This is a genomic window from Pseudomonas sp. NPDC088368, from assembly GCF_044753445.1.
Classification (GTDB): Bacteria; Pseudomonadota; Gammaproteobacteria; order Pseudomonadales; family Pseudomonadaceae; genus Aquipseudomonas; species Aquipseudomonas bambusae.
Map to the genome: position 1 here is coordinate 1 of NZ_JBIVNG010000016.1, position 57,671 is coordinate 57,671.

Here is a 57,671-nt window from a genome sequence, read left to right on the forward strand (position 1 = left end):
GCCCGCGTCGCATTTTCCCTGATGCAGAACGAAGACGAATATGACGCAGGAAAGAGGGCTAAAAAGCATTGCCCTCAACCATAGAATCTCCCACGCCTTCGGCAGAAGCAGGTGAACGGCGCGGATCAAGCTTCTGATTCTGGCCGAAGGTCGTAGGAGTTGGCTTGCCTACGATCTGGCGCGAAGCGACAGTAAAATCGGTACCCGAGGTGTGTCCGAGAGAACCGGGTTGTCTGGTTCTACTGCTGCTACGCGACAGATCGCAGGCAAGCCAGCTCCTTCAGCAGAAGCAGGTGAACGGCGCGGATCAAGCTTCTGATTCTGGCCGAAGGCCGTAGGAGTTGGCTTGCCTACGATCTGGCGCGAAGCGACAGTAAAATCGGTACCCGAGGTGTGTCCGAGAGAACCGGGTTGTCTGGTTCTACTGCTGCTACGCGACAGATCGCAGGCAAGCCAGCTCCTTCAGCAGAAGCAGGTGAACGGCGCGGATCAAGCTTTTGATTCTGGCCGCAGGCCGTAGGAACGTTGCTTGCTCCGGGCTGCGATCAGACGATCTGGCGCGAAGCGGCAGCAAAATCTGTGCACGCGGTGTGTCTGGAGAACCGAGCAGGGCGCTCGCCCGCGACAGCGGACAAGCGCCACACGGGTCATGTGTTACGACGCAATCAACTGCCGCAGTACGTAGTGCAGAATCCCCCCAGCCTTGAAGTATTCGACTTCGTTCAGGGTATCGATCCGACACAGCACGTCGACGTTTTCTTGCTGGCCGTCTTCCCGGGTGATCTGCAGGGTCAGGCTCATACCCGGTTGCAGCGTCGCGCCGGTCAGGCCGGTGATGTTGAGGACTTCCTTGCCCGTCAGTTCAAGCGTCTTGCGGCTCTGACCGTTCTTGAATTGCAGCGGCAAGACGCCCATGCCCACGAGGTTCGAGCGGTGGATACGTTCGAAGCTCTCGGCGATGACCGCTTTCACGCCCAGCAGGTTGGTGCCTTTGGCGGCCCAGTCACGGCTGGAACCGGTGCCGTATTCCTGACCGGCGATGACCACGAGCGGCGTGCCTTCCTGTTGATAACGCATGGCGGCGTCGTAGATCGGCAGTTTCTCATCGGTCGGCACGTGCAGGGTGTAGCCGCCTTCTTCGTTGCCCAGCATTTCGTTGCGGATGCGGATGTTGGCGAACGTGCCGCGCATCATCACTTCGTGGTTGCCGCGACGTGAGCCGTAGGAATTGAAGTCTTTCGGCTCCACACCCTTGCTGCGTAGGTAGCGGCCGGCCGGGCTGTCGGCCTTGATGTTACCGGCAGGCGAGATGTGGTCGGTGGTCACCGAGTCGCCCAGGATCGCCAGCACGCGGGCCTTTTGCACATCAGCGATCACCGGCAATGGACCCGCCACGTCGTCGAAAAACGGCGGATGCTGGATGTAGGTCGAATCGTCCTGCCACACGTAAGTCGCCGCCTGTGGCACTTCGATGGCCTGCCATTGCGCGTCACCGGCGAAGACCTCGGCGTATTCCTTGTGGAACATGCCGGTGCTGACGTTCAGCACGGCGTCGGCAATTTCTTTTTGCGTCGGCCAGATGTCGCGCAGGTACACGGGCTGGCCGTCGCTGCCTTCGCCCAGCGGTTCGCTGCTCAGGTCCACGCGCACGCTACCGGCCAGCGCGTAAGCGACGACGAGGGGCGGGGAGGCCAGCCAATTGGTTTTCACCAGCGGGTGCACGCGGCCCTCGAAGTTGCGGTTACCCGACAGCACCGAGGCCACGGTCAGGTCCGATTGTTGAATGGCCTTTTCAATCGGGTCGCGCAACGGCCCCGAGTTACCGATACAGGTGGTGCAGCCGTAGCCCACGAGGTCGAAGCCGAGCTTGTCGAGGTATTCGGTCAGGCCAGCCGCCTTGTAGTAGTCGGTCACGACCTTGGAGCCGGGAGCCAGCGAGGTTTTCACCCACGGCTTGCGTTGCAGGCCTTTTTCCACGGCTTTCTTCGCCAAAAGGCCCGCCGCCATCATCACGCTGGGGTTCGAGGTGTTGGTGCACGAGGTGATGGCCGCAATGACCACCGCGCCGTTTTTCAGGCGATAACGATTGCCTTCATATTCATACTCGGCTTCGCCCACCTGCTCGGCGTTGCCCACGGCCACGCCACCGCCGCCTTCGCTTTCCAGACGGCTTTCATCGTGTTTGCTGGGTTTGAGCGCCAGGCCGAGAAAGTCGTCGAATGCTTGGGAAACGTCCGGCAGTGCGACGCGATCCTGCGGGCGCTTCGGCCCGGCAAGACTGGCGACCACCGAACCCATGTCCAGCTCCAGCGCATCGGTGAACACCGGCTCTTTGCCCGGCAAACGCCACAAGCCTTGGGCTTTGGCGTACGCCTCGACCAACGCCACCGTTTCATCCGGACGGCCCGACAGGCGCAGGTAGTCCAGCGTCACGTCGTCCACCGGGAAGAACCCGCAGGTCGCGCCGTATTCCGGGGCCATGTTGGCGATGGTGGCGCGGTCGGCGAGGGGCAGGTCAGCCAGGCCGTCGCCGTAGAACTCGACGAATTTCCCGACGACGCCTTTCTTGCGCAGCATCTGCGTAACGGTCAGCACCAGATCGGTGGCGGTGATGCCTTCTTTCAGCTTGCCCGTGAGCTTGAAGCCGATCACTTCGGGAATCAGCATCGACACCGGCTGGCCCAACATGGCGGCCTCGGCTTCGATCCCGCCCACGCCCCAGCCCAGAACGCCGAGGCCGTTGATCATGGTGGTGTGGGAATCGGTACCGACCAGCGTATCCGGGAAGGCGTACGTTCTGCCGTCTTCTTCCTTGGTCCAGACGGTGCGGCCGAGGTATTCAAGGTTGACCTGGTGACAGATCCCGGTGCCAGGCGGTACGACGCTGAAGTTGTCGAACGCGCTCTGGCCCCAGCGCAGGAAGGCGTAGCGCTCGCCGTTGCGCTCCATTTCGATGTCGACGTTTTCGCTGAACGCTTGTTGATCGCCGAACTTGTCCACCATCACCGAGTGGTCGATCACCAGGTCCACGGGGGAGAGCGGGTTGATGCGCTGGGGATCGCCGCCCGCCTTGGCCACGGCGGCGCGCATCGCCGCCAGGTCGACCACCGCGGGCACGCCGGTGAAGTCCTGCATCAGCACGCGGGCAGGGCGGTATTGAATCTCGCGGTCGGATTTGCGCTCGGTCAGCCAGGCGGCAAGGGATTTCAGGTCGTCGCCGGTGACGGTCTTGTTGTCTTCCCAGCGCAGCAGATTTTCCAGCAACACCTTGAGCGACATAGGCAGTCGGTCGAGGTCGCCGAGGGTCTTGGCGGCGTCGGGCAGGCTGAAGTAATGGTAGGTCTTGTTGCCGACGTCGAGTGTCTTGAGGCTTTTCAGGCTATCGAGGGAGGGCATGACTAACTCCTTGACGGGTCCGCACGGCGCGGACGGGCGTATCACACAAAACGGTAAGACGATGGGTTTGAGCCCTCTGCATGGCGGCTTTACACGGTCATTGAGTACTACTGGACCTTTGGCGTGGGCCAGTGGTTCCTGATTCCGCTATCATGCGCGGCTTTCGAGTCACTGAGGTGAAATCGCCTCAAGTATAGGACGCGTGGGCGATCTGCCCGGCGCGTCATGGAGAATTCCGTGAACACCCTTTTCATGCATTGCCGTCCCGGTTTCGAAGGCGAGGTCTGCTCGGAAATCAGTGAACACGCCGCGCACCTCGGCGTGTCCGGTTATGCCAAGGCCAAGCCCAATGCGGCCTGCGCCGAGTTCGTCTGCACCGAAGCGGATGGCGCCAAGCGCCTGATGGGAGGCGTGCGTTTCACCGACCTGATCTTCCCTCGCCAGTGGGCGCGCGGTGTGTTCGTCGAGCTGCCGGAAACCGACCGCATCAGCGTCATCCTGCAACACATGGCGGATTTCGCGACCTGCGGCAGCCTGTGGCTGGAAGTGGTCGACACCAACGACGGCAAGGAACTCTCGACGTTCTGCCGCAAGTTCGAAGGCCCACTGCGCAAGGCGCTTGAGAAGGCGGGCAAGCTGGTGGACAACGCCAGCCTGCCGCGTCTGCTGCTGACCTTCAAAAGCGGTCGCGAGGTGTTTCTGGGCCTGGCCGATGCTGACAATTCGGCGATGTGGCCCATGGGCATTCCGCGCTTGAAGTTCCCCCGCGAGGCGCCGAGCCGTTCGACGCTGAAGCTGGAAGAGGCGTGGCATCACTTCATCCCGCGCGATCAGTGGGACGAGCGTCTATCAGGCGACATGACCGGCGTGGACCTTGGCGCTGCGCCGGGAGGCTGGACCTATCAACTGGTGAAGCGCGGCATGTTGGTGACCGCCATCGACAATGGCCCGATGGCCGAAAGCCTGATGGACACCGGGCTGGTGCAGCACTTGATGGCCGACGGCTTTACCTACAAGCCGCGTCAGACCGTCGACTGGATGGTGTGCGACATCGTCGAAAAGCCTGCACGAAATGCTGCATTGCTGGAGACCTGGCTCGGTGAGGGGTTGTGCCGTGAGGCCGTGGTGAACCTCAAGCTGCCGATGAAGCAGCGCTATGCCGAGGTGAAGCGCCTGTTGGAGCGCATCGAGGAAGGGTTCAAGGCGCGGGGCGTCAAGGTGTCGATCGGCTGCAAGCAGCTGTACCACGACCGCGAAGAAGTGACCTGTCATTTGCGGCGGTTGGATATGAAACGCAAGGGGTGATGGTCGGGCTGGCGGTTATCCCGACGAACCGTGGCACCTGATTTTGCCGCCGCTACGCGACGGATCGTAGGCAAGCCAACTCCTACGCCTTCGGCAGAAGCGAGTCCTTGCGCGATCTGGGCTTTTGATTCTGCCCGGAGGGCGTAGGAGTTGGCTTGCCTACGATCTGACGCGTAGCGGCAGCAAGACCTGGCGCCTCAATGCATCAGGCTCTATGCGGGTTTGTGGCATATGGCGATGAGCAGTATATTGCCCACCAAGTCCTATGGGGGAGCGATCCAGTGCAGAAGGAACATTCGCAACGCGCGTCGGTGCTGCAGCATGTCAGCCTCAATGTTCGACGTTTGCGGCACGAGGCAGCATTGAGCCAGACCACGTTGGCGGAAAAATCTGGGGTCAGTCGGCGCATGCTGGTGGCCATCGAGGCGGGAGAGAAGAATGTCAGTCTGGCCACGCTGGACCGCGTTGCGGAGGCGCTGGACGTGGCGTTCAGTGATCTGATCCAGGCGCCTGACGGGCGCGATCCGAGCCGCATCAACGAAGTGGCCTGGGCAGGCGCCTTGCCGGAGAGTAAAGCGGTGTTGCTGGCCAAGGCATCGGCGCGGCATGGCGTGGAGCTGTGGGAGTTCTCGCTGGCGCCCGGCGAAGCGTACGCCTCTGAGGCTGACCCTAAGGGCTGGAGCGAGCAGGTCTATGTGATCGAAGGCTGCCTGAGCGTCGCATTTCCGGACGACACCCGACAGATCGCGGCGGGGGAGTTTTTCATGTTCGCCAGCGACCGGCCCCATGCCTATCGCAATGACGGGGATGTGGCGTTACGGTTTGTGCGCAATGTGGTGTCGTAAGCGATGGTGCGGCCGGCCGCGTTCCTGTAGGAGCGAATTCATTCGCGAGAAGCCGGTACATTCGATGGAGATGCATCGTCTGGAAACCGATTCGCGAATGAATTCGCTCCTACAGGTTTGAACCGCTCTATGGCCGGGGTTTGTAATCACACCCTAGATGTTGGTCAGGCAACAGCCCTTCAACACGTTGCCCGCTTTCACATCAGCAAATTCCTGATATCCCGGCACGCGCCGTGCCTTGCATCCTTCGTACCGAAACGGGCCGACCATCGTCCTGTTTGAATCCCTCCGCAGGCTCGCCATAATCGGGCAGGCGCGCCACTGTGGCGAAGACAAGGCAAAAACAATGACCTCACAACACAATCGACCTGACGCCGACATCCTGATCATCGGCGGCGGCCTCAGCGGCACGATGCTGGCCGTGAAGCTGCTGCGCCTGCCGGGAGAGCGGCGGATCGTGATCGTCGAGTCCCGCAGCGAACTGGGCCGGGGCGAGGCCTACAGCGCCACCGAATTGGGCCACACCCTCAACGGCAACGCCGCGCGCATGAGCGTCGACCCTGACGACGCCGATGACCTGACCCGTTGGCTGGGCGAGTTCATTGCGTCGGGCGGCTGGCCGGAGTCTGATCAGCAGCATGTGCCGCTCGCCGAGCTGTTTCCGCCTCGCGGTATTTTTGGACTGTACGTGCAGCAGCGACTGGCCGAGGCACAGGCGAAAGGCGCGCAGCACGGTTCGAGCGTCGAGCATGTGCGAGGAGAGGCAGCGGATGTGCAATCCGTGGCATCCGGCATTCGCCTCACGCTGGCTGACGGCACTGAGCTGACCGGGCGTTTCGCTGTGCTGGCCACCGGGATGTTCGCCGCCGCGCGCACGCCGCAAACCGACTCCAACGCCCTGAATGCTGCGGCCGTGGACCCATGGGACGTTGCTGCGATGCGTCATCTTGATCCTCAAGGCCGGGTGTTGATCATCGGTTCGGGTCTGACCATGGTCGATGCTGTGGTGTCGCTGGAACAGGCCGGACATCGGGGCCCCATTGACGTGTTTTCCCGGCATGGTTTGCTGCCGCACGTGCGCCGTCAGCCGCCTGCCTGGCCGGATTTTCTCGGCGCTGACCACAGCCTTCGCAGCCCCCGGCAACTGGTGCGCGCCCTGCGTGAACAGTGCGAGCAGGCCATCGCCCAAGGCATTGACTGGCAGGCGCCGCTGGACACCGTCCGGGTGCACATCCCGCGGTTGTGGAGTCAGGCGACTGACGTGCAGCGGCGACAGTTCGTACGCCATGTCCGCCCCTGGTGGGAAAGCCATCACCACCGCTCGCCACCGCCCAGCGCGGCCTTGTTGGAGCGGCTGGTGCAGGAGGGCCGTCTGAACATTCATGCGGCCTCGTTACAAGACGTGCAGGATCGCGAGTCGGGGCAGGTGCGCATCAGCGTGCGCTATCGCGGCGAGGATCATCCGACCGAGGTGCGCGGTGACGCGCTGATCAACTCGACCGGCATTCAATATGACTGGCGCCGGGTGGACCGAGCCCTGCCTCGGCAATTGCTGGCGCGGGGGCTGATTCAGCCGGGACCGCTGGCGCTGGGCATCGCTTCCGATCCGGGCGGCGCGGTGCTGGACGCCGAAGGGCGGGTGTCGTCTCGACTGTACGCCATGGGCCCGCCGCTGCGAGGGATGTGGTGGGAAAGCACGGCGGTGACCGATGTGGCGTTGCAGGCGAAGGCGCTGGCGGTGAGGTTGGCGGAGATTTCTGAAGGCTGACGCCAGACGCCTGCGGCCAGAATCAACGCCTGACAGCGTATCAAAGCCAAGATTGTGTCGACTCAGACACATTTCCGGCCCTCCATCCTAAAGGGCTATCCGAAAGAGCCGACAGCGTGGGATGGAACCGGTGAAACCGTGTGGGTTTTCCACGTGGTCGCAGGGCAGCCAGGGCTATGGAGGCGTTTTTTTCATGATGAGCTTGAGTTTCCGCAACCCGGCGGACGCGGCGTTGCTTGTGCAGCAGGCGACCGCTAAAAGTCAGCAAACCACTGAGGATTCAACTGACATACCCAGCGCGGCCGAGCAAATGCGCAAAAGCGTCGAGGTGCTGTTGTCGCCCGAAGCGCAGAAGGCGGCGAAAACCGGTGACAAGAACGCTGACATCGATGCCTCGAACCTGCCGGACCGGATCAAGGATCAGCTCAAGATGATCCGTTCGATACAGGCGCGCATCGCGCAAAAGATGAAGGACATGCAGGCCTTCATGAGTGATCACTCGCTGTCGCCAAAAGCACGCGAAGGCAAGATTCGCCAGTTGCAGATGGAGATCATGGCCATGTCCAACTCGTTGATCCAGGCCACGAACGAGCTGAACCAGTCGATGCAGCAAATGCACCTCTCGGTCGACGACCGGGTGCTGGCCGCCACGCTGGTGGGGCCGCAGCACGTTCAGTCCTGATCCAGAAGTCGAGGACCGGCGCCATCTTCGCCCAAGGTATCGCCTCGGTTGCGCAATGGGCAGGCCTCCATCGACAGGCAGCCGCAACCGATGCAGCCGTTGAGCTGGTCGCGCAGGGCCGTAAGGCGATGGATGCGCTCGTCGAGGTCGGCCTTCCAGCATTCCGACAGCCGGTTCCAGTCTTCAAGGTTGGGCGGACGATCCTGTGGCAGTGTGTCGAAGGCGGCCTGAATGGTCGCCAGCGGAATGCCCAGCCGCTGCGCCGTCTTGATCAGCGCCACCCGGCGCAGCACGTCCCGGGAGTAGCGGCGCTGATTGCCCGCATTGCGCTGGCTGCAGATCAGCCCTTTGGTTTCGTAGAAGCGCAACGCGGTGATGGCGACACCGCTGCGGGCCGACAGTTGGCCTACGGTCAGTTCTTGGGGCAGATGCTGAAATGCGGTTGAGCGCATGGATTCCTTCAATAGCCCGTTGATCAACAGGCAAAAGATGCTTGACCTCTAGTTAAGTGGAGGTTTTACCCTTCGCAACCTGCATTAACAACTGGCAGCGCCTGGACACACTGTCGCCCCTGACAATACGACGCAAGAAACGTAGTTCACGCGAAATCTCAATGCTGCACTTTGTTCTGCGACATCCGTTCATCTGTGGAGAGCGTTCATGACGTCACAAGACTCAAACCTTCCGTTCAGTCAGTTCGTCGAGTTCACGGTAGATCCCCGATACCACGCCGGTCTGGTGGCGGACCTGAATGAGCGCTTCGAGCGCTTCACCCGTACGTACCCCGGTTTCATCCGCGCCAGTGTGCATGTCAGTGAAGACCAGGGGCGAGTCCTCAGCCATGTGCTGTGGCAGTCCAAATCCGCCTGTGAACAGGCGTTCCGCAATGCCGAGCAGGGCGAAGGGGATTTGTGGGGATTGATTCGCAGGCACCGGACGACGGCGATGGCGTTCAACGCCTACGAAATGGTGGGAGAAATCACAGGGTCGCGTTGAATGTCTGCCGTTTCGCCGCTGTGGCAGTGACAGGAGGAGCAGGAATCGTCAGCCCGCTGCCGGACCTGTGGGAGACGCCGGAGGCACGACGGCAGCGATGGCGTCCGTTCACACCCCGCAGGACGTTGATTCAGACCGACAACTGCACCATCCGGTCGCCTTGCACCTGCTCGCCCGGTCGACGCTTGTTCACGGCCAACTCGCCGATTTTGATCAGCCGCGCCCGGATGACGTTGCGGCTCAAGCCCAACAGTTGCGCGGTGTGCACCTGGTTGTAGTGGCTGAAGCGATAAGCCGCGCGCAACAGCGCATCTTCGACTTTCTCGTGCAGCGCGCCTGCCTGCTCTTCAAACAACTTTTGAAACGCCCGGGCCAACAGCGCGTCGGTGGAGTCGTCGATAGCAGGTGATGCGTCGTCCTGACGCTCCAGACGCAGGTTCGACAGGCGCAGGTCGCTGGCCTGGACCACGCCGTTGCGGCAAATCAGCAGCGTGTGGTGAATGACGTTTTCCAGCTCGCGGATGTTGCCCGGCCAGCTGTAAGTGCGCAGCTTGTGCTCGGCGTCGCTGCTGATCTGGATCGGGCCGCAACCTAGGCGCTGGCTGTAAACCTCAATGAAATGACGGGTCAGCGGCATGATGTCGCCAGGGCGCTCACGCAGGGTGCTCAGCTCCAGGTTGACCACGTTGAGGCGGTAGAACAGGTCCTCGCGGAAGTGCCCGGCGTTGATCGCACGCTCCAGCTGCACGTTGGTGGCCGCCAGCACGCGGACGTTGATCGGCGTGCTTTTGCGTGAACCCAGCCGCACCACTTCACGCTCCTGCAACACGCGCAGCAGCTTCACTTGAATGGCCATCGGCAGGTCGCCGATTTCGTCGAGGAACAGCGTGCCGCCGTTGGCCTCTTCAAACCAGCCGGCCTTGGCGGTCAACGCGCCGGTGAACGCGCCTTTTTCGTGGCCAAACAGCTCGGCCTCGACCAGCGATTCGGAGAACGCCCCGCAGTTCACGGCCACGAACGGCTGATGGCGGCGGTCGCTCAGGTTGTGGATGTGACGGGCGACCAACTCCTTGCCGGTGCCGGTTTCGCCGATGATCAGCACGCTGGCATCACTGGGCGCGACCTGTTGCACGTGGGCCAGCAACGCTTGGGATTTCGGGTCTTCGAACACCTGTGCGGTGGCGCGGATGGAGGTCGCCAGGGCTGGGGAAGGCGGTAAGGTCAGTAGCTGCATGGGGATCACTTGTGGTTGAAACGGAACGCTGGCGGTCATGTGGGGGAACTCCGTGTACGAATGCCGCCGAATACCTTGTGGGAGCTTGCGGAGGTTAGGACGCTGGCGAAAGCGGTCGTGAGTCAGGCAAATCAATTCGCTGCCGTCCTAACCTCCGGCGTCTCCCACAGGTCATGCGGTGAACGGGTTACTTCTGCGGTGGCAAATCGTTGGCGATCATCTCGCCGAACGGCCCGGTCAGGTTGGTGATGCCACGCCCCGCCAGGCTGCGGTACGGTTCAGGCAGCAACGGGAATACCAGCTCGGCGAAGCGGTAGGCTTCTTCCAGGTGCGGGTAGCCGGAGAAGATGAAGCTCTCGATCCCCAGGTCCGCGTATTCCTTGATGCGTGCCGCCACTTCTTCAGGGTTGCCCACCAGCGCTGTGCCTGCACCGCCACGCACCAGGCCGACGCCGGCCCACAGGTTCGGGGCGATTTCCAGGTTGTCGCGTCGACCGTCGTGCAGGGCCGCCATGCGGCGCTGGCCTTCGGAGTCGAAGCGCGAGAAGGATTTCTGCGCAGCGGCGATGGTCTCGTCGCTGATGTGCTCGATCAGGGTGTTGGCGGCTTTCCATGCCTCCTCGCTGGTCTCGCGGACGATCACGTGCAGACGGATGCCGAACTTCACGGTGCGGCCATTGCGGGCGGCGCGTTCGCGGATGTCAGCCAGTTTTCCGGCGACTGCGGCAGGCGGCTCGCCCCACGTCAGGTACACGTCCACCTGCTCGGCGGCCAGCTCGTGGGCGGCTTCCGAAGAACCGCCGAAATACAGCGGCGGGTAGGGTTTCTGGATCGGCGGGTACAGCGCCTTGGCGTTCTGCACCTTGAGGTGTTTGCCTTCGAAATCGACAGCTTCGCCCTGCAACACGCGGCGCCAGATTTTCAGGAATTCGTCGGTGACTTCGTAACGTTCGCTGTGGTCAAGGAAGCTGCCATCGCCACGGTTTTCATCAGGGTCGCCACCGGTCACGACGTTGATCAGCAGGCGCCCACCGGACAGGCGGTCCAGGGTCGCGGCCATGCGCGCGGAGACGGTCGGGGAGATGATGCCCGGACGGATCGCCACGAGATAACGCAGGCGTTCGGTCAGTGGCACCAGCGCCGAGGCGATCACCCAGGAGTCTTCACAGGAACGACCGGTCGGGATCAACACACCGTGGTAGCCCAAGTCGTCAGCGGCCTGGGCCACTTGCTTCAGGTAATTGAGCGTGACCGGGCGCGCGCCCTTGGTGGTGCCCAGAAAATGGCCGTCGCCGTGTGTCGGTAGAAACCAGAAAACATCCATGAGAAATCCTTCGAGCGGGAATCGGTGGCTTTTGGAATAAGTGCGCTAGTTATAGAGGTTGTGATTTATTCCGTAAAAGAACTGAATTCCATATTTTTAGAACGTTCGGAGATATGCCCGGTTTTACGTTTTGAAACGTATGAGCGGCGCGGGATGTTATTGTTGTCCGCGATTCCAACTGTGGGAGCCGGCCTGCTGGCGAACACCACAGGTCCTTGACCGAGCCTGACCAAAAGAAGCCGCATGACCTCAAAAAAAGAAGTGGCGCCGTTGCCCGAAGACCTTCGGGTGTTTCTCACCGTGATCCGCAAGGCTGGCTTCGCGGCCGCCGCCGATGAACTCGGGCTGTCGCCTGCGTACGTCAGCAAGCGCATCCAGATCCTCGAATCGACCCTGGCCACGCGCCTGTTGCACCGCACCAGCCGCAAGGTCGCGCTGACCGAAGACGGCGAGCGCGTGCAGCGGTGGGCGGTGCGGATTCTCGAAGATTTTCAGTTGCTGCACGACGAATTGTCCGACGCCCATTCGGCGCCACGGGGCAAGCTGCATTTGTGCAGTTCGTTCGGTTTCGGCCGCAATCACGTCGCTCCGGCGATCTCGAAACTGGCCGAGGCGTACCCCGATCTGGAAGTGCGGCTGGACCTGTTCGACCGGGTGGTGGATATCGTCAGCGAGGGCTTCGATCTGGAGATCCGCGTAGGTGACGACATCCCCGGTCAGCACATCGGTCGCCAATTGGTGAGTAACCGACGGGTACTGTGCGCGGCGCCGGATTACCTGGCGCGTCGGGGCACGCCGCAGCAATTGGTGGACCTGGAACTGCACGACTGCCTGGTGATTAAGGAGCGCGACAACGCGTTTGGCATCTGGCATGTCGAGCGTGACGGCGTGCGGGAGAGCGTGCGTGTCAGCGGGCCGCTGTCGTCCAACAGCGGCGAGATCGTCCTGCAATGGGCGCTGGACGGGCGCGGGGTGTTGCAGCGTTCGCTGTGGGACGTCAAACCCTTTCTTGAGCAGGGGCGGCTGGTGCAGGTGCTGCCGGAATACACCGAGAGCGCCAACGTCTGGGCGGTGTACCCGACGCGGCTGGCCAATTCAGGGAAATTGCGGGTGTGCGTGGAGTTTTTGCAGGCGCATTTTCAGGGGTTGTCTTTGTAGAACACGTTTCGCGGCATGCAGCCTGAACCTGTAGGAGCGAATTTATTCGCGAAGGGGCCGGTGTGTCTGGCACCTCTCTATTGAATGTACCGACGTCTCGCGAATGAATTCGCTCCTACAGTTGGAATGGGTTTCGTCAGTAATGATTCAGGTTAGCCACGGGTTCTCTGCCAGATGCTTTTGCTGAAACGCGAGAATCTGTTCGCGCTTTTGCAGCGTGCTGCCAATGGCATCCAGCCCCAGCAGCAGGGCGTTTTTGCGCAGTTCGTCGATTTTGAACGGTATGACGCGTCCGTCTTGCAGGCGAATTTCCTGCGAGGGCAAATCCACTTCGATTTGCGCGCTGTCGGCCTGGCTGATCACCTGGCCCAAGGCCTGAACCTGCGCCTCGTCCAGCACGATGGTCAGCACGCCGTTGCGTTGGCAGTTGTCGTAGAAAATCCCGGCGAAGCTGCTGCCGATCAGCGCCTGAATGCCCATTTGCTTGAGGCCCCAGACCGCGTGTTCACGGCTCGACCCGCAACCGAAGTTCGGCCCGGTGACGAGGAATTTTGCCCCTTGCCAGCCCGGCTGATTGAGGATGAATTCAGGGTTCGGCTCGCCCGACGGCAGGAAGCGCAGGTCGAAGAACAGGCCGCGGTCCAGCCCGGCGCGGTCGATGCCCTTGAGGAATTGCTTGGGCATGATCACGTCAGTGTCCGTGTTGGCCGCCAGCATCGGCGCGGCCTTGCCGGTGACTTGGGTGAAAGGCTGCATCTCAGAAACTCCCTTGCAGGCTGCGAACGTCGGTCAGGTGGCCGGTGATGGCGGCGGCGGCCACCATGGCCGGGCTCATCAAGTGGGTGCGGGCACCGGCGCCCTGACGGCCTTCGAAATTGCGGTTGGTGCTGGACGCGCAGCGGTCGCCGGGGGCGAGCACGTCGTCGTTCATCGCCAGGCACATCGAACAGCCGGACTGGCGCCACTCAAAACCGGCATCGCGGAAGATCGACGCCAACCCCTCGGCTTCGGCCTGATCGCGCACGGCGGTGGAGCCAGGGACGATCATCGCCCGCACATGCTCGGCCACGTGTTTGCCGCGCACGACCTTGGCAGCGTCACGCAAGTCTTCGATGCGCGCATTGGTGCAGGAGCCGATAAAGGCGTGGCTGATGACGATATCGCTCAGCGGCATGCCCGCTTCCAGGCCCATGTAGGTGAGGGCGCGGCGCATGTCCTGGCGCAGGATCGGGTCGGCGATGGCCTCCGGGTCGGGAACGCTGCCATTGATTGCGGCGGCCTGATCCGGGCTGGTACCCCAGGTGACCATGGGCTGCAGGTCGCGGGCGTCGAGTTGGACTTCGCGGTCGAATACGGCGCCCGGGTCGCTGTGCAAGCCTTTCCATTTGGCGACGGCCTGATCCCACAGATCGCCTTTTGGAGCGAGGGGTTTGTCCTTGAGGTAGGCAAAGACTTTCTCGTCCGGCGCCATGAACGCGCCCCGTGCACCGGCTTCGACGGCCATGTTGCAGATGGTCATGCGCGCTTCGACGCTCAGGGCCGCGATGGTCGAACCGGTGAATTCGATGGCGTAGCCGGTGGCGCCTGACGCGCCGATCTTGCCGATCAGGGCCATGATCACGTCTTTGGAGGTCAGCCCGCTGGACAGGTCACCCTCGACGGTTACGCGCATGCTTTTCAGGCGTTTATAGACCAGCGTCTGCGAGGCCAGCAGGTGTTCGATTTCCGAGGTGCCGATGCCGAAGCCGAACGCGCCCAAGGCGCCGTAGGTGGTGGTGTGGCTGTCGCCCGCAGCGATGACCATGCCCGGCAGGATGAAGCCTTGCTCGGGGGCGATCACGTGTTCGATGCCCTGGCGTTTATCGAGGACGTCGAACAGTTCGATGCCGAATTTTTCGCAGTTGTCAGCGAGATAGGAGACTTGCAACGCGCCACCCGGATCGGCCATGGCGGCGACACGCTGAGGGGCGGTGGGGTTGACGTGATCGACCACGGCCAGTGCGGTCTCGGGGCGCCAGACATCACGCCCGGCTTCGCGCAGGCCGCTGAACGCCTGCGGGCTGGTGTATTCGTTGATCACCTGACGGTCGATGTAGAGCAGTACATGGCCCTGATCGTCGAGGTTGCACACGGTGTGCGAGTCGATGTGTTTGTCATACAGCGTTCTTGTTTGAGTCATGGAGAGGCTCGCTTGGAAGAGATCACGGCCAGACAGGCTGTAGTCAACATCTTAGGCAGGCGGGGAAGGGCATCAATGGCCGAAGGGTGTGGGCATGGGACATGGATCGTGTTTGATGGTGGGTGATGCTGACGGAGCACGTATTTCCTGTAGGAGCGCGCTTGCCCGCGATGGTGTCGTGTCAGTCGACCCCGCTGCGTCTGAAACACCGCCAAGGCCGTAGGAGCTGGCTTGCCTGCGATCTGCCGGGCACCGGCAGCAAAACCTGAATGCACGATTTGCCTGGCACACCGAGGTGCCTGGGTTTGCGACTGCTGCGCAGCCGATCGCAGGCAAGCCAGCTCCTACGGCCTGCGGCCAGAATCAAAGGCGGGACCGGTTGTATGCGGCACGCAAAAAAAAACAGGCGCCGAAGCGCCTGTGAAGGAGAGCACGTGAAGCTCTGCGAATCAGAAAATCTGGGTGAAGAACCAGTACAGGCCGCCCGACAGCAGGATCGCCGCTGGCAGGGTCAGGACCCAGGCCATGGCGAGGTTGCGCAGGGTGCGCATTTGCAGGCCTGAACCGTTGGCCACCATGCTGCCCGCCACGCCGGACGACAGCACGTGAGTGGTCGAGACGGGCAGGCCGTACATGTCCGCCGCACCGATGGTGACCATGGCCACGACTTCCGCCGAAGCGCCTTGGGCGTAGGTCATGTGGGTCTTGCCGATTTTTTCGCCGACGGTCACGACGATGCGTTTCCAGCCGACCATGGTGCCCAGGCCCAGCGCGAGGGCGACGGCCACTTTGACCCACAGCGGGATGAAGCGGGTGGCGGTGTCGATCTGCTGCTTGAACAGGTCCACCTTGCCCTGCGTGTCGGCGTCGAAATTGCCGACCTTGCCCTTGTCCATCAAACGAATGGCTTCGGACGTCAGGTACATGTCGTTACGCACGTTGGCGGTGGCTTCGGCCGGGACTTTGGACAGCGAGCCGTAGCTGGCGACCTGGTCACCGATCTTGCCCGCCATCACGGCCAGGGCTGGTACCAGTTCAGGCGTCGGCTGCTTGTCGCGGATGTAGGTGGACAGCGTCTGGCGCGAATCCGCAGGGGCCGGCGCTGGCGCCGCCTTGCTCAGGGCCTGTTGGGTGACTTGCGCCACCGCCGCAAATTGCAGCGACTGATCGGCAGGCATGGCGCGGTTCAGCGCGTAGGCCATCGGCAGGGTGCCGACCAGGATCAGCATGATCAGGCCCATGCCTTTCTGGCCGTCGTTGGAGCCGTGCGCGAAGGACACGCCGGTGCAGGTCAGGATCAGCAGGCCGCGAATCCAGATCGGTGGCGGGGTGTCACCTTCCGGAGCTTTATACAGTGCGCGGTTCTTCACCAGCAGGCGCAGGGCCAGCAGCAACAGGGCGGCGCAGGTGAAGCCCACCACCGGCGAGACCAGCAGCGAGTAGCCGATTTTGGTGGCTTGCGACCAATCCACGCCGCTGGTGCCGTCACGACCATGCATCAGCGCGTTCGCCACCCCTACACCGATGATCGAGCCGATCAAGGTGTGCGACGACGACGCTGGCAGGCCCAGCCACCAGGTGCCGAGGTTCCACAGGATGGCCGCGATCAGCAGGGCGAAGATCATGGCGTAGCCGGCGGAGGAGCCGACTTGCAGGATCAGCTCCACCGGCAGCAGGGCAATGATGCCGAACGCTACTGCGCCGCTGGAAAACAGCACACCGAGGAAGTTGAACAGGCCTGACCAGACCACCGCGACGTTCGGCGGCAAAGAGTGGGTGTAGATCACGGTGGCCACCGCGTTGGCGGTGTCGTGAAAACCGTTGACGAATTCGAAACCCAGAGCGATCAACAGCGCAACGCCAAGCAACAGGAACGGGGTCCAGGTCGTCACGACCGTGCCCAGATCGTCCATGTCCGACTTCAGGCTGAACGCCGTGTACAGCAGGCCCAGACCGAGTACGGCGAAGAAGATCACCATCGTCAGAACGCCGGGCTTGCGCCCGAATTGAGCACTCAGCCCTGCGCCTTTCAAGGAGCCTTGAGCCAATGTAGGGGTCGCCATGATTCACAATCCTGTTGAGATGGGATAGTGCCCATGATCATTACAAAATGTGACAGAGATGCGACGCACGACAGCCCTGTGGCGGATTTGTTGCGCTAAGGGATGGATGGTGCTCAAAAAAAAGTTTTGAGGATGCCAGAAGCGCGATAAGCGCCATCGCGAAACGGTCTAGGATCGGTGTCGATGGCCGCTAGCCTGAGGATAAAGCGTTCAACGCAATGACCCTCTGGACCGCAATACGGAGTGCCCCGCTATGAGCGATGTCAAGCCGGTGCTGAATGAGCCGTTCATTCAAGACCTGAGAGAAGATGATGAACTCCCCATCTCCAAACCTTTGAATATCATTTTCAAGACAGACCTTGCCGATATCGTGTTTCACGCGTTCAGCATCACGGATGCCGTAAGTGGTGAGATTCTGGCGTCGAGCAACCTGAGAAACGAGGGTTTGGGCAGCGAGCGCCCCGTGACGCTCGAATGGGGATTCAACCGTTTGGGGGACAAGGCACGCATCGGCAACAAAGCCAGAGCTTCGGTCCTCATCATCGACTCACATCAACAAAGAACAACCTACAGCGGACTGAAGCACGTTCTGAAGGCTTAGCTGACGCTGGCTCCCCGGCGGCACTTTCAATAATCCCGGCTCTTGCGAAACGCCCAGCGTCCCGCCACGAACGTGAACGTCGCCACCAGCGCTACCAGAATCCAGAACCCATGAGGATCGGTGGCAAGGGGAATGCCGCCAACGTTCATGCCGAAAAAGCCCGCGACGATGTTGATCGGCAGCGCCAGCACGGTCACGACGGTGAGGGTGAAAAGCGTGCGGCTGCTCTGTTCGTTGAGGTTGGCGGCGATTTCTTCCTGCAGCAGCTTGATCCGCTCGCCCAGCGCGGTGAGGTCACTGATCACCAGCGCTGACTCTTCGGTGGACTGACGCAGCTCTTGCAAGTCTTCTTCCAGCAGCCACTGCGGCGGGCGGTGCAGCAGGCGCATCAGCGAGCCCGGCTCCAGCGCCAGCAGCCGTTGCAGACGCACCAGCACCCGGCGCATGGCCCCCAGTTCGGTGCGGTTGTTGCTCAACCGCTGAGACAGCAACTGGTCTTCGATCTTGTCGACACTGATGCTGGTCTTGCGCATGAACTGCGCCAGCACGTCGCTCTGGTCTCGCAGTAAGTGGGCCAGCAATTCGAGCGGGGAGCGAAACGTTTCGCCGTGTTTGACCGACGAGCGCAGCTTGTCCACCGAACGCAATGGCTGATGCCGTGCCGAGATCATCAGGTTGCTGCGCACACAGACCCACAGCGTGGCAATGTCGGTGGAGACGCGGTTGAAGTCGAAGACCACGTCGTTGACCACTGCCAGCAGGGCCGAGTCCACATGCTCGATGCGCGTCGAGCGCGAGCCTTCGTGCAACGCTTCGAGGAATTCGTCCGGCAGTTCCAGATTGGTTTTCAACCAGCGTTCGCAACTGGCGTGGGCCAGGTTCAAGTGCAGCCAGATGAATTCGTTGTCGTCGGTCGGGTTGCGCAGGGTTTCCAGCGCCGTTGCCGCATCGATTTCTCGGGCGGACTCATCGGGACGAAAGCGGAATCCATACAGCAGACCGAAAATGTCGGAGTCCTGATGACGGGCAATGGTTTGATTCATGAAGGCTCGCAGGCGAGAGAGGCCGCTGAAGGCAGGATCTAAAGCGGCATCATCGCAAGCGGTTTTGACAGTTTTGTGACGGTTTGTATCGTTTCATGTTTGGGTGGCAGCGGGAGGTTCAGACCATTCCCAAACGCTGTTTGCGGATCGGCGCGGGCCATGAGGTGTCGATCAACAGCTCGTCCTCCAGCGTCAGCTCGATGCTTGCCGCTTCTGCGTTCAATTGCAGGTGGTGCGGGTCGACCGCTTTAGGGATGGCAATCACGCCGTCCTGTCGCAGCACCCACGCGAGGCTTATCTGCGCTGAAGTGACGTCGTGGCGCTGGGCGACTTCGAGGATGGCGGGGTTCATCAGCAGGTTGCCAGCCTGGCCGATGGGGCAGTAGGCCATCAGCGGCATGCTGGCGGTTTCCATCCACGGGATAAGGTCGTACTCAATGCCGCGCTCTTCGGGGTTGTAGAGCACCTGATTGGTGGCGCAGCGGGGGTCGTTCAATTCCAGCAAGTCCGACACGTCGAAGTTGGACACGCCCCAACGGCCGATCTTTCCGTCTTCGCGCAGCCGCTCGAAGGCTTCGACTGTTTCGTCGAGTGGGTATGGACCGGGCCAGTGCAGCAGATACAGGTCGATGAAATCGGTCTTCATCCGTTGCAGGCTGCGCTCGCACGCGGCGGGGATGCCCTTGCGGCTGGCGTTATGGGGGTAGACCTTACTCACCAGCGTGACCTGATCGCGTTTGCCCGCGATGGCTTGACCCACCACTTCTTCCGCGCCGCCGTCGCCGTACATCTCGGCGGTGTCGATCAACGTCAGCCCGAGGTCGATGCCCCGTTGCAGCGCCTTTACCTCGCCCTGCCGCTGATGCCGATCCTCCCCCATGCGCCACGTGCCCTGACCGATGACGGGAACGGTTTTGTCTGCCAGTTGGAGCGTGCGCATGGGGTGCCTCCTGCCGAATGGGGTATAGAACGATCAGGCAGTGTAGGCGGGGAGTGGTTCAATTTGAGAAGCAGCGATGAGTTTGGAGCGGCAAGCGGCGAGCAGATCGGCGGTATTACGCGAGTCCGCTTCTGGCCGGAGGCCGTAGGAGCTGCCGGGGTGGCGCTCCACCTTGCCTGCGATCTGCTGCGAAGCAGTAGTGAAACCCGGCGACTCGGTACACCTGACACACCGCATGCACCGGGTTTACTGCCGCTTCGCGCCAGATCGCAGGCAAGGTGGAGCGCCACCCCGGCAGCTCCTACAGATATTGATCTGCCCCTTTATTGAGATGCCTGTGCCTGCGCCGCCTGTTTATTCTCCCAACCCCCACCCAGCGCCAGGAACAAATCGATCTGTCCCATGGCCACCTGCGTATTCGCCGCCGCCAATTGCGCCGTGACGTCGGTGTAGGTGCGGGTGGCTTGCAGGTCGGCGAGGAAGGATTCGCGCCCGGCCATGAAAAAGCGGTGGGTCTGGTCGGCGGCTTGTCTGGCGGATTCTTCGGTGTCGGCCAGAGCGTCGCGGCGTTCCAGCAGGGCGGTGTATTGCGACAGGCCAGTCTGGGCCTCACGGATCGCGTTCAGCACCACGCCGTCAAAATGCGCCAGCGCCGCCTGATTCGAGGCTTCGGCCATGTGAATCCGCGCCCGTGCGCCGTTGGACGGGATGGTCCAGCTGATCACGCCGCCAAAGCCCCAGCGGTTGGTCGAAGGCTCGCCCAGTTCCTTGAGAATACCGACGGTGCCGACGGTCGCGCCGATGCTGATGTCCGGGTACAGCTCGCCGGTCGCCACGCCAATCGCCGCACTCGACACCGCCAGACGACGCTCGGCCTGACGCACGTCCGGGCGACGCTTGAGCAGCGCGGCGCCGTCGCCCACCGGCATCACCTGTGCGATGTGGGGCAGTTCAGCGCAATCCGCCACGCCTTTCGGCAGTTGATCCAGCGGTCGGGCCAGCAGCATCGACAGGCGATACATCCCGGCTCTTTGTGCGGCTTCGTAGCGCGGCAAGTCGGCGCGCAGGGATTTGAACTGGGTTTGCGAGCGCGTCACTTGCGTTTCGTCGCCACGACCGGCATCGCGCAGGCGTTGGGTCAGGTCGACGCTCTGCTTTTGCAGATCGAGCGAATGCAGGGCGATGTTGCGCTCTTCGTTGGCCGCGCAAATCTGCGTGTACGAACGCACGACGTCGGCCACCAGGGGTGATCCGCGCCGTGTCGACGGCGGCCTGAGCGGCGTCGGTGTTGGCTTCGGCAGCCTCGATCCCGCGCTGCAATACGCCGAACAGGTCGAACTGATAGGAGGTGGTCAAACCGATATCACCGACGTTGGCCACCGGCACTTTTTCCGGCAGCAGAAACGCCTGACCGGCTTCTTGCAAGCGTTGGGCCCCGGCCTTGGCGCTGTTGGTGAACCCTCCAGCGGCGTCGGCTTCATCAGTCTGATAACGGGCCCGTTGCAGGTTGGCGGCGGCCACCCGCAGGTCGGTGCTGGAGACCAGCGCCTGACTCACCAAGGTATCAAGGGTCGGGTCGTTGTACAGGCGCCACCAGTCGGCAGGCACCGGCGCGGAGACCACGTTGGCCGAACTGCCGGCGATCTCGCCCTGCAAGTCGGGCCGGTTGACCGCTGCGTCCTTCGGCAGCTTGTAGTCAGGGCCGACCACCGTGCAGGCCGACAGCAACAGGCCCAGGCCCGCGCTCAGGAAGGCCGCGCTGCGTTTCATTGGGCGGCTCCTTTCTGGGTGTTCTTGTCGGCGAGGGCGTCGTCGATGATCGACACCGTAGCGGTCCGCCCGGCAATCATGCGGAAGTCTTCCGGCACTTCGTCGAAGGCGATGCGCACCGGAATCCGTTGCGCCAGCCGCACCCAGCTGAATGCCGGATTGACGTTGGGCAGCAGGTTGGAGCCGCTGCTGCGGTCACGGTCTTCGATACCGGCGACGATGCTGACGACGTGGCCGCTCAGGCGGGCGTTGTCGCCGATCACGCGGATGTCCACTTTCGAGCCGATGTGAATCCCGTCGAGCTTGGTCTCTTCGAAATAGCCGTCGATGTGGTACGAGGCGCTGTCCACCACCGACAGCACCGGGCGTCCGGCGCTGACGAACTCCCGATCCCGAGGCGCGCGGTCGTTGAGGTAGCCATCGACCGGGCTGCGGATCACTGAGCGGTCGAGGTTCAACTGCGCGGCATCCACCGCAACTTGTGCTTCGTTCAATGCCGACAGGGCGCGGGCCTCCTTGGACTGGCTTTCTTCCAGTTGCTCGCGGGCGACGAGGTTGCCGAGGCCGCGGTTACGCTTGTTCTCGCGCTGGGCCTGTTCCCAGGTTTCCTTGCGGTCGGCCACGGTCGCCTGGGCCTGACGCAGCGCAAGGCGGAAGCGGTCCTGGTCGATGGTGAACAGGATCTGGCCCTTGGTGATGGCCTGGTTGTCGCTGACCGAGACTTTTTCGATCAGGCCGGACACGTCCGGGGCGATCTGGATCACGTCGGCGCGGATGTGGCCGTCGCGGGTCCAGGGGGCGTACATGTAATACATCACCATGCGCCAGACGACGACCGCGGCGAGCAGGATGACCAGCAATGTCAGGACCACACGGCCCAGCGTCAACAGAGGTTTTTTCATTTCATCAGGTATCGACTAAGGGTATCCACGACGCCGAGCAGCAGAGCGTATAGACCGACGTTGAACAAAGCCCGGTGCCAGACCAGGCGGTAGAAGTGGGCACGTGACAGCACGGCGTGCACCACCAGAAAAATCACGTAAGCGATGCCCATCAGCACCAGAAAGGTCGGCAGGAAAATCCCGCTGATGTCCAGATCACCAATCACAATGGCGCTCCATCGATGCCGTACGGCGGTTGTTCTTCTTGCTCGGCGAGCACGTCGACGATTTCCACACCCGGCAGCAGCGCCAGACGCAATCCGCTGAGCGCGTGCAGCAGGTGCAGGCGCGACTCGTCGTCGCCCATCCAGTCGAAGGTCAGCGAGCGGCGTGCGCGGTCCATGGTCATCAACAGACCTTTGGGCGCTGGCAAACGCTCGCGGGCCTTGAGGCATGCGCGGAAATACGTGCCCACTTCGGTGGCCACCTGACGCAGCAACTGGCGTGGCACCGCGTGCACCCGTGGCATGTAGGCCAGCAAATCGAGCATGTTCAGGGCCACTCGCACTTCACGCAGGGCAATGTTGGTGTCCTGGGCGGTGATGGTCAGGCGCGGCAAATGCTGCATCAGCCGGTCGAGCATGCGCACGCCCATGCGCCGGTGTTCGGCCAGGCTCGCTTCCTCGCTTAGCGAAACGATGTCGTTCCAACTGAAGCGTGTCAGGCGCTTGGCCGCCACTTCGGTGCCGAACGGGCGCACGATCAGGGTCCAGACGAAGGCGAACGCCAGGCCCACGGGACCGGCAATGTTGGAATTCACGAAGTTCAGGAAGTCGGCGTCGTAGGCGCTTTGAATGCTGATGAACGACGAGGTGTTGACGATGGTCAGCAACGTGCCGAGGTAGAACTTCGGTTGCACGGTGAGGGTGCCGACGCAGATGAACGGCACGGCGAATGCCAACACTAGCATCGGAAAGTCGTGCAGGTTCGGTAACACCACGAACAGGTAGAGGCTGGCGAAAACCACCGACAGCATCGTCCAGAAAAAGAAGCGGTAAATCTGCGGAGCGGGGTCGTCCATGGCCGCGAAGAAGCTGCACGCCACTGCGGCCAGCGCGACGGCACTGGCGCCGTCCTGCCAGCCCAGCAGAATCCACAGCACCGAGGCGACGATGATCGCGCTGACCGAGGTGGCCACTGAGTACAGCATCATGCCCTTGTCGAGGAACGGCGACAGGCGCCCCAGCCGCCAGTGCCGATAGACCGCGCGCCATGGGCGGTGATCGTCGGTGGTGATGGCGACTTGCAGGCTGCGGCAGTCCTGCCACAGATCGATCCATTCGCGCAGGCGATAGAGCACGTTGGACAGCAGCAATTGCCGCCGGTCATCCAGCTGCGCCGGGGTCGGTTGCAGGCGGTCGAGTTCAGTGTGCAGCGCTTCCCAATAGTTGATGGGCGCGCCGTCGGTGGTCTTTTCCACCCAGTCGCGGCATTCGAGGATCAGCGGCGCGACGTCGGCCACCAGTTCGGGGGTGCGACGTTCCAAGGCCCACAAGGCGTCGTCAAGGGCGTCGATCACTGGCAACAGGTGAATCATGCGTCCGCGCAATTCCTTGGCGTTGCGCACGGTCTGGCGGTGTGTGCCTTCGTGGGGCAGCTGGCCGATCATCAATTCCAGGGTGTTGAAGGTGCCAACCATGGCCGTCCGCAGGGCGCCGACCGTTTCCGGCGTCGCACGACGAGAGAGAAACAGGTCGCTGTAGGTCGAGGCGTCCTGGAACCACTTGCCCATGGTGTCGACCAGCACTGGCGCCAGGCGCCGGGGCCAGAACATCGCGCCGACCACGGCGGCGCAGACGATGCCGAGCAAAATTTCTTCGGTCCGTGACACGGCGACGTCAAACACCGCTTGCGGGTTGTCGACCACGGGGAAGGAAATCAGCGGCATGGTGTAGCCCGCGAGCATCAGCGCGTAACTGTTGGCGGTGCGCAAATGCAGGGACAGGTAGAGCAGGGTGCCGGTCCACAGCGCGATCACCGTGGCCAGCAAAAAAGGCGTCTGCACGAACATTGGCACCAGCACGACGGAAGCCGCCGCTCCCAGGAATGTGCCCGCTGCGCGGTACAACGCCTTGGAACTGGTGGGGGCGACGAAAGGGCTGGAGACGATGTAGACCGTCGCCATCGCCCAGTAGGGGCGGGGCAATTCGAAGATCAGCGCGATGTACAGCGCGAGCATCGACGCGGCGAAGGTGCGCACGCCGTAGAACCAGTCGCGGGAAGGGGGGACGCCCTGAAAGAAGCCCTGAAACATGCCTTTCAAGAGGACAGCTCCGGGCCCACGGGGCTGGCTTTGGCGAAAGCCTTGAACACGCGGAGAGTGGCTTCCAGATCGGCGGGGTCGATGTCGGCGAACACGTCGCGACGCAGGCGGATCAGTTCTTCTTCGATGGAGTTGGCCAGTGCGCGGCCTTCATCGGTCAGGCTCAGGGCCTTGGCGCGGCGGTCGGTCGGGTCTTCGGTGCGCTGCACCAGATTGGCTTTGCCCAACTGGTCGAGCAGGCGCACCAGCGAGGGGCTTTCAAGGCCGCAGGCTTGCGCGACGGTGACCTGGCGTACCCCTTCGCCCAGGCGCGCGATCATCAACAACGGACCCGCGCAGGCCTCGGACACGCCGTAGTTCACCAGCGTGGTCTGGCAGACGCGGCGCCATTGACGGGACGCCGCGACCACGCCGCCGGTGATGTGCATTTGCAGTGAGTCGAGGTTCATGAGCGGTGCCACTGGTGGATTCGATAAAAGGATTTGGTTAGGCAGTGAATGATTAGGCGCTGCATTATTAGGTTGCTAACTATTAATATCCGGTAACAAAGTCGTTTCGTCAATGGGGGGATGAGGCGGGGAGATGGATGGTGAGGGCGCGGGCTGCCGCATATCCCTGTGGGAGCGAATTCATTCGCGAAGGTGTGTCAGGCGATAGAGATGTTTCGGACGATCCTCCTTCGCGAATGAATTCGCTCTCACAGGTACGGTGTAAACAGTGGCAACAGCGATTAGCCTGGAAATTCTTCGACCGTCTGTCGGCGCTTCCGCACACTTTTTGGCGATTTTTTGGATTTCCTCTAAGGGCGCTTCAAAAAAATGGCGCGACCGGTGGAAAACGCCGACCGCGGAATTCGCCGTGTTGATCAAAATTTGCGCAATCAAGCGTTTGAACTCGAATGATGTCGAGATGATAGCCAAGACCGATTTTCGACCTTCTTCGGCAGTTTCTTGACTGAGTGGGCGAGCTAAAGAAAAACCGGTTCAGCCGATAGCAAAGACGACAGGAAGCGGGGCGCAAACCCCCGTTCCAGAGACATCCCTTTGCTGGTGCGCATGTCGCACCCACGAGCGCAACATGATCGACCTCGCCACCTGGAATCTCTCCGTACCCGTAGGCACCCCTGCGGCCATCATCGACACGACGAAGCTGCTCAGCGGCTATCAGGATGGGTACTTCCGTTCGGGAGAAACGCTGTTTTTCTGGGCGCCCGTGACCGGGTCACGGACCGATAACGCCATTTACCCGCGCACGGAATTGCGTGAGACCTACGCCAACGGCGCCGTGCACAACTGGGCCTACAGCCAGGCGGACAACTTCCTGCGTGCCGCGTTGACGGTCGATCAAGTGCCGTCGACCGGCAAGATCGTCATCGGCCAGATTCATTGCTACGGCAGCACGGAACCGCTGCTCAAGCTGGAATACCAGTACAAGGAAAAAACCAAGAACGGCAATCTGGTCATCAAATACCGCCCTACGCCGACGTCCGAGCCGGTGGTGATCCAGCTCGCCACGGGGGTGCTGCTCAAGGAGCGTTTCAACTACACCATCCACCTGACCCCAGCGGGCGACCTCAGCGTCAACGCTCACGACATGCAATGGAACGCCCGGCTGGACGGCACGTGGAATGGCAAGCAGCTGTATTTCAAGGCGGGCGTCTACACCCAGGACAACGCCGGGTATGCGACGGAAGGTGGGGCGGCGACGTTCTACAAATTGCAGATTGCCCACGACAAGAAAGCCTGACCGCAGCGGCAAGCTGCGAGCTGCGAGCTAAAGGCGGTTGGCGGTGATGCCGCTTTTGATTCTGCCCGGAGGGCGTGGGAGCTGGCTTGCCTGCGATCTGCTGCGCAGCGGCAGTAAACCCCAACCACGGGGTGTATCAGATACAACCGAGTTGTCTGACTTTACTGCCGCTGCGCGCCAGATCGTAGGCAAGCCAACTCCTACGGCCTTCGGCCAGAATCAAAAGCCCTGATCGCGTCACCCCGGCAGCCGCTATGTCTTGCGCAGAAGGAACATCACGCAGGCATCGGGAAAATCAGCGCGAAGCAGATCCGCTTCGGTCTCGGCTGGTTCACCGCCACGTCCCCCCCATGCAATTGCATGATTGCCGCCACAATCGCCAACCCCAGCCCGTTGGAATCGGAACTCTGATGGCGAGAGGCGTCGGCGCGGTAGAAGCGGTCGAACAGTTTGCCGAGGGCCGATTCGCTCAGGACCGGGCCCTGGTTTTCCACCTCGATGCGGCGCTGTTCGCCCTCATTGACAACCCGAATCTCGATCTCGCTGCTTTCATCGGCGTATCGGATCGCGTTGGCCACGAGGTTGCTCAACGCTCGTCGCAGCAGCAACGGATCGGCGTCGAGTTGGCCATCGCCTGACACGCTGAACGTCATCTGCCGCTCTTCGGCCAACCCTTCGAAATACCCCGTCACCCGCTGCACTTCATCAGCGAGGCTCAGTGGCTGACGATTCAGCGCGGCCTGTGCATCGTCGGCGCGGGCGAGGAACAGGATGCTTTCGACCATCCGCGAAATCCGCTCCAGTTCTTCAAGATTCGAGGCCAGCAGCATCTGGTACTCATCGGCGCTGCGCGGTTGCCGCAACGCCACCTGACAATGGCCCATCAACGAACCCACCGGCGTGCGAATCTCGTGGGCGAGGTCGGCGGAAAACTGGGTCAGGCGCTGGTAACCGTCTGCGAGGCGATCAAGCATGCCGTTGTACGCGTCGCTCAGTTGCTGCAACTCCACCGGCGTGTCGCGGCTGTCCATCCGGCTGTCGAGGCGCGCCGGGGTGATGGCGGTGGCGTGGGCGGCCATGTTGCGCAGCGGTCGCAGGCCTCGACGCAGCAACAGATAGCCGAGCCCGGCCGTCACCGCGAACGCCAGTGCAATCGAAATCAAGATGCGGTCGCGAAAGTTGTCCAGGGTCGCCATTTCCTTCACGGCCAGGTGCGCGGCGGTCAGGTGCACGACCTTGCCGCCAGACACCGCTTCCACCGTGGCCGCCCGCATCGGCACGTCCCCGCGGACCATGCCGCTGCGCATGTCGTCCGCGCTCAAGGGGGCGTTGGCGCTGATCACCGGCATCTGCGGCAATGTCGCGTGCAGCGGGTTGACCATGATCACCGGGGATTTGCCCGGCTCGCCAATGACGAAAATATCGTCCTCGCTGTCCAGCATGTTTTCGAACAGTTGTGGGCTGCTGCGCAGGGTGTCGAGGGTCAGGTCGTATTGCAGCAGTTTGCGAAAGTGATCGAGACGCGCCAGCACCGCGTGGTCGCTGCGGGTCATCACCGAGGCTTTCATGGTTTCGTACAGGTACATTCCGGCGCTGGCCACGGCGAGCATCGCCACCACCGCAAAGGCCAAGGTCGAGCGCAGGGTCAGAGAGGGCTGGCGTCGGGCTCGCATGGCCGCACCTCGCACACGTAACCGATGCCGCGCACCGTGTGAATCAGCTTGACCGGGTAGGGCAGATCGACCTTGCTGCGCAGGCGTTTGATCGCCACGTCGACCACGTTGGTGTCGCTGTCGAAGTTCATGTCCCAGACCTCCGAGGCGATCTGCGCCCGTGACAGCACGTCGCCTTCGCGGCGCAGCAGCAGGTGCAGCAGGGCGAATTCCTTGTTGGTCAGGGTGATCACCTGTTGCTGGCGGGTGACGCGACGACGCAGCAGGTCCAGCTCCAGGTCCGCGAGATGGAAATGATCGGCCTCGCGCACCACGCCCCGGCGCAGGATCGTGCGGATGCGCAGCAACAGTTCGGTGAAGGAAAACGGTTTGACGAGGTAGTCGTCGGCGCCCAGCTCCAGCCCGCGAATGCGGTCCTGCAACTGGTCGCGGGCAGTGAGGAACAGCACCGGCACGTCCTGCTTGGCGCGCAGCACTTCGATGATCTGCCAGCCGTCGATGCCGGGCAGCATGACGTCCAGCACCAGTAGGTCGTAGCGGTGCTCCAGCGCCATATGCAGACCGTCGGCGCCGTGCTGGGTCCAATCGACTTTGTAGCCGGATTCGCTGAGGCCCTTTTTCAGGTACTCACCGGTTTTGGTGTCGTCTTCGATCAGCAGGATGTGCATCGTGGGCGGGGCTCGCTTCGCGTCAGGGCAGTGTCGCCGGGCGGTTATCAAAGGGCGCTGAAAACGGCTGGATGCCGCGTCGTGTGCGGAGTTTAACCATTTGGGACGTTGAGGTCGGTTACATTTTTGTCATTGATCGAAGGGGGAGCGAGGCGTGCGGCGAATGACAAAAATGTCATCGCCCGGTCATTGTCCGGTGCCGGTTGCGGGCGGAGGATGGCGGTCATCCAACACGCACTATGCTTCATCCCTCTGCCCTCAAGGAACGTCACGATGAAAATGAAGAATGCATTGTCCGCCACCTTTGGTTTGCTCGCCCTGAGCGCCGCCGTCATGGCCTCGGCGGCTGACATGCCCGTGGTCAAGCCGGTGCGCGGCACCATTGATAGCTTCGAAAACAACACCCTGACTTACACCACCCGTGCCGGTGCTCATCAGAGCATCGCCCTGACCGACAAGACTGGCGTGCGTCTGGTCTCGAAAGGCGACATCGCCTCGATCAAGGCCGACAGCTTCATCGGTTCGGCGGCCACGCCTCAGGCAGACGGCACGCTGAAAGCACTGGAAGTGGCGGTGTTCGAGCCGAGCCTCAAAGGCAGCGGCGAAGGTCACTACGGCTGGCAGAACGCTGACGGCAGCACCGGGACCATGACCAACGGCACCGTCGGCAAGCTGACCGGCACCAACGGCCACACCCTGAGCGTGAGCTACAAAGGCGGCGAGAAGCAGTTGGTGGTGCCGGACGACGTGCCGATTGCCTACATCGAAGCAGGCAAGGTTGATCAACTGGTCAAGGGTGCCAAGGTCGTGGTGTTCCCGGCCGACGACGGCAAGACTGCCCGTGGTGTAGCGGTCGGCAAGGATGGCTTCCAGCCGCCGATGTAATGTGTTTTTGAAACACCGTTTAATCGACGGTTGACATGGAACCCTGTGGGAGCGAATTCATTCGCGAGAAGCGGGTTTAGACGACGCATCTCCATCGTCTGGCCCATTTTTCGCGAATGAATTCGCTCCCACAGGGGTAAGTTTGCTGCCGGAGAAGCCATGAAAAAAACCAGAATCCACCCCTGGCCCATTCGTCTCACGCACTGGATCAACGCCTTTGGCATGGTCTGCATGTTCATGAGCGGCTGGGGCATTTACAACGCGTCGCCGCTGTTCCGCTTTTCCTTCCCCCGGGATTTCACCCTCGGCGGCTGGCTCGGCGGCGCGCTGGCCTGGCACTTCGCGGTGATGTGGCTGTTGGTGATCAACGGCCTGATCTACGTGGCGTACGGCCTGCTCAGCAAGCACTTCAAGCGTGACTTCCTGCCTGTCACCCCCAAGGCGGTCAAACGCGATCTGGTGGACGCCTTGCGTTTCCGCCTCAAGCACGAAAAGGGCGTGTACAACGCCGTCCAGCGCTTGATGTATTGGCTGGTGCTGGCGGCGGGCGTGTTGATCGTGGTGTCGGGGCTGGCGATCTGGAAACCGATCCAGTTGCAGGAACTGACCGCGCTGTTTGGCGGCTACGATTTTGCCCGTTTCGTGCATTTCGGCGCGATGGCGGCGATTGGCGCGTTTGTCGTGGTGCACCTGGCGCTGGTGTTGCTGGTGCCGAAAACCCTGTTGCCGATGATCACCGGCGGCACGCGTGTGATGGAAAGCGGGAAGGGCGAACATGATTGAACCGAAAAAACGCGCGATCCAGCGCATCAAGCTGGAACCGGCGCAACAGATTCAGCTGGAAAACCTGCAACGCCGTCACTTCCTCAAAGGCGGCCTGACCGTGGGCGCGATGGCCATGCTCAGCGGCTGTAACCTGCAGGACGGCGATCAGGTGGACAAAGTGCTGTGGAGCATGTCGCGATTTAACGACCGGGTGCAGGCCTGGCTGTTCAGCGGGCAGAAACTGGCGCCGACCTTCGCCAAGGAGCAGATCCGCAACCCGTTCCCGTTCAACGCGTTCTACGGCGAAGACGACATCCCTGATCTGGACGTGGCCGACTGGAAGCTTGGCGTCTCCGGGCTGGTGCGCGACAAGGCGCCGTGGACCCTCGACGGCCTGCGCAAACTCCCGCAACGCACTGACATCACGCGATTGATTTGCGTCGAAGGCTGGAGCGCGATCGGGCAGTGGGGCGGGGTGCCGCTGAAGACCTTCCTCGAACACGTGGGCGCGGACACCTCGGCCAAATTCGTCGGCTTCAAGTGCGCGGACCGTTACTACTCCAGTCTCGACATGCCCACCGCACTGCACCCGCAAACGCTGCTGGCGCTGGATTTTGGCGAGGTCGCGTTGCCGCCGAGCTACGGCTACCCGCTGCGCATCCGCGTGCCGACCAAGCTGGGCTTCAAGAACCCCAAGCACATCGTCGAGATTTTCGTCACCAACGATTATCCGGGGGGGTATTGGGAAGATCAGGGGTACAACTGGTTTAGCGGGATTTAGGCTGACAATGTTCCCCCTGTGTCTGCCTCAACACCTTCATGCGCCGCTGACCCCCCTGTGGGAGCGAATTCATTCGCGAAAAATGGTCCAGTCGATAGAGATGTACCGACTGGGATGGCCAATCGCGAATGAATTCGCTCCCACAGAATGAATTTTCGCCGGACTGAACAGACACAAAAAAACCGCCTGGCGAATGATCGGCAGGCGGTTTTTTAAAGCGTTGGAACTCAGTTCAGACCGAGTTTGCCACGCATTTGCGACAGGTCTTCTGCCAGGGTGTTGACCGGGCCGGTCAGGGCTTTACGGTCGTTTTCTTTCACCTTGTCATAGGTTTCGAAACCGCCATCCTTGGTTTTGTACTTCGCCAGGATCTTGTCCACGGTGGCGAAGTTCTTGTCGACCTTGGCCACGAATGCCTTGTCCGACTTCTCCAGTTGCGGCTTGAACAGGTCGACGATTTTCTTCGCGCCGTCTACGTTGCCCTGAAAGTCATACAGGTCGGTGTGGCTGTAACGGTCTTCTTCACCGGAAATCTTGGTCGCCGCGACCTCTTCCAGCAGCGCAGCAGCACCGCCCACGACTTTCTCTGGCGGGAAGGTCAGGTCAGCGATGCGCGCTTGCAGGTCTTTGACGTCGGCCATCAGCTTGTCAGCCAGCGCGCCTTGATCCTTGGTGGTGTTCTTTTCGAAGAGCGCGTGCTCCAGACGGTGGAAGCCGGTGAAGTCTTCGGCTTCTACGCCTTTCTCATGGTCGTCAACGCGGGAGTCGATCGACTTGTCCAGGTCGTCGAACAGCTCGGCGATCGGCTCGATGGACTCGTAGGCAACGCGAGTGGTCGGGTACAGCTTCTTGGCGGTGGCCAGGTCGCCTTTCTTGATCGCGTCGGTGAACTTCTGCGTGTCGGCGGCCAGCTTGTCGACGTTTTCAGTGACGTAGATTTTGTAGTCGGACACTGGGGTCACCAGGTCCAGCGGTGCCGTCGCCGCGAACACGGACGGGGTCTGCAACAAGCCAAGGGTAACCAACAGCGCGAGAGGCGACTTTTTCATGGAGCTCTTCCTGTGAGGTAAGGGTTGTCAGGCAGTTTTTGTTTTTACAGCGGAGGCAGCGGCCAGCAGCGACCGGCCTATGAAATCGTTGCTGTCTTTCACACCCGGCAAGGTGAAGAAATACCCGCCGCCGACCGGCTTCAGGTACTCCTCCAGCGGCTCGCCGTTGAGGCGGGTCTGCACGGTGATGAAGCCTTTTTCCAGATCCGACTGGTAGCAGATGAACAACAGGCCCATGTCCAGCTGGCCGTTTTTCATCACGCCGTTGGAGTAGTTGAACGGACGGCGCAGGATCAGGTTGCGCTGGCTTTCAGCCGTGCGCGGGTTCGCCAGGCGGATGTGAGCGTCGAGTTTGGTGAGCTTGCCTTCAGGGTCTTTGGCGTAATCCGGAACGTCGGTCTCGGTCTTGCCGTCCATTGGCGCGCCGGTCGGTTTGACCCGGCCAATGATGCTTTCCTGTTCCTGCAGCGGAGTACGGTCCCAGCGTTCGACCAGATTGCGAATGATGCGCACGGCCTGATAACTGCCGTTGGCGGCCCAGGCGGGCTCGTCGCTGCCGGCTTGCACCCAGACCAGTTCGTTCATGGTCTTCTGGTTGTTGGAATCCGGGTTGGCTGAGCCGTCGCGGAAGCCGAGGAAGTTGCGCGCGCTCTCAGGCGGTTGGCCTGGTTTGAGCGGAGCCTGGGCGGGCACGGTGCCTTCCTGCTTCCAGCGCACCAGTAGCAGGTCCGGCAGGTTTTTGACGATGTCGCGCAAGGCGTGAATGTTGCTGTCCGGCGCGTTGGAGCAGAACTGAATGCTCAGGTCGCCGTGGCAGCAGGCCGCTTCGAGGGCGTCGTTGGGAAAACCGACCATGCGTTGCAGGCGCTTGGGCTTGACGTGCTCCAGAGCGAAACGCTCGTCGAACAGCGAGTCGCCGACCGACACGGTAATGGTCAGGTTATCCGGGGTGACCACCGGGCCAAGAATGCCGGAGTCCAGCGGCGGCAGCTTCGGATCGACCTGAGGCACGGCGCCACCGGTCATCAGGAACGTGATGCGCTCGTTGAGCGTGCGGAACAGACGCTCCAGATCGTCGGTGTCCTGGGCCAGCACGTCGAAGGCCACCACCATGCCCGCCGTCGGGCGCGGGGTGACAATGCCGGACTGATGCACACCGTGGAATTCGTTGCGGTCCTGGGTCTTTTCGCTTTTCGGGGCTTCGGTCACTTGCGCCGGGGCGCTGGTGGCGGCGAGGGCATTGCCGCTCAGGCTGGCACCGGCAATTGCGGCACCGGCCGCGCCAAGGCCCATCAGGACACGGCGGCGTTCAGCGGAAATCGGGGCGTTGGACGAATCGGAGTCTTTCATGTGGATAGTTTCTTCGTTCGGGTTTCAGGGCCGGGCGGGTGCAGAGGGGCACCCGCCAGGGCACGCTTACAGGCCAGTGAGGCCCAGGGCCGGATCGATTCCATCGAGTGCATCGGCCAGCGCCTTGGCCTTGTCCGCGATTTGTTTGCGTTGTTCAGTGCTGACCTGGTCATACGGCTTGTAGCCGTTTTCGGTCTTGAGCATCAGCAACTGGTCGTCCAGTGCAGTGCTGGCGTCGTCGATCTTCTTCAGTACGTCGCCCCAGTTCCTGGCCAGCAGTGGACGCAACAGCTCGATGACTTTGCGGGTGCCTTCCAGGTTGGCGGCGAAACCGCTGACGTCGAGGTGGCTGTAACGCTCTTCTTCGCCGTTGCTGCGGATGTCGGCCAGGCTGCGCATGTTGCGCACCACCATGCTCGCCAGTTGCTCAGGCGCGATGCTTTGAGCCAGCAATTGGGTTTTCAGCGTCGCGATGTCGGTTTGCAGCTTCTGTGCGACCAGCGACAGGCTGTCCACGGACTTCTGCGAGAACAGGCCGAACTCGATGCGGTGGAAGCCGCTGAAACCAGGGTCCTGCTCGCGTTTCTCGAAATAGTCGGCGCGGGCGTTGATCGCATTGTCCAGCTCGGCCAAGCGTTGCGCGGCGGGGGCAATCCGCTGATACGCGGCCCGGGCCGGGGCGTAGGCTTTCTGCGCAGCGGCTAGATCGCCGCTGTCGATGGCCTGTTGCAGATCGGCGGTGGTGCGGATCAGCGCGCTGCTCTGGGTGCTCAGGTAGACGCGGTATTCCGACAGCGGGCCGATGAAGGCGACCATCGAAGGACGGGCTTTCGCAGCGGCTTCGGATTCAGCGGTTGGCGTCACGTGCAGGGTGCCGCGCGGGTTGCTCAGCAGGCCGCAGGTGATCGCGTAATCGCCCGGCTGCAGGTTGGCGTTGATGATCTGACTCAGGCCGGGAACGATGTTTTCGCGCTCTTCGACCACCAGCACGCCGTCGAGGATTTCCCACTCAACGGCACGCTCGGAGGCGTTGACGATGCGGAACGCATGCTTGCCCGCAGGCACGGTGATGGCGTTCGGCTCGCAGCTCTTGGCGTTAATGGTCACCACGGTTTCATTGCCGCCGTTGGCGATGCGCTTTTTCTGCGCGGCTTGCGAGGCGAAATAGAACATGGCGCCTGCGGCGATCATCAGCAGCACGGAACCTGCGACGGCAAATTGCAGGGCGCGTTTAGGCTTGGCTTTCTGCGGAGGAAGGCCGGTCTGACTGGTCATGGTTGCCCTTATTTGTTCGTAACTGAGGAAGAGTGGCCGTGTTCATGGGCCGGGCGGGTGGGCAGACTCACCACCCGCGCCTGCGGCTTGAAGAACAGGAACAGCGCGAAGATCAGGTAGGCGAGGTACGCCACCAGCACGCTGACGGTCGGGGCATCCTGATAACCGAACATGCCAGCCAGCACCGATCCGGTCGGGCCGTCCATCGGCAAGGTCGCGCTGATGTCGAAGACCACGTCCTGGAAGTGGTTCCAGACTCCGGCTTCGTGCAGGGAACGCACCGAGTTGGACAGAATGCCAGCGGCCACGATGAGGATGAACAAGCCGGTGTAGCGGAAGAAGCGGCTGAGGTTCAGGCGCAAGCTGCCTTTATAGATGGCCACACCGATGGCGACCGCGATGATCAGGCCGAACAGCGCGCCGAGCGGGCCCGACACACCTTCGCTCTGCTGGAACACGGCCAGCAGGAAGAACACGGTTTCGAGGCTTTCACGGGCGACGGCGAAGAACACCATGCCGATCAGCGCGTAGGTCTGGTTTTTCGAGCCGGCGAGGGCGGCGTCCAGGGATTGGTGCAGGTCATGTTTGACCGAACGTGCCACTTTGCGCATCCAGACGACCATCGAACTGAGGATGACCACGGCGATCAGGCCGACCACGCCTTCGAACAGTTCCTGTTGTTTCTGCGGGAATTCGGCGCTGACCAATTCCAGGCCGCCCCCGACGAACAGCGCCAACGCTGCTGCGAGGAACACCCCGATCCAGACGGCGGGCATCCACTCGCCACGGCCGGTCTGTTTGAGGTAGCTGGCAATGATGCCTACGATAAGCGCGGCTTCAATCCCTTCGCGCAACATGATCAAAAAAGGAACGAGCATTTATCACCGGTGTAAATCTGATAGGGTGTGCAGCCTGAACGCGGTCGCAAGCCATTCGCATTCAGGCAATGTGTAACATAATGATACTCATTATTGAATGAGCATACTTGTTTTTTTGCTTTTTCCCGGATTTGTGCAGGTGTTCAGGCGGCGTTCAGCCTTTGACGCAGCGGCGAGCTTGGAGCTACAAGCTGCAAGAGGGTCGGCGGCGTACGCACGCTCTTGATTCTGGCCGGAGGCCGTAGGAGCCGGCTTGCCTGCGATCTGGCGCGTAGCGGCAGTAAAACCTGACGACTCAATACACCTGACACACCGTTAACACCGACTTTGCTGCCGCTATGCGCCAGATCGTAGGTAAGCCGACTCCTACGCCTTCGGCAGAAGCGGGTTGCGTTTTGTCAGTTGGAGCGTGAAGGCAGTGATCTCTTCATCATGTCAACGAACTTTTCCGCCGCCGGACTCATCCCGAACCCCACCCGCGTGATCAACCCGATCTCCCGATTCACCCCCGCATGCTCGACCCGCACTTGTGCCAGATCACCCCGGCCTTCGTCGGCGGATTCCGGCAGCAGTGTCATCCCCAGCCCTTGCCGCACCAGCGCCATGACCGTGGACATGTAGTTCGCTTCCAGTCCCGGTGTCAGGGTCAGGCCTTCTTCGGCGAACAGTTGCTCCACTTTTTCACGCACGCTGCTGTCACGGCCGGTGAGGATGATCGGTTCGCCGGCGATGTCGGACAGCGCAATCGAACGCCGTTTGGCCAGCGGATGATCGAGGGGCACGAACAGGCTGAGGCGGTCCTCCATCACCACCTCGAACGCCAGCCCGTGGCTCATGCGCGCCCGCACCCCCAGCCCGAAATCCACTTCGCCGTCGCGCACCAACGCATCGATGCGCTGAGCCACTACGTCCCGTAGCCGCACTTCGACGCCTGGGAATTGCTCGCGGAAGGCCTTGAGCATCGGCGGCAGGGCGCCGGAACACAGGGAGGGCAGGGCCGCCACGGTCACTACCCCGCGACGCAGCGCCGCCAGGTCCCGCGAACCGCTGACGATGTTGTCCAGGTCCAGCAGCAGTTTTTCCATCGGCCCGCGGTTGTTCTGCCCGGCAGCGGTGAGGCTGACCTGACGCGGGCTGCGCTCCAGCAGGGTGACGCCGAGCCATTCTTCCAGCTGCTGGATTTGCACGGTCAGGGCGGACGGCGAGAGGTTCAGTTCAAGGGCGGCCTTGGCGAAGCTGCCGCTGTTGGCCACCGCCAGAAAGGCGCGGATGTGCTGGATCGAGTTTTTCATTAGAGGTATCTCGGCGTTTCGATTCGGTTTTTCCGAACGTGAGGCTGTAAACATTTCAATTTACAAAGCTTACCCCCGTTTCGATACTCGGCGAAAACAACAACAGCTCGTTCCGCCGCCCTTCGGACAGGAATGACAAGGACCCGCCCATGCTCGCCACCCTCGGTGTCATCACCATTCTCTGTTTGCTCGCCGCCGTCATGAGCAAGCGCCTCTCGCCTCTGGTTGCCCTGATCGCCTTGCCGATCATCGCCGCGCTCATCGGCGGTTTCGGTCTGCAAACCAGCGGGTTCATCCTCACCGGCATCAAGAACGTCGCCCCTGTGGTCGGCATGTTCGTGTTCGCCATCCTGTTCTTCGGGGTGATGACCGACGCAGGCATGCTCGACCCGATCATCGACCGTATTCTGCGCACGGTGGGCACGCGTCCAACGCGGATTGTCGTGGGCACGGCGCTGCTGGCGTTGCTGGTCCACCTCGACGGTTCGGGGGCGGTGACCTTTCTGGTGACCATCCCGGCGATGCTGCCGCTGTACACACGGCTGGGCATTGACCGGCGAATTCTGGCCTGCGTCGCGGCGATGGCAGCGGGGGTGAATTTCCTGCCGTGGACCGGCCCGGTGTTGCGTTCGTCCGCCGCTTTGCACGTGCCCGTGGCCGAGCTGTTCCAGCCGCTGATTCCGGTGCAGATCGTCGGCCTGGCGTTTGTCTTCATCAGTGCCTGGCTGCTGGGGCGTCGTGAAGAAAAGCGCTTGGGGCTGGGTGCTGGCGCAGCTGTGGACGTGGTGCCCGAACGCGTCCTTACCGAGCAGGAAGAAGTGCTGCGCCGTCCGCGCCTGTTCTGGCTCAACCTGCTGCTGACCGTTGTAGTCATGGCCGTGATGATCGCGGGCTGGGTCGATCCGGTGGTGATGTTCATGGTCGGCACCGTGTTGGCGCTGTGCATCAATTACCCCAACGTTGACGCGCAACGGGCGCGCATCGATGCCCACGCCAAGACCGCGCTGACCATGGCCAGCATTCTTCTGGCGGCCGGTGTGTTCACCGGAATCATGCAAGGCACCGGCATGCTCAAGGCCATGGCCGAAGTCGCGGTGGCGCAGATACCGGCAGGCCACGGCAAATTGATCCCGATGGTCGTGGGCTTCCTGTCGATGCCGCTGAGCCTGCTGTTCGACCCGGATTCCTTTTACTTCGGTGTGATGCCGGTGATCGCCGAAGTCGGCCGCGCGCTGGGCGTCGATCCGCTGCAAGTCGCTCAAGCTTCGTTACTGGGCGTGCACACCACCGGTTTCCCGGTCAGCCCGCTGACCCCCGCGACCTTTCTGTTGGTGGGGCTGTGCAAGGTCGAACTGGCCGACCACCAGCGCTTCACCATCCCGTTTCTGTTTGGCGCATCGGTGCTGATGACCCTCACCGCGCTGCTGCTGGGAGTGTTTTGAATGAAAACCTTACGTGTGGGCTCTGGCGCCGGTTACTCGGGCGACCGCATCGAGCCGGCCGTGGAGCTGGCTGAAAAGGGTGCGCTGGATTACCTGGTGTTCGAATGCCTGGCCGAGCGCACCATCGCCCTCGCGCAACAGGCGCGGCTGGCGGACCCCGAGGCCGGTTACGACCCGCTGCTGAGCGAGCGCATGCGTCGCATCCTGCCGTTCGTGGCCCTTGGCCGTGAGCCGGGGCAGAGACGCCTGCGGGTTATCACCAACATGGGCGCGGCCAACCCGTTGTCGGCGGCGAAAGAGGTGCGGCGGATCGCGGCGACGTTGGGGTTGCACGGCCTGAAAGTCGCCGCGCTGACGGGGGATGATGTGCTCGCGCAGCTAGACCCTGAACAGATGCTGGACAACGGCTCGACGATCAAGGGGCTGGGAGACCGGCTGATTTCCGCCAACGCTTATCTGGGGGCTGAAGGCATCGTTGACGCGCTGAAGGCCGACGCTGATGTGGTGATCACCGGGCGCGTGGCCGACCCTTCGCTGTTCCTGGCGCCGCAACTGTTCGAGTTCGGTTGGGCGCCGGACGACTGGGCGCGGTTGGGGCGCGGCACGCTGATCGGGCATCTGCTGGAGTGCGCGGGGCAAATCACCGGGGGCTATTTCGCTGACCCCGGCGTGAAAGACGTGCCGGATCTGGCGAGGTTGGGTTTCCCGCTGGCCGAAATCGACGCCGAGGGCAGGGCGGTGATCAGCAAGGTGGCGGGCTCTGGCGGGCGTATCGACACGGCCACCTGCACTGAGCAGATGATTTACGAAGTGCACGACCCCAGTGCCTACCTGACCCCGGATGTGACGGCGGATTTTTCGGCCGTTTCCTTTAACGTCGTAGCGTCCAACGAAGTGCGTGCCGAGGGGGCGTCCGGTCGCGCACGCCCCGAGACGTTGAAAGTGTCGGTGGGGTTTCTCGACGGCTGGATCGGCGAGGGGCAGATTTCCTATGGCGGCCCCGGCGCGCTGGCCCGGGCGCAACTGGCGCGGGAGGTGGTGCTGGAGCGATTGAAAATCACCGGTGTGGTGTTTGACGACGTGCGCGCCGAGCTGATCGGGGTCGATTCGTTGCACGGTGCCGAGTTGGGTTCGCGTGCACCGAGTGAGCCGTGGGAAGTGCGTTTGCGGGTCGCGGCCCGTTGCGTCGAGAAAGCCGAAGCGGTGAGGATCGGCAACGAAGTGGAAACCCTGTACACCAACGGACCTTATGGCGGCGGCGGGGCGACCAAGGCGGTGCGTCAGGTGGTGGCGGTGGCGTCGCTGCTGCTGCCCCGTGAAACGGTTACGCCGCAGGTTCATCTGGAGGAGGTGTCATGAGTGCCGTCAAATTGCGTGACCTGGCCCATTCGCGCACCGGGGACAAGGGCGATACGTCGAACATTTCGGTGATTGCGTACCGGGCGGAGGATTATCCGCGACTGGTCGCACAGCTGACGGCCGAGCGGGTGGCGGCGCACTTTGCCGAGCTGCTTGATCCTAAATCGGGGGGCGTTCGGCGGTACGAGCTGCCGAATGTGCAGGCGTTGAATTTCGTGTTGCCGGGGATTCTGAAGGGCGGTGTGACACGCTCGCTGGCGCTGGATGCCCATGGCAAGGCGTTGGGCGCGGCGTTGTTGGATATTGAGATTGAGGGCTGATTTGCTGTTGATTCGGCGCTCCATCTTGCCTGCGATCGGGCCGGGGTCGCGTCCGAGCGCAGCAGTCGTAAACGCGGCCAGCGTGATATGTCTGACTCACCGCATTCTCCGGTTCTGCTGCCGCTGCGCGCCAGATCGTAGGCAAGCCAACTCCCACGGCCTTCGGCCAGAAGCGGGTTGGTGGTGAGGTCGGAGCTTTTGATTCTGGCCGCAGGCCGTGGGAGCTGGCTTGCCTGCGATCGGCTGCGCAGCAGTCGTAACACGAACAGCGTGATATGTCTGACTCACCGCATTCTCCGATTTTGCTGCCGCTTCGCGCCAGATCGTAGGCAAGGTGGAGCGCCACCCCGGCACTCCCACGGCCCGCGGCCAGAAACCGGGTGTGGCGTGGTATGGCCTTCGCCAGAAGCAGGATTGAAGCGCTGTGACATTAGGGCGGATGCATCACCTCCCGTTCGTGAGAAACACCACATACCCCTGAAACCATTCGCTCCCGCGCAAATACCCCGGCGCGTCCCATTCCCCGCCCTGCACCAGCCCGACCTTGAACGGCACCCCCAGCCGGCTCACCTTCGGCAGGTATGCGCTGTAATCCGGAATGCTCCGTCGTCCCTGATACGTCTGCACCACGATCTCATCCACCACGCCTTTCAACTGACCGATGGCGGCAGGGTCAGCGTTGCTGCTCCAGTCCATCAGCCCGGTGATACTCAGTTTGTACCGCGACGGCAGCCGCTCGCGCAGGTCGTTGAGGAAGGTCACGTACTCCTGCAAATAGCGGGTGCGGGCGTCGAAGTCGATCTGGATGCCGGTCACCGCGTTACCCGCCTGCCGCCAACGTTCGACCTGCCCGAAGAGCTGGCGATAGACCGAGTCCGGCCAGCGCAAGGTGTGGGCGCGGTAGACGATCCACAGCTCCGGCGACGGCAGCCGCGTGACGCTCATGCCCTGAGCAATGAAATCCACCCGCTGTTTGTCGCGCCGGGGCGCGAAAATCTGCCCCTGCAACACATACAACGTCTTCGCCTGTTCCAGCACCGGCTGTGACGCGACGCCGCTCCACAGCCAGAACGCGTCGTAGTCCCTGGCGTCCACCGAGGCCCACGCCGAACCCGCTGTCGACACGCAGAACAGCAGCCCGATCAACGCTCGACGCAGCGGCGTTATCACCAGTAATACTGCAACGTCTTGCCCCACGTGGTCCCGGCGTAGGTGCTCTTCAACTGTTTAAACCAGCCTTTGCGCACCGGCGGCGCGACGTCTTTGCCGCCGCAACTGTTGTAGCCGGACGGGCCGTAGCAGTTGATCGCACGGAACAGCGCATAGGCCTTCTCGTCACGCCCGGCCTTGGCATCGGCGATCACCGTTTGATAGCCGTCCAGACGCGAGAACGCAGCGCCCTTGAAACCCGGTTCGCCGCCGCCGAGTTGCGAGGCGGACGGGCGCTGGTCCAGCGGCATGCTGTCCAGACCGTTGCGCAGGATGAATTCGCCGAGGCAGTTCAAGCCCTTGGGGTCCTGGCCGTTGGCCTGAAGCGTCGCGGCGGTGTCGGCGATGCCGGGGCAGGCGTAGCTCGATTCGGCCTTCGCGCCGTAGACGTAGCCCAATTGCGTGGTGAGCTTACTGTCGGCGGGTTTTTCCGGCAGGGCCTTGAGGTCGTCGCCGAACGCCGCGTACTGGCCGTGCATCAGCTCTTTATAGAGCAGCACGAATTGCGCGGTCGCCTTCTCGTTGTCGCTGATCCCTTGGGCGATTTGCTGACGCAGCAACGGCGCATCCGCCACCTTGCTCAGCAAGATCAAACGCACTTGCGCGGACTGAACCGGCGAGTCGCTGGCGAATACTTTGGCCAGTTGCCCGCTGCGTTCGTAGTTCATCGCCAGCGCCAGTTCCAGCTGTTCCCGCTGCAACGGCTGTTTGGCCAAGGGCAACAGTTTCAGCCACAAAGCCTGTGCGGCGGCCTTGTCACCGGTTGCTTCCAGCGCCAGGCCGCGCAGGGTCTGTTGGCTGAACGCGAAATAATCGAGGGCGGCGGGCACGTCTTTCGGCAGGTGGTTCAGCGCCTCGGCGGGGTTCTTGTCGAGGTAAAACGAAAACGCGGCTTGCAGGTAATCGAACATCGCCGGTTGCTGGGTGAAGAGGGATTTCTGGGCCAGCAGCGCGTCGCGGGTCAGCGGCGTCTGAGTGTCGGGCCGCATGAGCATCAGGTCGTGAGTGGCGGTGATCAGGGCCGACGGCGTAGCGCCGGTCATGAGCATCAGCAGCTTGTTGTCGGTCTCCTGAATCAACGCGTCCACCGGCAGGTTGCGCTGGTCGTCCTTGGCGTCGGCCAGTTGCCAGTTGTAATCCTCGGCGAGCTTGTCGAGGTCTTTCGACAGCCAGTGCACCCGACGCATCAGGCCCTTGGCGGACTGCGCGTAGGTGCCAGTGGGGTAGGCGCTGAGGTAGTGATCAAAGGCTTGCGCGACCTGCGCGAATGGCGCGGGGTCGAGGCCGTCCTTCATCGTGCCGTACTCGTCGAACGCGTCTTTCTGCGCGTCATTGAGCCGGGTGCGGGCGACCATGTACAGCGCCGTTTCCTTGAGCCACGGCTGGGGGCTGTCGCTCAGGCTGGCGAACCCGGTTTCGGCGGCGGCAAAGCGCCCGCTGTAGAAATCCGAGGCCGCTTGCAGATAGACGAGGAACGCCTTGCCCTCTGCCGATTGAATGTCGGAGGGCAGCAGCGCGGTCTGTTTTTCGCCTTCCCAGGTGCAGGTTTCCAATAATTGCATGCGCGCGCGGGCCAGGGAATGACGCTCGGCGTCGGACAGCTGCGGCGCCTCGACGACGTGCTGGATGAACGCCGTGGCGCTGTCGTCGCTGTTGCTGCGGCAGCGGCTGCCTTCCCCTTGCAGGAACGCGTCGCCTGCGGTGTCGAGGCTGTCGCGTTTGAGGCCCAGTTTCTCCAGCAACTCGCCCAGTGCTGCCGTGCTGGAATTATCGCCTTGATCGCCTTCCTCGACCGACGTCTCCAGACGTGCCACGGGGAACGGCACCGGTCCAAACCCCTCGGCCGCTTCATCGTCAGTCAGCGCGTTGGGCGTGAGCGCCAAAGCCTTGCGGTCGGCCAGCATCAGCCGCAAGTTCACCCGGCTGTCGTTGCCGGGACTGAGAAACGCGAGGTTGTTGCACACGTCCAGCGAGTCGCGCAGCAGCGACCAGTTGGGGTAGCAGGAATCGTCACCGCTGGCCTGGGCCGAGCCACAGAATGCCGTGCCGATGATCAATGCAAGAGGGGTCAGCAAGCGGATACGCATGAACAATCCTTGATTTCAGTACGCGAGAGGAGGGGAGGCGCGGCGAATGATACAGGGTGTTACGGCGGTGCGGATTGCTGGCCTTTTGATACTTCGGCCTATCTGATGGGCCCCCACAGAAATCGCGTGATGCATGCGATGGTTTCCCCCCCAACATAATTATTTTCAAAAAAGAAGTGAGGTAAACCCTGCTGGCGTCCGTGTAGTGAGAATCAGATTCGTTCCCGACGAACGATCCTTCACCGCTCGACACCTCAGGTGCCTCCGTTCATGACAGCTCAATCCGGTTTTCGTGTGTCCGCCTTGCCCGCCTTTCGTCCCGCTGTGCTAGGGGCATGTTCGGTCACGGCGTTGCTGTGTTCCCTTGGCCTGAGCACCCTGGCCAGCGCTGAAGAAATGCAGCTGGACGCCGTCAACATCGACGCCACTTCTCAGACCGACATCAGTGAAACCGAGCACAGCCGGACCCGCTATCAGGCGCGCAAGGCCTCGGTTGCGACCCGCACCGAAACCCCGCTGGTGGAAGTGCCGCAAACCGTGAACGTGGTCACCCATCGGGTGATCGAAGACCGCCAGCCGAACAGCCTCGACGAAGCGATCAACGCGGTCAGCGGCGTGAAGCAGGGCAACACCCTGGGCGGCACTCAGGACGCCATTCAGAAGCGCGGCTTCGGCACCAACCGTGACAACTCGATCATGCGCGACGGCATGCAGTCGGTGCAGGCGCGCAACTTCACGCCGACCACCGAGCGCATCGAAGTGCTGAAAGGCCCGTCGTCGATGCTCTACGGCGTGCAGGACCCGGGCGGCGTGATCAACGTTGTCACCAAGAAGCCGCAACTGGTCGATGCCCATTCCATTTCCGCGTTCGGCAGCAGCTTCGGTGGGGGCGGTGAACAGATCGACCTGACCGGCCCGATTGGCACCAACGGCCTGGCCTACCGCGTCATCGCCGACAAACAGAACTACGATTACTGGCGCAATTTCGGCAGCATCGACCAATCGGTGATCGCGCCGTCGCTGGCCTGGTACGGCGACGACACCACGGTCTCGGCGGCCTACGAACACATGGAATATTCGGTGCCGTTCGACCGGGGCACGCAGATCAACACCAAGACCGGCAAGGTGCTGGACATCCCGCGCAACCGCCGCCTGGACGAGCCGTTCAACGTCACCACCGGCCGCTCCGATTCGCTGGATCTGCGCATGGACCATCGCCTCAACGACACCTGGACCTTGCGCACCGGCTACGCCTACAGCCGCAATTATTACAACGACTACCAGTCGCGTTTCATCTCGGCCAACTACACCACCGGCGCCGTCACCCGTCGCGGCGATGCCACCCGCGATGCCGTGCAGTTCGCCCACACCGCCACCGTCAACATGCTGGGCAATTTGTACTGGGGCGACGTGCGCCATGAGGTGCTGTTCGGTGCCGATTACATGAAAAACGACCGCGAACTGGGCGACTTGTTTCGCAGCGCCAACAAGGCCGATTTCAACTACAACGCGCCGGTCTATGGCGTGACCCCGCAGCCAAGCATGGCGAGCGCGCCGAACAGCGACCAGACCGATCACCTGCGCACCCACGCCTTCTTCGTGCAGGACGCCGTACACCTGAACGATCAGTGGATCTTCCAGGCCGGCCTGCGCTACGACGCCTTCGACGAAATGACCGGCAAGGGCCGTCCGTTCGTGGTCGGTGCCGACGTGAAAGACAGCAAGGTCGTGCCCCGCGTGGGCCTGGTCTACCTGATCCAGCCGGACTGGTCGGTGTACGGCAGCTACACCGAATCGTTCCGTCCGAACACCTCGATTGCCGCGCCGATTGGCGACCTGCCGCCGGAAGAGGGCAAGTCCTATGAAATCGGCACCAAGTTCCAGAACGATGCCATCACCGCCACCGTTGCGCTGTTCAACATCAACAAGAAAAACGTGCAGACCAGCGAGCCGTGCGGTACAGAAACCTGTACGCGGGTCTCGGGCGAAGTGCGCTCCCGAGGGCTGGAAGCCGACATCACCGGCCAGATCAACGCGTTCTGGAGCCTCACCGGCAGCTACGCCTACACCGACACCAAAGTCCTGGAAGACCCGATCCTCAAGGGCGAGCCACTGGACGGCGTGTCCAGACACACCGGCGCCCTCTACCTGACCCGCGACTTCGGCCACGTCGGCATCGGTGATCTGCGCGCTGGCGCCGGCGCACGGTTCGCCAGCCGCTGGGGCGTGAACGACGGCGCAGGCACTGAATACCACCTGCCGTCCTCCAAAGTCGCCGACGCCTTCGTCTCCTACAAAATGAAGCTCGACGAACGCGACCTGACCCTGCAACTCAACCTGAAAAACATGTTCGACGAGAAGTACTACACCTCCGCCAGCGGCCTCGGCTCACCGGCCATTTCCATCGGTGAGCCACGGCAGTTGGTGGCGCGGGCCAAGTTGGAGTTTTGAGGCGAAGTCCTACGATCAGCAACACATCTTGGCTGTAGGGCTTGTGCAGCACCCAACCTGATTGCCTTCAGCACTGTTCGATGATTCCTACCTGACGCCTGTCTCGCTGCTGACTTCGGTTTTGCCTTCGCATTGTTAATTTTCTTGCCGGTTTTCTTTGGGGCAGGATTAGCAATGATGGATGACGGCACAGAGCAGGTGAGGCCGGCGGTAGTGAATTGTGATACAGGGCTGGGCCAAGCGCTGATCGCAATGTTTCGGTCTCTGGACAGTGAACTGAGATTTGAACGTTCGCCGCCAGGATCGCTCATCGTGGTAGTTTTCGGCGGGTGTGCGGTACATCTGTACACAAGCCATCGAGTCTCGACCGATGTCGATGCGGAGTTTGTCGATGTAGCCATCCCCTCCAGCGTCAACTTGCGTGACCTGTTGGCCGCGCTGCCAGAAGCATTTCAGGAGGAGGGCAGTGGTCGTGTCCTGGAACTGACTTACGACCTCAACTTCAGCGCGTGCCTTGGGCCTTTGCATGAGGATTATCTGGAGCGCGGCGTGCCACTCGTCTCATTCGGCGCCGAATCCCCTTTACAGGTCTTGATCGCCTCGCCGGTCGATGTCGCGATTTCCAAACTAGGTCGCGGCACCGATCAGGACATCAGTGATATATACGCTCTACTGCGTACCGGGTTCATCCTCGCCTCAGATTTTGAGCGCTTGGCGCTACAGGCGATTGATTGCTATGTTGGCAATCACGAACCCCCGACTTCGATCCTCAGGAATATCCTGGAGGATTATCTGGAGACTCCCCATGGCGAACCCTGTTGATCGCCACATTCTTTCTCATGCGCTGGACGCCTTGAGCCGCAGTCCCCTGAGCGAGGCCGACGACGATGCGTTGATCAGCGCTGCTCACGAGATCTGGTACGAGCACTCAAGTCTTGAATCGGAACTTCGGTTGTTCCTCTCGCATTGCCCTGATGAGGTTGGAGTGCGCAGAGCCGGGTATTTGATGGAGAGACTAACGCGTTTCACATGTCTCAGTGACGAGCGGGCGTCCGAAGCGTTGTATTCGTTGAGATTGTTGCTCCACAGCTATCGCAGCCAGGAACAGGTCGACCGTCAACCGGGGCTGCGATTGCGCGAACGGCGTGATGAGCTCGCCGCTACTTGGGGGCTGAGTGAGGGACTTGGATTGAAAGTCCAAATCCTTTTGCCCTACCAAACCCGTCATTACGCGGCTACTCGCTCGACCGCTTTCAAATAATCCCGAGCCCTGCGCTCGCGTTATTCCAGTGCGTGTCCGCCCCACCTTTGTTAAATTCCCCTTCGGCGCACGCCTTCTCCGGGCGGTGCCTGTCCCCAGCGTTGAATCCGGAATCGTTCATGCCGAAGAAATCAGGCAGGTCGGCGGACCTTGTGTCGTCGTCCGAGCCGAAGAAAGCCTCCAGCCTTACGTTGATCGATGTGGCCAAGGTTGCGGGTGTGTCGCCCATGACGGTGTCGCGGGCGTTGCATCGGCCTGACCTGGTGAGCGAGGACACCCGCGAAAAAGTGCGCGAAGCGGTGCGCAAGACCGGGTATGTGCCGAACATGCTGGCGGGTGGTCTCGCCAGCAACAAGAGCCGGCTGGTGGCGATTTTCCTGCCGACGATTGCCAACTCGATCTTCGCCGACACGGTGCAGGCGCTGATGGATCGGCTGACCCAGGCCGGTTATCAGACGCTGCTGGGCCTGACCGGCTACGACGCCGAGCAGGAAGAAAAACTGCTGGAAGCGGTGCTCGGCAGGCGCCCCGACGGCATCGTGCTGACCGGGACGCTGCATACCGAATCCAGCCGCACGCGCCTGACGCAGGCGGGAATTCCGGTGGTCGAGGCGTGGGACTTGAGTGAAGACCCCATCGACATGCTGGTGGGCTTTTCCCATGAAAAAGTGGGGGAAGACACCGCCCGGCATCTGCTGCAAAAAGGCTACAAGCGCTTCTCCGTCGTGGCGATCGGCGACCCTCGCGGTTTGCGCCGTTGCCACAGCCTGATCGCCGCACTCAATCAACACGGTATCGACGATGTGCCGATGGAAGTCCTCGCGCCGCCTGCCACGCTGCAAGTCGGGCGGGAAGGGCTGGCGAATCTGCTGGATCGCGGCGTCGCCACGGACATTGTCGTGTGCAGCTCCGACACCGTCGCTCAAGGCGTCCTGGCCGAAGCCGCCAGTCGTGGCCTGCGGGTGCCGGAAGATCTCGCGGTCATGGGCTTCGGCGATTTGAGCAGTGCGGCGCAGGTCTATCCAGCGTTGTCCACCGTGCGCGTCGACGGCAACCGCATCGGGTTGCAGGTCGCCCAGGCCTTGCTCGACCGCTTTCAGGAACATACCTCCAGCGCCACCCCCGTCCGCGTCGACACCGGATTTACGTTGATCGACCGCGCCAGTACCTAAACCCCGTTTTTCGATTGTCCGACAAACGTGCTGTTGAATGATTGCGCAATCAGTGTAAGATCCGGCTCATGGTGATCGCCTGTTCGAGGCGGGTCGCTTTTTTTATCGGCTGAAATGATTGCGCAATCATGGCAGTCACTATCACCCGATTTTGCAGACAGATCAGGGGCGCTTGCCAATGCTCACACAACAACAAAACGTCACGTCTTCCGATAACGACCAGATCGCCTGGGTCAAGGTGTCTTCGGTATTCCTGCCGCTGGCCAACCCCATCAGCGATGCCAAGGTGCTGACTGGACGGCAGAAGCCGATGACCGAAATCGCCATTCTGGTGGCCGAGATTGAGACCACCGACGGCCATCGCGGCATGGGCTTCAGTTACTCGAAGCGGGCAGGCGGCCCCGGTCAGTTCGCCCATGCCAAGGAAATCGCCCCGGCGTTGATCGGCGAGAACCCCAGCGACATCGCCAAGCTGTGGACCAAACTCTGCTGGGCCGGTGCTTCGGTGGGTCGCAGCGGTTTGTCGACCCAGGCCATCGGTGCCTTCGACGTGGCGTTGTGGGACCTGAAAGCCAAGCGCGCCAACCTGTCGCTTGCGCGTCTGTTGGGCGCCCATCGTGATTCGGTGCGTTGCTACAACACGTCGGGCGGTTTCCTGCACACGCCGCTGGAGCAGTTGATGCACAACACCGACATGTCGCGGGAGAAGGGCATCGGCGGGATCAAGCTCAAGGTCGGCCAGCCGGATTGCGCCATCGACCTGCACCGCGTGGCGACGGTCCGCAAGCACCTGGGCGACGACTTCCCGCTGATGGTCGACGCCAATCAGCAGTGGGATCGCCCGACCGCCCAGCGCATGTGCCGTCGCTTCGAAGAATTCAACCTGATCTGGATCGAAGAGCCGCTGGACTGCTATGACGCCGAAGGCCACGCCGCCCTGGCCCAGCAATTCGACACCCCGATCGCCACCGGGGAAATGCTCACCAGCGTCGCCGAGCACGCCGAGTTCATCAACAAACGTGGCGCCGATTTCCTGATGCCGGACGCGCCTAGGGTCGGCGGCATCACGCCGTACCTCAAGGTCGCGGGCATGGCCGAACAGGCTGGACTGATGCTGGCGCCGCACTTCGCGATGGAGCTGCACGTGCACCTCGCGGCGGCGTACCCGACCGAGCCGTGGGTCGAGCATTTCGAGTGGATGGAGCCGTTGTTCAACGAGCGTCTGGAGACCCGCAACGGGCGGATGCTGGTGCCGACCCGTCCGGGCCTCGGGCTGTCGCTGAGCGAGCAGGTCAAGGCCTGGACCGCGCAGACCGCCGAGGTCGGTTCCCGTCCCTGATTCATCACCGAAACACCGCGTGTGCATGACCGGGAGCGCCTCCACACGGGGCGCTCTTGTGGCCGATCTATAACAACAAAATGAGGGCTTTCATGTGGAACATTCCAACACCGCCAGCGCGGCCGCTTCGGCTGCGGGTGCTACAACCGCCGTGCGCAGTAAAGTGCGTTTCGGCATCCTCGCGATGCTTTTTATCGTCACCGCGATCAACGTCGGCGACCGCGCCACGCTGTCGATCACAGGCTCCGCACTGACTGAAGTGCTGGGCATCAACTCCGTCACCCTGGGCTACATGTTCTCGGCGTTCGCCTGGGCCTACGTGCTCGGGCAGTTGCCAGGCGGCTGGCTGCTCGACAAATTCGGCTCGGTGCGGGTCTACGGGCTGTCGTTGTTTCTCTGGTCCACGATTACCGTGGCGCAGGGCATGATCGGCTTCTTTTCGGTGCCGGTCGCGATTGGCACGCTGTTCGTGTTGCGTTTTTTGCTGGGGCTGATCGAGGCGCCGGTCTATCCCGCCAACAGCCGCATTGTTGCGGCATGGTTTCCGTTGCAGGAACGCGGACTGGCGACGGTGATTTTCAACTCGTCGATGTACATGTCGGTGGTGTTGCTGGCGCCGGCGATGGGTTTCATCGCTCACCGCTACGGATGGGAACACGTTTACTGGTTCATGGGCGGGCTGGGGATCGTGGTCAGCCTGATCTGGTTCAAATTCGTGAAAACCCCGACCGAACACCCCTCGGTCAACCGCGCCGAGCTGGAGCACCTGCGTGAAGGCGGTGCTCAGGTGGACATGGACAAACCGAAGGAAAAAGGCGCGTTCGTGCCGCGTTTCTCGGACCTGAAAGTCCTGCTGAAAAGCCCGATGATGTGGTCGATTTATCTGGGCAAATACTGCGACACCTCCCTGCAGTATTTCTTCCTGACGTGGTTCCCGGTGTACCTCGTCAAAGGACGCGGGTTGAACATCATGGAAGCGGGGGCCATCGCGGCGATCCCCGGCATCTGCGGCCTGCTCGGCGCGTTGTGCGGCGGGGCGGTGTGCGATTACCTGATCCGCAAGGGCTTCTCGCTGTCGGTGGCGCGCAAGATTCCGCTGGTGTGCGGCATGACCATGGGCGCGACGCTGGTGTTCTGCAACTTCACCGAATCGATGTGGGTCGTGACGATCCTGATGTCGCTGGCGATCTTCGGCAAAGGCGTAGTGGCGGTGGACTGGACGCTGGTGTCCGACACCTCGCCCAAGGAAATCACCGGAATGGCGGGCGGGCTGTTCAACATGTTCGGCAACCTGTCGGGCATCTTCACCCCGATCGTGATCGGCTACATCGTGCAGTCCACCGGGTCGTTCTCCGGAGCGATGTACGTGGTGGCAGGGCATGCGCTGGTGGGTGCGCTGGCGTTCTTGAGCATGGGGCGTTTGCAGCGGTTGGTGTTGCAACGCACTGCGGGTTGATGACAAATAGTCTGACCTGACAGGGCCAGCTTCTGGCCGAAGGCCGTAGGAGCTGTCGGGGTGGCGCTCCCACGCCTGCAGCAGAAGCCTGTTGCGGCGCGGTCCGAGTTTTTGATTCTGGCCGAAGGCCGTGGGAGCTGGCTTGCCTGCGATCTGGCGCGAAGCGGCAGCAAGATGGGTACATGCGTTGTGTCAGGCAGACGGAGTCGTAGGGTTTGCTGCCGGTTCCCGGCAGATCGCAGGCAAGCCAGCTCCTACGGCCTGCGGCCAGAATCAGACTGTGGGAGGTTCAGGGCAGGTGTCTGGCCAGAGTCAGGAACCCTACTGAGCCCCACGCCACTGCTTCGGACTCACCCCAAACCAGCGTTTGAACGCTCGCGAGAAGGCGCTGGTTTCGGAGTAGCCCAGCAGCGAGGCGAGTTGGGTGACGCTGAGGCTTTGCTGCTTGAGGTGGGCGAGGGCGGTTTCCTGGCGGATCTGGTCCACCAGTTGGGTGAAGCTCAAACCGTGGTCGCGCAGTTTGCGTTGCAGCGCCCATTCCGACAGGCCCAGATTGTGGGCGATCTCGTCAAGGGCAGGCTCACCCAAGTGCAGGGTGGCGAGGATGGTCTGGCGGGCGCGTTCCAGCAGCGTGGTTTCGCTGCCGTTGTCTCCCAGTTGGCGAATCGCGTCCTTGATCAACATCAGCAGAATCGGATCGCTGCCGGGCATCGCCTTGCCGATCAATTCTGATTTGGGAATCAGCAGCGAATTGCAGCCTTGGGCGAACTGCACGTCGGTGTGAAACACGTCGCGGTGTTCGTGCCAGTCCTGCGGCCTTGCGTGTTCGAAGGCCACTTGCCGAGGCGCCCAGTCCGGCCCCAACACATGGCGCACCAAATTCAGCGCCATGCCCATGGTCAGCTCGGCGTCCTGGCGACGTTCGTGAATCGCGCCATGCCGCACCTGATAATCGAAGCGGTAACACTCGCCCTGATCCACCAGTTCGATCAGCGTGCTGTGCTGATGAAAGGGAAAGGCCTCGGAAAAGTTGATCAGCGCGGCTTCCAGCGTCGGCGAACACAGCCCGATGTAGCCCAGCAAACCCAACGCCTGTGGCTGAAACTGCTGGCCATAGCGCAGGCCGAAATTGTCACACCCCGTCTGCCGCGCCGCCTCTTCCAGCACCTTGCAGTAGTTGGTGAGGGGCAGGCTGAGGGTCGGGTGCAGCAGTTGTTCGGGGTCGATGCCGGAGCGACCGAACACCCGATCCAGATCGCCACCGTGCTGCACGATGAACCCGTCCAGACCGTTGGCGGCAGCCGACAACACCCCGCGATGGCTGGCGGGGGAGGTATTCGGCGTCGCCTGCGGAATGAGGGTCTGCAGCATGGACGTGAGCGGCCTTCAGGGTCTGTATGAATTTCATTCAAGCAAATGTCATACCTTGTTACGGATAGAGGCCCCATTCCCATGGCGGGAATGAGACCTGTGCACGCGATCAACCCCTCTGCAGCTGACCGGCTTGCCGGGAGTGGCGGCGCTGAAACCGCCACCGTCGGCAAGTCGTACGGCTACAGCGTCGTGGCGAACGTGCTACCCATCGACCCACCCCACTGGGTACTGAGGTGCCACCCAACCCCCGTCAAACATGACCCGAGATAAAGCAAACCGCGCTCAACGCGCGCCAGCATGGCGCACCCCGCGCAAATACCCGGAAAACTTGACCGCACACGACAAACCCCGCTTTGCAGGGTCAAGCCTTGGCCGTAAACCTGTGGCTATGCTCGACGTCAGGCAAATTCCGTCGATTGGCTACCGGGGTGCACGCACATGACTGTTACACAACTCAAACCGACATTGGGAACCCTGCACCTGTGGGGATTGGCCGTGGGCCTCGTGATTTCCGGCGAATATTTCGGCTGGAGCTACGGCTGGGGCACCGCAGGCACCTTGGGCTTTCTGGTTACCACGCTGATGGTGGCGGTGATGTACACCTGTTTCATTTTCAGCTTCACCGAACTCACCACCGCGATCCCCAATGCGGGCGGCCCGTTCGCCTATAGCCTGCGGGCGTTCGGCGTGACCGGCGGGATGATCGCGGGCCTGGCGACGTTGATCGAATTCGTCTTCGCACCCCCAGCCATCGCCATGGCCATCGGTGCCTACCTCAACGTGCAATACCCGTCGCTGGACCCGAGGGTCGCGGCCATTGGTGCGTACATCGTGTTCATGACCCTGAACATCCTCGGCGTCAGCATCGCCGCCACCTTCGAACTGGTGGTGACCGTGCTGGCCGTCGCCGAGTTGCTGGTGTTCATGGGCGTCGTCGCGCCGGGCTTCAGCTTCAGCAACTTTGTGCTGGGCGGCTGGGCAGGTTCCGACACGTTCAGCCTGCCCGCGATCAGCGGCATCTTCGCGGCGATCCCGTTCGCGATCTGGTTCTTCCTCGCCATCGAAGGCGCCGCCATGGCCGCCGAAGAAGCCAAGGACCCGAAGCGCACCATCCCTCGCGCTTACGTGGCGGGCATTCTGACGCTGGTGGTGCTGGCGATTGGCGTGATGATCTTCGCCGGTGGCGTGGGCGACTGGCGCGCACTGTCGAACATCAACGACCCGTTGCCTCAGGCGATGAAAGCCGTGGTCGGCAACAATTCCAACTGGATGCACATGCTGGTGTGGATCGGCCTGTTCGGTCTGGTGGCGAGCTTCCACGGCATCATTCTGGGCTACTCCCGTCAGTTCTTCGCCCTGGCCCGTGCAGGTTTCCTCCCCGCGAGCCTGGCCAAATTGTCACGTTTCCAGACGCCGCATCGTGCCATTCTGGCGGGCGGCGTGATCGGCATTCTGGCGATCCTCAGCGACGGCCTGGTCAATCTGCAAGGCATGACCCTGACCGCCGCGATGATCACCATGTCGGTGTTTGGCGCTATTGTGATGTACATCGTCAGCATGCTTAGCCTGTTCAAACTGCGTCGCAGCGAGCCGAACCTCGAACGCAGCTTCCGGGCGCCGGGCTACCCCATCGTGCCGGGCATCGCGCTGGTGCTGGCGGTGGTCTGTCTGATCGCGATGGTGTGGTTCAATCTGGTCATCTGCGGCATCTTCATCGGCTTGATGGCCGTGGGTGCGCTGTTCTGCAAAGTGGTGCGTGGCCGTGGTGCCGTTGTGGCGGTCGCGGGTTAAGACGTTCGGTATCGAGAGAGGAAGCGGGCGATGAGTTTTTCCCACAGCATCGGTGGCATGGTCTGGCGTTTCGACAGCCTGCGGGAGCTCATGGCCAAGGCCAGTCCCGCACGCTCCGGCGACTTTCTCGCCGAAGTCGCCGCCACCAGCGATGCCGAGCGGGCGGCGGCGCAGATGGCCTTGGCCGACGTGCCGCTCAAGCGCTTCCTCAACGAGGCGTTGATCCCTTACGAACAGGACGAAGTGACGCGTTTGATTGTCGACACCCATGACTTGGCGGCCTTCTCACCGGTCAGTCACCTGACGGTCGGCGGCTTTCGCGACTGGCTGTTGGGGGACGACGCCACCGAGGCCAGCCTCAAGGCGCTGGCGCCGGGGCTGACACCTGAAATGGTCGCGGCGGTGTCGAAGATCATGCGCGTGCAGGACCTGGTGCTGGTGTCGCAGAAGATCCGCGTCGTCACCCGTTTCCGCAACACCGTGGGCCTGCGCGGACGGATGTCCACCCGCTTGCAGCCCAACCACCCGACGGACGACCCGGCCGGCATCGCCGCCAGCGTCCTCGACGGCCTGCTGTACGGCAACGGCGATGCCATGATCGGCATCAACCCGGCCACCGACAGCATCAGCGCCATCACCGAATTGCTGAAAATGCTCGACGGCGTGATCCGTCACTACGAGATTCCCACCCAGTCCTGCGTACTGACCCACGTCACCTCATCGGTGGCGGCGATTGAAAAAGGCGTGCCGCTGGACCTGGTGTTTCAGTCCATCGCGGGCACCGAAGCGGCCAACAGCGGCTTCGGCATCAGCTTGGAAATCCTGCGCGAAGGTTATGAAGCGGGCCTGAGTCTGAAACGCGGGACGCTGGGCAATAACCTGATGTATTTCGAAACCGGGCAGGGCAGCGCGCTGTCGGCCAACGCACACCATGGCGTCGATCAGCAGACCTGCGAAACCCGCGCCTATGCCGTGGCCCGGCATTTCAACCCGTTTCTGGTCAACACCGTGGTCGGTTTCATCGGCCCGGAATACCTGTACAACGGCAAGCAAATCATCCGCGCCGGGCTTGAAGACCACTTCTGCGGCAAGCTGCTGGGCGTGCCGATGGGCTGCGACATTTGCTACACCAACCACGCCGAAGCCGATCAGGACGACATGGACGTGCTGCTGACGCTGCTCGGGGTCGCCGGGATCAACTTCATCATGGGCATTCCCGGTTCCGACGACGTGATGCTCAATTACCAGACCACCTCGTTCCACGACGCGTTGTATGCACGCAAGACCATTGGCTTGCGCCCGGCGCCGGAGTTCGAGGAATGGCTGACGCGCATGGACATCCTGCGTCAGGACGACAACAGCGTCCGGTTGGGGCAGGGCGTGCCGCCATTGTTTCGCAAGGCGCTGGCGCAGTTGCAGTGAGGATGTTTGGCCATGAGTGACGACCACAACAAGACACCGGCCCAGGCCGACGCCTGGCAGCAGTTACGTTCGCTGACCTCGGCGCGGATTGCCTTGGGTCACGCCGGGACCAGCCTGCCGACGGCGGCGCAGCTGGATTTCCAGTTCGCCCACGCCCAGGCCCGCGATGCCGTGCATTTGCCCTTCGATCACGCGGGGTTGAGCGAGCAGTTGAATGGGCGACAGCGAGAAACCTTGACCGTGCACAGCTCGGCGCAAGACCGGAACATCTACCTGCAACGGCCGGATTTGGGGCGGCGCTTGTCGGCGGATTCGGTGGAGCACTTGCGTGGGTATGCCGAGGCGCACCCGGAGGGATTCGATCTGGCGGTGGTGGTGGCCGATGGGCTGTCGTCGCTGGCCGTGCAACGTCATAGCCCGGCCATGCTGGAGCGTATTGATGAACTGGCCGCAGCGGAGGGCTGGAGTCTCGCGCCTGTAGTCCTGGTGGAACAGGGCCGTGTCGCCGTGGCTGACGAGGTCGCCGAACTGCTAAAGGCGCGGATGGTGGTGATCCTCATCGGCGAACGCCCCGGCCTCAGCTCCCCCGACAGCCTGGGCCTGTATTTCACCTACGCGCCGCGGGTCGGCTTGAACGACGCGGCGCGCAACTGCATCTCCAATGTGCGGCTGGAAGGCATGAGCTACGCCATGGCTGCGCACAAGTTGCTGTACCTCATGCGCGAGGCCTGGCGCCGGCAATTGTCCGGGGTGACGTTGAAGGACGACGCGCAAGTGCCGGTGCTGGAAGGAACTGAAGCCGGACGGCCGGGGAATTTTTTGATTGGTGGGTGATGCATGATCTCTGCGCCAACATTAACCTCGTAGGTGCGAATTCATCCGCGAGACGTCGGGACATCCGACACCTCTCTGTCGCCTGTACCCTTTTCTTCGTCGGAATGCCGCCCAGAATGAATTCGCTCCCACAGGGGGATCGGCGTTCGACGCAGGTTCCTCGACTGAAACGCAGTTCCTCTGTGGGAGCGAATTCATTCGCGATGGGCCGGTACAGTCGACACATCTCCATCGCCCGAACCCTCTTCGTCGGAATGCCGCCCAGAATGAATTCGCTCCCACAGGGGGATCGGCGTTCGACGCAGGTTCCTCGACTGAAACGCAGTTCTTCTGTGGGAGCGAATTCATTCGCGAATAGGCCGGTCCAGTCGACACCTCTCTATCGCCAGTACCTTTTTCGTCGGAATGCCGCCCAGAATGAACTCGCACCTACAGATGGGTTGGAGCACTCACGATCACCGCTGCAACACCCATATCCGCGACAACAACTCATCCCGATCCACATAGCACCCCTGAAAATGACGTGCCCCGCTTTTGGGGTCAAAAGCGTCGCGGGCGTGGAGGGTGCGGCGGTTGTCGAAGCACCACAGCTGTCCTGCTTCCAGCCGCTGGCGAAACTGAAACCGGGCCTCGCGGGTCATCTCGATGAAGCGCCGGTAGGCCCGGTAATACGGCTGCATCAGCGCAGGCTCGATGTCGAACGGCCCGCGCAGAAAGTTCGCCATGCGCACCTCCGACACCTCCCCCCGAGCGTCCAGCGCGATGACCGGCGCCAGACAGCGGTAATCACTGCGACGGTCCTTGTTGCGAAACTCCACCGGCACCTCACACAGCAATCGATACGCCTCCGGGTCCTCCAGTCGCAAGGTCTCGGCCACCGCGAAGCCATCGACGAAACGGCTGTCGCCCCCTTGGGCGTTGTTCACCAGGCAATGCAGAAACTGCAAACCCGGCTGCAATTCTCGCGTCGGCAAATCCGTGTGCAGCGGCAGGTTGAAGGCGGTGTAGGCGTTGCTGTCCGCATTGGCTTTGGATTGCACGTTGAACAACACCCCGAAGTTGCTTTCGCGAATGAACGAAATCCGTCGCGCCAACGGGCTCAATGAGCCAGGTTCGGTGGGCACGCCGCGCACCTGGGTCAGCCCGACATCCCGTATCGCCAGCAGCCAGTCGAGCAGGGCATAGTCGTCTTCCATCACCGCCGCGTAGTCGAACACCGGCAGATCAAGCCCTGCGACCCAGCGCTGCTTGCGCGGGCGTTTCGCTTCCCGTTCCGCGCGGGAA

The 57,671-nt window shown here is 62.1% G+C and carries 48 protein-coding genes and 1 pseudogene (1 of these 49 running past the window's edge); 23 read left to right on the top strand and 26 right to left on the bottom strand.

From position 1 onward, the window contains the following. Positions 1–654 precede the first annotated feature (654 nt). On the bottom strand, positions 655–3,396 hold the full coding sequence (gene acnA, locus ACIQAL_RS28525; RefSeq protein ID WP_401151391.1) for an aconitate hydratase AcnA: 2,742 nt from the start codon (positions 3,394–3,396) through the stop codon (positions 655–657). A 237-nt stretch (positions 3,397–3,633) separates the two neighbouring features. Here acnA and rlmM point away from each other — a divergent pair, with 237 nt between their 5' ends. The 4 genes from rlmM (at position 3,634) to ACIQAL_RS28545 (ending at position 7,996) form a co-directional block, all read left to right on the top strand. Then, complete coding sequence (gene rlmM / locus ACIQAL_RS28530; protein WP_401151394.1) at positions 3,634–4,701, top strand: 23S rRNA (cytidine(2498)-2'-O)-methyltransferase RlmM; 1,068 nt, start codon at positions 3,634–3,636, stop codon at positions 4,699–4,701. A 281-nt stretch (positions 4,702–4,982) separates the two neighbouring features. Further along, entirely contained in the window at positions 4,983–5,546 is a 564-nt protein-coding gene (locus ACIQAL_RS28535) for a helix-turn-helix domain-containing protein (protein WP_401151397.1), read from the top strand. Between the two features lie 346 nt (positions 5,547–5,892). After that, the gene (locus ACIQAL_RS28540; RefSeq protein ID WP_401151400.1) at positions 5,893–7,314 is read left to right on the top strand and encodes an FAD/NAD(P)-binding protein; all 1,422 of its coding nucleotides are present in this window, start codon (positions 5,893–5,895) and stop codon (positions 7,312–7,314) included. A gap of 193 nt (positions 7,315–7,507) precedes the next feature. Further along, positions 7,508–7,996, top strand: coding sequence for a hypothetical protein (locus tag ACIQAL_RS28545; RefSeq protein ID WP_401151402.1), 489 nt, complete (start codon positions 7,508–7,510; stop codon positions 7,994–7,996). Here ACIQAL_RS28545 and soxR read toward each other — a convergent pair. Continuing rightward, positions 7,987–8,448 carry a redox-sensitive transcriptional activator SoxR gene (gene soxR / locus ACIQAL_RS28550; RefSeq protein ID WP_401151405.1) on the bottom strand — a complete coding sequence of 154 codons (462 nt, stop codon included), beginning with the start codon at positions 8,446–8,448 and terminating at the stop codon, positions 7,987–7,989. The two genes, ACIQAL_RS28545 and soxR, sit on opposite strands and share 10 nt — an antisense overlap. Before the next feature lie 208 nt (positions 8,449–8,656). Here soxR and ACIQAL_RS28555 point away from each other — a divergent pair, with 208 nt between their 5' ends. Then, on the top strand, positions 8,657–8,992 hold the full coding sequence (locus ACIQAL_RS28555) for an antibiotic biosynthesis monooxygenase (RefSeq protein WP_401151407.1): 336 nt from the start codon (positions 8,657–8,659) through the stop codon (positions 8,990–8,992). 130 nt (positions 8,993–9,122) lie between these two features. Here the strand turns inward: ACIQAL_RS28555 and ACIQAL_RS28560 are convergent, their stop codons facing one another. Then, positions 9,123–10,226 (bottom strand): sigma-54 interaction domain-containing protein, encoded by a 1,104-nt coding sequence (locus ACIQAL_RS28560; protein WP_401151604.1) that lies wholly within the window; start codon positions 10,224–10,226, stop codon positions 9,123–9,125. Positions 10,227–10,413: 187 nt separating this feature from the next. Continuing rightward, positions 10,414–11,550, bottom strand: coding sequence for an FMNH2-dependent alkanesulfonate monooxygenase (gene ssuD / locus ACIQAL_RS28565; RefSeq protein ID WP_166598483.1), 1,137 nt, complete (start codon positions 11,548–11,550; stop codon positions 10,414–10,416). A gap of 243 nt (positions 11,551–11,793) precedes the next feature. On the opposite strand from ssuD, the gene ACIQAL_RS28570 reads away from it, so the two are divergent. Then, positions 11,794–12,708, top strand: a complete 915-nt coding sequence (locus ACIQAL_RS28570) for a LysR substrate-binding domain-containing protein (RefSeq protein ID WP_401151409.1) — start codon at positions 11,794–11,796, stop codon at positions 12,706–12,708. 147 nt (positions 12,709–12,855) lie between these two features. Here ACIQAL_RS28570 and leuD read toward each other — a convergent pair whose 3' ends face one another. The 3 genes from leuD to ACIQAL_RS28585 form a co-directional block, all read right to left on the bottom strand. After that, complete coding sequence (leuD, locus tag ACIQAL_RS28575; RefSeq protein WP_401151412.1) at positions 12,856–13,464, bottom strand: 3-isopropylmalate dehydratase small subunit; 609 nt, start codon at positions 13,462–13,464, stop codon at positions 12,856–12,858. Between the two features lies 1 nt (position 13,465). Then, positions 13,466–14,887 (bottom strand): 3-isopropylmalate dehydratase large subunit, encoded by a 1,422-nt coding sequence (gene leuC, locus ACIQAL_RS28580; protein ID WP_401151414.1) that lies wholly within the window; start codon positions 14,885–14,887, stop codon positions 13,466–13,468. A 449-nt stretch (positions 14,888–15,336) separates the two neighbouring features. Then, entirely contained in the window at positions 15,337–16,950 is a 1,614-nt protein-coding gene (locus ACIQAL_RS28585; protein ID WP_401151416.1) for an inorganic phosphate transporter, read from the bottom strand. Positions 16,951–17,203: 253 nt separating this feature from the next. On the opposite strand from ACIQAL_RS28585, the gene ACIQAL_RS28590 reads away from it, so the two are divergent. Beyond that, positions 17,204–17,551 (top strand): hypothetical protein, encoded by a 348-nt coding sequence (locus tag ACIQAL_RS28590; RefSeq protein ID WP_401151419.1) that lies wholly within the window; start codon positions 17,204–17,206, stop codon positions 17,549–17,551. A 26-nt stretch (positions 17,552–17,577) separates the two neighbouring features. On the opposite strand, the gene ACIQAL_RS28595 is transcribed toward ACIQAL_RS28590, so the two are convergent. The 8 genes and pseudogenes from ACIQAL_RS28595 to ACIQAL_RS28630 all read right to left on the bottom strand — a co-directional run bounded on the left by ACIQAL_RS28595 (position 17,578) and on the right by ACIQAL_RS28630 (position 25,428). Further along, entirely contained in the window at positions 17,578–18,594 is a 1,017-nt protein-coding gene (locus tag ACIQAL_RS28595) for a transporter (RefSeq protein WP_401151422.1), read from the bottom strand. A 118-nt stretch (positions 18,595–18,712) separates the two neighbouring features. Next, positions 18,713–19,534 carry an aldo/keto reductase gene (locus tag ACIQAL_RS28600; RefSeq protein WP_401151424.1) on the bottom strand — a complete coding sequence of 274 codons (822 nt, stop codon included), beginning with the start codon at positions 19,532–19,534 and terminating at the stop codon, positions 18,713–18,715. Positions 19,535–19,857: 323 nt separating this feature from the next. After that, positions 19,858–21,304: pseudogene (locus tag ACIQAL_RS28605) on the bottom strand (efflux transporter outer membrane subunit). Continuing rightward, a complete protein-coding gene (locus ACIQAL_RS28610) occupies positions 21,301–22,206 on the bottom strand; it encodes an efflux RND transporter periplasmic adaptor subunit (RefSeq protein ID WP_401151427.1) in 906 nt (301 codons plus the stop codon). Before ACIQAL_RS28610 ends, ACIQAL_RS28605 begins: the two are co-directional and overlap by 4 nt. Next, positions 22,203–22,412 carry a DUF1656 domain-containing protein gene (locus ACIQAL_RS28615; RefSeq protein ID WP_166598493.1) on the bottom strand — a complete coding sequence of 70 codons (210 nt, stop codon included), beginning with the start codon at positions 22,410–22,412 and terminating at the stop codon, positions 22,203–22,205. Before ACIQAL_RS28615 ends, ACIQAL_RS28610 begins: the two co-directional genes overlap by 4 nt. After that, on the bottom strand, positions 22,409–24,499 hold the full coding sequence (locus tag ACIQAL_RS28620) for an FUSC family protein (RefSeq protein ID WP_401151607.1): 2,091 nt from the start codon (positions 24,497–24,499) through the stop codon (positions 22,409–22,411). Before ACIQAL_RS28620 ends, ACIQAL_RS28615 begins: the two co-directional genes overlap by 4 nt. 5 nt (positions 24,500–24,504) lie before the next feature. Continuing rightward, the gene (locus tag ACIQAL_RS28625; RefSeq protein ID WP_401151429.1) at positions 24,505–24,957 is read right to left on the bottom strand and encodes a MarR family winged helix-turn-helix transcriptional regulator; all 453 of its coding nucleotides are present in this window, start codon (positions 24,955–24,957) and stop codon (positions 24,505–24,507) included. Positions 24,958–25,137: 180 nt separating this feature from the next. Beyond that, positions 25,138–25,428, bottom strand: a complete 291-nt coding sequence (locus ACIQAL_RS28630; protein WP_401151431.1) for a hypothetical protein — start codon at positions 25,426–25,428, stop codon at positions 25,138–25,140. A gap of 157 nt (positions 25,429–25,585) precedes the next feature. On the opposite strand from ACIQAL_RS28630, the gene ACIQAL_RS28635 reads away from it, so the two are divergent. Next, positions 25,586–26,254, top strand: a complete 669-nt coding sequence (locus ACIQAL_RS28635) for a polysaccharide lyase family 7 protein (protein ID WP_401151433.1) — start codon at positions 25,586–25,588, stop codon at positions 26,252–26,254. 275 nt (positions 26,255–26,529) lie between these two features. Here ACIQAL_RS28635 and ACIQAL_RS28640 read toward each other — a convergent pair whose 3' ends face one another. Then, a complete protein-coding gene (locus ACIQAL_RS28640) occupies positions 26,530–27,927 on the bottom strand; it encodes a heavy metal sensor histidine kinase (protein WP_401151435.1) in 1,398 nt (465 codons plus the stop codon). Then, positions 27,900–28,595: a heavy metal response regulator transcription factor gene (locus ACIQAL_RS28645; RefSeq protein WP_341958856.1), complete on the bottom strand. Its 696-nt coding sequence runs from the start codon at positions 28,593–28,595 to the stop codon at positions 27,900–27,902. Before ACIQAL_RS28645 ends, ACIQAL_RS28640 begins: the two co-directional genes overlap by 28 nt. Before the next feature lie 279 nt (positions 28,596–28,874). Here ACIQAL_RS28645 and ACIQAL_RS28650 point away from each other — a divergent pair, with 279 nt between their 5' ends. From ACIQAL_RS28650 to ACIQAL_RS28660, 3 genes are all read left to right on the top strand, one after another. After that, positions 28,875–29,480 (top strand): hypothetical protein, encoded by a 606-nt coding sequence (locus tag ACIQAL_RS28650; protein WP_166598507.1) that lies wholly within the window; start codon positions 28,875–28,877, stop codon positions 29,478–29,480. 159 nt (positions 29,481–29,639) lie between these two features. Next, the gene (locus ACIQAL_RS28655; protein ID WP_401151437.1) at positions 29,640–30,263 is read left to right on the top strand and encodes a cytochrome b/b6 domain-containing protein; all 624 of its coding nucleotides are present in this window, start codon (positions 29,640–29,642) and stop codon (positions 30,261–30,263) included. Further along, on the top strand, positions 30,256–31,026 hold the full coding sequence (locus ACIQAL_RS28660; RefSeq protein WP_401151440.1) for a molybdopterin-dependent oxidoreductase: 771 nt from the start codon (positions 30,256–30,258) through the stop codon (positions 31,024–31,026). Before ACIQAL_RS28655 ends, ACIQAL_RS28660 begins: the two co-directional genes overlap by 8 nt. 227 nt (positions 31,027–31,253) lie before the next feature. Here ACIQAL_RS28660 and efeO (ACIQAL_RS28665) read toward each other — a convergent pair whose 3' ends face one another. From efeO (ACIQAL_RS28665) to ACIQAL_RS28685, 5 genes are all read right to left on the bottom strand, one after another. After that, on the bottom strand, positions 31,254–32,075 hold the full coding sequence (gene efeO / locus ACIQAL_RS28665; protein WP_166598500.1) for an iron uptake system protein EfeO: 822 nt from the start codon (positions 32,073–32,075) through the stop codon (positions 31,254–31,256). 27 nt (positions 32,076–32,102) lie between these two features. Further along, positions 32,103–33,425: an iron uptake transporter deferrochelatase/peroxidase subunit gene (gene efeB / locus ACIQAL_RS28670; RefSeq protein ID WP_401151443.1), complete on the bottom strand. Its 1,323-nt coding sequence runs from the start codon at positions 33,423–33,425 to the stop codon at positions 32,103–32,105. Between the two features lie 66 nt (positions 33,426–33,491). After that, positions 33,492–34,700 carry an iron uptake system protein EfeO gene (gene efeO / locus ACIQAL_RS28675; RefSeq protein WP_401151445.1) on the bottom strand — a complete coding sequence of 403 codons (1,209 nt, stop codon included), beginning with the start codon at positions 34,698–34,700 and terminating at the stop codon, positions 33,492–33,494. Positions 34,701–34,708: 8 nt separating this feature from the next. Then, positions 34,709–35,578: an iron uptake transporter permease EfeU gene (gene efeU / locus ACIQAL_RS28680; protein ID WP_401151448.1), complete on the bottom strand. Its 870-nt coding sequence runs from the start codon at positions 35,576–35,578 to the stop codon at positions 34,709–34,711. A gap of 398 nt (positions 35,579–35,976) precedes the next feature. After that, positions 35,977–36,870, bottom strand: coding sequence for a LysR family transcriptional regulator (locus ACIQAL_RS28685; protein ID WP_401151450.1), 894 nt, complete (start codon positions 36,868–36,870; stop codon positions 35,977–35,979). 149 nt (positions 36,871–37,019) lie between these two features. On the opposite strand from ACIQAL_RS28685, the gene ACIQAL_RS28690 reads away from it, so the two are divergent. Genes ACIQAL_RS28690 through ACIQAL_RS28700 form a run of 3 tightly spaced genes read left to right on the top strand, consistent with a single transcriptional unit; the run spans position 37,020 to position 39,991 of the window. Next, a complete protein-coding gene (locus ACIQAL_RS28690) occupies positions 37,020–38,312 on the top strand; it encodes a CitMHS family transporter (protein WP_401151453.1) in 1,293 nt (430 codons plus the stop codon). Beyond that, complete coding sequence (locus ACIQAL_RS28695; RefSeq protein WP_401151455.1) at positions 38,313–39,671, top strand: acyclic terpene utilization AtuA family protein; 1,359 nt, start codon at positions 38,313–38,315, stop codon at positions 39,669–39,671. Beyond that, a complete protein-coding gene (locus ACIQAL_RS28700) occupies positions 39,668–39,991 on the top strand; it encodes a hypothetical protein (protein WP_401151458.1) in 324 nt (107 codons plus the stop codon). The genes ACIQAL_RS28695 and ACIQAL_RS28700 overlap by 4 nt, the downstream gene beginning before the upstream one ends. 444 nt (positions 39,992–40,435) lie before the next feature. Here ACIQAL_RS28700 and ACIQAL_RS28705 read toward each other — a convergent pair whose 3' ends face one another. Continuing rightward, positions 40,436–41,137, bottom strand: coding sequence for a DUF3142 domain-containing protein (locus ACIQAL_RS28705; protein ID WP_401151610.1), 702 nt, complete (start codon positions 41,135–41,137; stop codon positions 40,436–40,438). 20 nt (positions 41,138–41,157) lie between these two features. Beyond that, positions 41,158–43,287 carry an outer membrane assembly lipoprotein YfiO gene (locus tag ACIQAL_RS28710; protein WP_401151460.1) on the bottom strand — a complete coding sequence of 710 codons (2,130 nt, stop codon included), beginning with the start codon at positions 43,285–43,287 and terminating at the stop codon, positions 41,158–41,160. Between the two features lie 324 nt (positions 43,288–43,611). On the opposite strand from ACIQAL_RS28710, the gene ACIQAL_RS28715 reads away from it, so the two are divergent. From ACIQAL_RS28715 to ACIQAL_RS28740, 6 genes are all read left to right on the top strand, one after another. Beyond that, entirely contained in the window at positions 43,612–45,738 is a 2,127-nt protein-coding gene (locus tag ACIQAL_RS28715) for a TonB-dependent siderophore receptor (protein WP_401151613.1), read from the top strand. A gap of 174 nt (positions 45,739–45,912) precedes the next feature. Continuing rightward, positions 45,913–46,560 (top strand): DUF6036 family nucleotidyltransferase, encoded by a 648-nt coding sequence (locus tag ACIQAL_RS28720; RefSeq protein ID WP_401151463.1) that lies wholly within the window; start codon positions 45,913–45,915, stop codon positions 46,558–46,560. Then, positions 46,544–46,999, top strand: a complete 456-nt coding sequence (locus tag ACIQAL_RS28725; protein ID WP_401151465.1) for a hypothetical protein — start codon at positions 46,544–46,546, stop codon at positions 46,997–46,999. Before ACIQAL_RS28720 ends, ACIQAL_RS28725 begins: the two co-directional genes overlap by 17 nt. Positions 47,000–47,118: 119 nt before the next feature. Continuing rightward, a complete protein-coding gene (locus ACIQAL_RS28730) occupies positions 47,119–48,171 on the top strand; it encodes a LacI family DNA-binding transcriptional regulator (protein WP_401151468.1) in 1,053 nt (350 codons plus the stop codon). A 178-nt stretch (positions 48,172–48,349) separates the two neighbouring features. Continuing rightward, entirely contained in the window at positions 48,350–49,510 is a 1,161-nt protein-coding gene (locus ACIQAL_RS28735; RefSeq protein WP_401151470.1) for a mandelate racemase/muconate lactonizing enzyme family protein, read from the top strand. 184 nt (positions 49,511–49,694) lie between these two features. After that, on the top strand, positions 49,695–50,966 hold the full coding sequence (locus ACIQAL_RS28740; protein ID WP_401151615.1) for an MFS transporter: 1,272 nt from the start codon (positions 49,695–49,697) through the stop codon (positions 50,964–50,966). A 321-nt stretch (positions 50,967–51,287) separates the two neighbouring features. Here the strand turns inward: ACIQAL_RS28740 and ACIQAL_RS28745 are convergent, their stop codons facing one another. Beyond that, positions 51,288–52,337: an AraC family transcriptional regulator gene (locus ACIQAL_RS28745; protein ID WP_401151473.1), complete on the bottom strand. Its 1,050-nt coding sequence runs from the start codon at positions 52,335–52,337 to the stop codon at positions 51,288–51,290. A gap of 441 nt (positions 52,338–52,778) precedes the next feature. Here ACIQAL_RS28745 and eat point away from each other — a divergent pair, with 441 nt between their 5' ends. From eat to eutC, 3 genes are read left to right on the top strand one after another with little or no spacing between them, the layout of a single operon-like run. Continuing rightward, a complete protein-coding gene (gene eat, locus ACIQAL_RS28750; RefSeq protein WP_341958834.1) occupies positions 52,779–54,131 on the top strand; it encodes an ethanolamine permease in 1,353 nt (450 codons plus the stop codon). A 30-nt stretch (positions 54,132–54,161) separates the two neighbouring features. Next, complete coding sequence (locus tag ACIQAL_RS28755; protein WP_401151475.1) at positions 54,162–55,553, top strand: ethanolamine ammonia-lyase subunit EutB; 1,392 nt, start codon at positions 54,162–54,164, stop codon at positions 55,551–55,553. A gap of 12 nt (positions 55,554–55,565) precedes the next feature. Further along, on the top strand, positions 55,566–56,387 hold the full coding sequence (gene eutC / locus ACIQAL_RS28760) for an ethanolamine ammonia-lyase subunit EutC (protein ID WP_401151477.1): 822 nt from the start codon (positions 55,566–55,568) through the stop codon (positions 56,385–56,387). Between the two features lie 455 nt (positions 56,388–56,842). Here the strand turns inward: eutC and ACIQAL_RS28765 are convergent, their stop codons facing one another. Then, positions 56,843–57,671, bottom strand: the 3' portion of a protein-coding gene (locus tag ACIQAL_RS28765; protein WP_401151480.1) for a gamma-butyrobetaine dioxygenase. 326 nt of this gene lie beyond the right edge of the window; 829 of the gene's 1,155 nt are visible here — the last part of the coding sequence; the start codon falls outside the window, past its right edge; it ends in the stop codon at positions 56,843–56,845.

Coding starts and splice junctions, on each gene's coding strand:
- acnA (WP_401151391.1), bottom strand. CDS start 3,396: ATGCCCTCCCTCGATAGCCTGAAAAGCCTCAAGACACTCGACGTCGGC.
- ACIQAL_RS28540 (WP_401151400.1), top strand. CDS start 5,893: ATGACCTCACAACACAATCGACCTGACGCCGACATCCTGATCATCGGC.
- ACIQAL_RS28545 (WP_401151402.1), top strand. CDS start 7,508: ATGATGAGCTTGAGTTTCCGCAACCCGGCGGACGCGGCGTTGCTTGTG.
- soxR (WP_401151405.1), bottom strand. CDS start 8,448: ATGCGCTCAACCGCATTTCAGCATCTGCCCCAAGAACTGACCGTAGGC.
- ACIQAL_RS28555 (WP_401151407.1), top strand. CDS start 8,657: ATGACGTCACAAGACTCAAACCTTCCGTTCAGTCAGTTCGTCGAGTTC.
- ACIQAL_RS28560 (WP_401151604.1), bottom strand. CDS start 10,226: ATGCAGCTACTGACCTTACCGCCTTCCCCAGCCCTGGCGACCTCCATC.
- ssuD (WP_166598483.1), bottom strand. CDS start 11,550: ATGGATGTTTTCTGGTTTCTACCGACACACGGCGACGGCCATTTTCTG.
- ACIQAL_RS28570 (WP_401151409.1), top strand. CDS start 11,794: ATGACCTCAAAAAAAGAAGTGGCGCCGTTGCCCGAAGACCTTCGGGTG.
- leuD (WP_401151412.1), bottom strand. CDS start 13,464: ATGCAGCCTTTCACCCAAGTCACCGGCAAGGCCGCGCCGATGCTGGCG.
- leuC (WP_401151414.1), bottom strand. CDS start 14,887: ATGACTCAAACAAGAACGCTGTATGACAAACACATCGACTCGCACACC.
- ACIQAL_RS28585 (WP_401151416.1), bottom strand. CDS start 16,950: ATGGCGACCCCTACATTGGCTCAAGGCTCCTTGAAAGGCGCAGGGCTG.
- ACIQAL_RS28590 (WP_401151419.1), top strand. CDS start 17,204: ATGAGCGATGTCAAGCCGGTGCTGAATGAGCCGTTCATTCAAGACCTG.
- ACIQAL_RS28595 (WP_401151422.1), bottom strand. CDS start 18,594: ATGAATCAAACCATTGCCCGTCATCAGGACTCCGACATTTTCGGTCTG.
- ACIQAL_RS28600 (WP_401151424.1), bottom strand. CDS start 19,534: ATGCGCACGCTCCAACTGGCAGACAAAACCGTTCCCGTCATCGGTCAG.
- ACIQAL_RS28610 (WP_401151427.1), bottom strand. CDS start 22,206: ATGAAAAAACCTCTGTTGACGCTGGGCCGTGTGGTCCTGACATTGCTG.
- ACIQAL_RS28620 (WP_401151607.1), bottom strand. CDS start 24,499: ATGTTTCAGGGCTTCTTTCAGGGCGTCCCCCCTTCCCGCGACTGGTTC.
- ACIQAL_RS28625 (WP_401151429.1), bottom strand. CDS start 24,957: ATGAACCTCGACTCACTGCAAATGCACATCACCGGCGGCGTGGTCGCG.
- ACIQAL_RS28635 (WP_401151433.1), top strand. CDS start 25,586: ATGATCGACCTCGCCACCTGGAATCTCTCCGTACCCGTAGGCACCCCT.
- ACIQAL_RS28640 (WP_401151435.1), bottom strand. CDS start 27,927: ATGCGAGCCCGACGCCAGCCCTCTCTGACCCTGCGCTCGACCTTGGCC.
- ACIQAL_RS28645 (WP_341958856.1), bottom strand. CDS start 28,595: ATGCACATCCTGCTGATCGAAGACGACACCAAAACCGGTGAGTACCTG.
- ACIQAL_RS28650 (WP_166598507.1), top strand. CDS start 28,875: ATGAAGAATGCATTGTCCGCCACCTTTGGTTTGCTCGCCCTGAGCGCC.
- ACIQAL_RS28655 (WP_401151437.1), top strand. CDS start 29,640: ATGAAAAAAACCAGAATCCACCCCTGGCCCATTCGTCTCACGCACTGG.
- ACIQAL_RS28660 (WP_401151440.1), top strand. CDS start 30,256: ATGATTGAACCGAAAAAACGCGCGATCCAGCGCATCAAGCTGGAACCG.
- efeO (WP_166598500.1), bottom strand. CDS start 32,075: ATGAAAAAGTCGCCTCTCGCGCTGTTGGTTACCCTTGGCTTGTTGCAG.
- efeB (WP_401151443.1), bottom strand. CDS start 33,425: ATGAAAGACTCCGATTCGTCCAACGCCCCGATTTCCGCTGAACGCCGC.
- efeO (WP_401151445.1), bottom strand. CDS start 34,700: ATGACCAGTCAGACCGGCCTTCCTCCGCAGAAAGCCAAGCCTAAACGC.
- efeU (WP_401151448.1), bottom strand. CDS start 35,578: ATGCTCGTTCCTTTTTTGATCATGTTGCGCGAAGGGATTGAAGCCGCG.
- ACIQAL_RS28685 (WP_401151450.1), bottom strand. CDS start 36,870: ATGAAAAACTCGATCCAGCACATCCGCGCCTTTCTGGCGGTGGCCAAC.
- ACIQAL_RS28690 (WP_401151453.1), top strand. CDS start 37,020: ATGCTCGCCACCCTCGGTGTCATCACCATTCTCTGTTTGCTCGCCGCC.
- ACIQAL_RS28695 (WP_401151455.1), top strand. CDS start 38,313: ATGAAAACCTTACGTGTGGGCTCTGGCGCCGGTTACTCGGGCGACCGC.
- ACIQAL_RS28700 (WP_401151458.1), top strand. CDS start 39,668: ATGAGTGCCGTCAAATTGCGTGACCTGGCCCATTCGCGCACCGGGGAC.
- ACIQAL_RS28710 (WP_401151460.1), bottom strand. CDS start 43,287: ATGCGTATCCGCTTGCTGACCCCTCTTGCATTGATCATCGGCACGGCA.
- ACIQAL_RS28720 (WP_401151463.1), top strand. CDS start 45,913: ATGATGGATGACGGCACAGAGCAGGTGAGGCCGGCGGTAGTGAATTGT.
- ACIQAL_RS28725 (WP_401151465.1), top strand. CDS start 46,544: ATGGCGAACCCTGTTGATCGCCACATTCTTTCTCATGCGCTGGACGCC.
- ACIQAL_RS28730 (WP_401151468.1), top strand. CDS start 47,119: ATGCCGAAGAAATCAGGCAGGTCGGCGGACCTTGTGTCGTCGTCCGAG.
- ACIQAL_RS28735 (WP_401151470.1), top strand. CDS start 48,350: ATGCTCACACAACAACAAAACGTCACGTCTTCCGATAACGACCAGATC.
- ACIQAL_RS28740 (WP_401151615.1), top strand. CDS start 49,695: ATGCTTTTTATCGTCACCGCGATCAACGTCGGCGACCGCGCCACGCTG.
- ACIQAL_RS28745 (WP_401151473.1), bottom strand. CDS start 52,337: ATGCTGCAGACCCTCATTCCGCAGGCGACGCCGAATACCTCCCCCGCC.
- eat (WP_341958834.1), top strand. CDS start 52,779: ATGACTGTTACACAACTCAAACCGACATTGGGAACCCTGCACCTGTGG.
- ACIQAL_RS28755 (WP_401151475.1), top strand. CDS start 54,162: ATGAGTTTTTCCCACAGCATCGGTGGCATGGTCTGGCGTTTCGACAGC.
- eutC (WP_401151477.1), top strand. CDS start 55,566: ATGAGTGACGACCACAACAAGACACCGGCCCAGGCCGACGCCTGGCAG.